Here is a 55,033-nt window from a genome sequence, read left to right on the forward strand (position 1 = left end):
AGCTCAAGGCCGGCGACGGAGGACACAAGGGCGCGACCTTCCTCGCACAGGGAACGATCTACCCCGACGTCATCGAGTCGGGCGGCGCCAAGAGCAAGAAGGCCGTCACCATCAAGAGCCACCACAACGTGGGCGGCCTGCCCGAACAGCTCGGCCTCAAGCTGCTCGAGCCGCTGCGTGACCTGTTCAAGGATGAAGTGCGTGAACTCGGTGTGGCGCTCGGCCTGCCGCCCGAGATGGTGTACCGCCACCCATTCCCCGGCCCGGGCCTGGGCGTGCGCATTCTTGGCGAAGTCAAGAAGGAATACGCCGACCTGCTGCGCCGCGCCGACGCGATCTTCATCGAGGAGCTGCGCAACTTCAAGGATGAATCGGGCAAGACCTGGTACGACCTCACGAGCCAGGCTTTTACCGTGTTCCTCCCCGTGAAGAGCGTGGGCGTGATGGGCGACGGCCGTACTTATGACTACGTCGTCGCTCTGCGCGCCGTGCAGACCAGCGACTTCATGACCGCCGACTGGGCCGAGCTGCCGTATGCACTGCTCAAGAAGGTGTCGGGCCGCATCATCAACGAAGTGCGCGGCATCAACCGAGTGACCTATGACGTGTCGAGCAAGCCGCCGGCGACGATCGAGTGGGAGTGAGTGCTGGAAACGTAGGCGTGACCAGCGGCTGAGAGCGCGCGCTCAGGCCGCCACGACGATCGGAAATCGCGCCTGCAATCCGTCCGGCCCGCGCTCGAATGGCACGGTGACGGCGTCCTTCGCGGCCTGGGGCAGGTTGCGCCAGAGAAAGTCGCGCGCGTTGCCCGGGTCGCCGGCCACATAGAGCTGCGTGGTCAGCAGTTCGCGCGTGCCGAGCTTCACCTTGACGTGGATGTGCGGTGTGCGGCCGCTGTAGGCGACCGGCCGGATGGTGCGAAAGCGCCAGCTGCCGTCCTCGCCCACGGCGACGCGGCCGAAGCCCTGGAAAGCGGCGTCGGCCCGGTCGCCGTCGCCCGGATGGTGGTAGTGGCCGTTTTCGTCGCATTGCCAGATCTCGACCTGCGCGCCGCGCAGCGGCTTGCCGTCCAGGTCGGTCACGGTGCCGTCGACCCAGGCCGGCTGGCCGCGGCGATAGTTCAGCGTGCCGTTGCGCAGCAGGTCGTTGTCGGAATCTTGCGGCAGCCGGACCGGATAGAACGGCCCCTCGGTCTGCGAAGGCGTTGCGAGCCGGGCCGCCGCCGGTTGCGCGCGGGCGCCCAGCCAGAGCGCGGGCGCGGCAACCAGCGCCGCGGCGACGGTGCGCCGGGGAAGGCCGTGTTCTGGTGTGGCGTTCATGGTCCGTCAGAGCCGCGCCGCTGGCGCGAGTTCCGCTCCGACCCGAATGTCAACGTGCCGGACTTTTGAACCTGCTGCGGGCATGTGCCGCCTTGGCCCGGACCACGCAACCGGTTGCATGGTCGTTGATGAGGCCCATGGCCTGCATGAAGGCATACACCGTGGTCGGCCCAACGAACTTCCAGCCGAGCTTCTTCAAGGCCTTGGACAGGGCGATGGACGCTTCGGAGGTCGAAGCGGTCTGCGGTTCACCGAGCTGCGCTGCATCCGGCTCGTGGCGCCAAAAGAATGAAGCCAGCGAGCCGTGGAGGGCGACCAGCTCCTGGGCCCTTGCGGCGTTGTGAATCACCGCCTCGATCTTGCCGCGGTGGCGCACGATGCCCGGGTCCTGCAGCAGGCGTTCGACGTCTCGCGCGGTGAAGCGGGCGATTTTTTCGAAGTCGAAACCGTGGAACGCCGCGCGAAAGTTCTCCCGCTTGGCCAATATGGTGCGCCAGCTCAGGCCGGACTGGAAACCTTCCAGGCAGATCTTCTCGAACAAGCGGCGATCGTCTTTCACCGGGAAGCCCCATTCCGTGTCGTGATAAGCCAGGAATTCAGGAGCGGTTGCGCACCAGCGGCAGCGGGGGTGGCCGTCGGGACCGTCGATCAATGCATTCATGTGTTGTTGTGGCCGGGTACTCTCCGCGCCGTTTCGAAGGCAGCTATCCTATTTGCAGGAGGTGCAGATTTGCAAATGACCGGCCCGCCGCCGCCACCGCGCCAGACCCCTGACACTGCGCTGCCCAGGGAGCACCTGGCCCACTCGGTCTTTTTCGCGATCTTCCCGCAGCGCGACGATGCGAAGCGCATCGCCGCGCAGAGTGCGCGCCTCGGTGAGCAGCATGCGCTGAAAGCAAAGATGACCGGGATGCATCGCCTGCATGTCACGCTGCATCATTTCGGCAGGTTTGCCGCTGTGCCGCCCGAGCTGTTGCAAGCTGCCCTCAGCGCGGCCGCCACCGTGGCACCCCCGTCATTCGACGTCGTGTTCGACGAGGCGTTGCGTTTTGAAAAGAGCAAGGCTTTCGTGCTGTGCGGGCATGAAGGCACTTCCGAACTGGCGGCGTTCAGGCAGCGACTGAGCGAAGCGTTGGCGAAGGCGCGGTTCGCGTGCGAGCCGTCCTTCACACCTCACATGACCCTTGCCTACACCAGCAGCAACATGAAGGCGCATCCCATCGCGCCGATCCGGTGGACCGCCGATTCATTCGCGCTGGTCGACAGCCACGTGGGCAAGCGTGTCTATGAAGTGTTGGGTCGATGGTCGGCTGCACCGGATCCTTCCGCGCTGCTCGTCTGATCGCCTTGCGCAAACTGCGAGGTCCGGCGATCTGTTGCGCATCGGGCGCGCGCGATCTGTATCTGTTCTTCGGAACGCGGCTCGCGACAATGAGGCTTCATCCAACGGAAGCCAAATGACAGCCCTGACCAGAGACCAGATTGCAGACCGTATTGCCGCCGAGCTGGGCCACAGTTTCGAGGGCGAGCTTGTCGCCGGTGGGCACTACGCGCCCGTCGCGCGCGACGGGAATACGCTTTACACCAGCGGCCAGGTGCCACGCGTGGGCACCACGGTGGTCGTAACCGGTCGCGTGGGCGAGCAGGTGTCGCTCGAGAAGGCCCGCGAAGCTGCGCAGATCTGCGCCTTGCGCTGCCTGACTCTGCTGCGGCGCGAGCTCGGCTCGCTCGACGGCATCGAGAAGCTGCTGCGCGTCGGCGTCTTCGTGCAGTGCACGGCCGATTTCACCCAGCAGAGCGAAGTGGCCGATGCGGCATCCGACCTGCTGCACCGCGTGTTCGGCGATGCGGGTGTGCATGTGCGCACCGCGGTAGGCGTCTACGCGCTGCCCAAGAATGCGAGCGTCGAGCTGGAAATGACGGCGCTCGCCAAGCGCTAGCGTTTCGGCAGATCGACGATGTCCCGCGCGAGCGAGGCGATCGTCAGCGGCGCGCAGCCTTCGGCGTTGTTGCTCACGGTGACGTAGGCGTGCTGGCCCGCACGGGTGGTTCCGGAAATCACCTTGGCCAGCGCCGCGCGTGTCTCGGGGTCGGGATCGACGATCTTGTCGAACGGGCCATACAGCTTTTCCGCATCCTCATAGCCAAAGCGGCCATGCCGGCGATGCAGGTTCCAGCGGCACACCAGCGGCCCGGGCCAGAGGGCGCGCAGCATCGGCAGCTGGTCTTCGATGGGCGGCATCTTCGCGTGCAGGCCCATGCAGAAGGTGGCGCCCACGCTGCGCAGCATGTCGGCGAAGGCGGGGCACAGCAATTGCGGGTCGCGCACTTCGACGGCAATCACGGCGTCGGGTGCGACCGGCTTCAGACCGGGCAGCGCTTCGAGCATTTCGCCGATGCGCGCCAGGAGGGCGGGCTGGTCGGCCAGCAGTTGCGACGGAATCGGGCTCAGCTGGAACACCAGCGCGCCGATGCGGTGGCCCAGGCCTTCGAGCGCGGGCCGCACGAACTCCTGGATGGCGATCTCGCTGTTCAGGAACACCGGGTTCACCTGCGTTCCCCGGCCGCTTTCATCGCGCACCGTGGCATCGGTCACCAGGCTCGGCGCCTTCACCACGAAGCGGAAGTCGTCCGGCACCATGGCCGCGTAGCGTGCGTACTGGCTCGCCGTGAGTGCGCGATAGAAGTTGCGATCCAGGCTCACGGTGCGAAAGAGCGGGTGCCGCGCCAATGCGGCGAGGCCGTTCTTCGAGAGTGCGGTTTCGGCGTATTCGCCGTCCCAGACGAGATTGGCCCAGCCGGGATAGCTCCATGAAGAGGTGCCGAGCCGAAGCAGGGGAGGGAGCGTTCCGGCCAGCTCGACCAGTGCCGGATCGACCGGCGCAGCGGCCACGGTGCCGCCGCGTGTTTTCTTGCGCGTCGGCACCTCGGCGGAAGGCTTGGCCTCGACAGGCGGCGGCAAGGGCGGGGGCGCCTCTGCCGGGCGCGGGAGATCGGGAAAGAGGGAGTCCTGCAGTTCAGCCATGTCTGGGCCCGCATTCTCGGCCCACATCGGCCGGGCTCGCAGCGAGAGGCACAATCCGCGCCATGAAACAGTGGTTGCGTGCACAGGGTGGCTGGTGGCTGGCATGGCTCGCCTTGACGGGCGTGGGTGCCGTGTGGCTCGTGCGCGCAGAACTTGCACAGATGCAGCAGGACTTCGGCTCCGACGTGCGCATTGCCCACCGCATCCTGAGCCAACAGGTGGTGCAGTACGACGCGGTGCTGGCCACGGTCGCGCTGCTGGAACCCGGCACCGGCGCCGACCATCCGGAGCAGCGCCTGCCATCGGTCTATCCGTCGATCCTGCGGGTGCAGCGGCGCGCCGGTGACGAACCCTGGCCCGACGAAAAGCACGCCAGCGCCTTGGCCGCCGCAGAAGCGCGTTCGCGCAGCCAGCGCCGCGCCGAATTGGCCGCGCCCGATCTTGCGCGCGGCCGTTATCAGCTCGTGATGGGCGCCACGCCTTTCAGCTACGCGCTGGAGATCGATCTGGCGGGCTCGATCCCGTGGCGCGACTGGCCGATGGACCCGCGGCGCAGTCCGGTGCGGCTGAGCCTGCAGCGCGACGGCCAGCAACTGGTGCTGCAGCCTGGCCAGCCTGGAGACGGCAGTGGCTGGCGCTTCGATCTCACCAAGGCACTGGCATCGCCGAGCCAGCCCTTCGAGCTGGTGGCCGTGCGCCACGTGGGCTGGGGTGAATTGCCTTGGCGCAGCATGGCCGGCTGGGCCGGGGCAGTGGGCTTGCTGCTGGCGGGGCTCTGGGCTGCGCAGCGGCAGCGCATTGCGCGCCGGCGGGCCGAAGAGCTGCTGCGACTTGGCCAGGTGGCTCGGCTCAATGCACTGGGCGAACTTTCGGCCGGCCTCGCGCATGAACTGAACCAGCCACTCACGGCGGTGCTCGCCAATGCCCAGGCCGCGCGCCGCCTGCTCGACGATGATCCACCCGACCTGGCCACGGCACGCGATGCCATGGGGCAGGCGGTCGAGCAGGCGCGCCGGGCGGCCGGCGTGGTCGGCCGGCTGCGCCGCGTCATCGAACGGCCCGAGGCCGAGGGCGAGGTGCGCCCGCTGGTGCTCCAGGAGCTGGTTCGCAGCGCCATGCACCTGCTGGCGCCCGAGTTCGCCAAGCGCTCGGTGTCGGCACAGTTCGACGCCACCGCCCAAGCCCCTGTACGCGTGCAAGCCGATGCGGTGGCGCTCGAGCAGATCGTGCACAACCTGCTGATGAATGCCTTGCAGGCGCTGGAACTCGTGCCCGCGCCGGAGCGGCGGCTGGCGGTCTCGGTCGGCCGCAACGGTCAGGAGGGCGTGCTGACCATCACGGACAACGGCCGCGGCATCTCGCCGGAAGCCTTTCCACGCCTTTTCGAACCCTTCTTCAGCACGCGCGAAGGTGGCCTCGGCCTTGGCCTCAGCCTGAGCGAAACGCTGGCGAGCGGCATGGGCGGCAGCCTGAGCGCTGCCAACGTACCGCCGCATGGCGCGCGCTTCACGCTCGCGCTGCCCCTGGTGGCCCGACCGGCGGAGCATGCGGCATGAACGCTCCGGCCCCTCATGAACCGCAGTCGCCGCTGATTCACCTGATCGACGACGACCAGGCGGTGCGCGAGAGTCTCTCGCTGCTGATCGGCACGGTCGGCCTGCGGGTGCAGGGCTGGGCCGATCCGCAAGCCTTCATCGATGGCTTCGACCGCGCGAGTGTCGGCGCCATCGTGCTCGACGTGCGCATGCCCGGCATTAGCGGCCTCACGGTGCTCGACCGGCTGGTGGCGCAAGGCGTCGACCAGCCGGTGATCATGCTGACCGGCCACGGAACGGTCGAGATGTGCCGCCGCGCCTTCAAGGCCGGCGCGGCGGAGTTTCTCGAGAAGCCGGTGGACGACGAGCAGCTGCTCGAGGCGCTGCAGCACGCCGTGCGCCAGCACGTGCGTTCGCGCGAGCGCTCGCAGGCCGACAACGCCGCGCGCGAGAGGGTCGCGCAGCTGTCGGAGCGCGAGCGAGAGGTGCTGGCCTTCATCGTGCAGGGCCTCACCAACAAGGAGATTGCGCGCACGCTCGCGCTGTCGCCGCGCACGGTGGAAACGCACCGCGCCAACCTGTTCGCCAAGCTCGACTGCGACTCGCTCGCGCAGCTGATCCGGGGCTACGCCGTGCTGGTGGCCGGGGACTCCTGAAACCCGGCGCTCCGTAGTTCTACGGAGCGCCGGGCGTAGCCGTACGAATGGCCTCGGCGGCCGGTGTTTTCTACAGTGGCGCAGCTGCCGGCAACGCGCCGGCGCAATCACCTCGCATCCACTGGAGAAACTAAAAATGCGTTCCACCCTTCGCCTTGGCGGCCTCGCCATCTTGCTTGCCGCATCTGCCGTACAGGCCCAGACGCCCGCTCCCGCGGTGCGCACCGAAAAGAACATGTCGCTCGCGCTGGCCAACCAGATCGCGGCCGAAGCCGTGGCGGCCTGTGCTGCCAACGGCTACAACGTGGCCGCCACCGTGGTCGACCGCGCCGGCACCGTGCGGGCCGTGCAGCGTGCCGACAACGCCGGCCCGCACACGCTGGCATCGAGCGAGCGCAAGGCCTGGACCTCGGCGTCCGCCAAGAACGCGACCCAGGCCATGATGGAAGGTTCGCAAAAGAACCCGGGCGGCGCGAACGTCGTCTACCTGCCGGGCTTTTTGCTGCTGGGCGGCGGCGTGCCGGTGAAGTCGGGCAACGACGTGATCGGCGCCGTGGGCGTGGGCGGTGCACCCGGCGGCAACCTCGACGAACAGTGCGCCAATGCTGCGCTCGAAAAGGTCAAGGGGCTTCTGGGCTGACGATGATGAAGTGCGGTATCTGGTCCGGCATATTGGTGATCGCGCTCGGCATGGGCGCATCGGCCGCCGTATTGGCCCAGGTGCCGCCGCAAGCGGCCGAAGTGCTGGCCTACGAAGGGCTGCACCGGGCCGCCTGGCAGGGCGACCTGCCGAAGGTCAAGGCGCTGATCGCGTCCGGCGCCAACCTCGATGTGCGCGATGCGCGAGGCCGCACGCCCTTGCACGTCGCCACCCATGCCCGGCAGCGCGAGGCGGTGAAGCTGCTCGCCAAGGCCGGTGCAAACCTCGATGCGCTCGAAGACGACCGCTACGACGCGGTGACCATCGCGTCGGTGGCCGACGACCCCAGCACACTCGCGCTCTTGCTGTCGCTCGGCGCCAATCCCGGGCAGGTGACCAGCCGCTACGACGGCACCGCGCTGATCGCCGCGGCGCACCTGGGCCATGACGAGGTGGTCCGCAAGCTGATTGCGGCGGGCGCGCCGATCGACCACGTCAACAACCTGCACTGGACGGCGGTGATCGAAGCCATCGTGCTCGGCGACGGCGGCCCGCGCCACCAGCGCACGCTCGCCGCGCTGATCGATGCCGGCGCCAACCTGAAGCTGACCGACCGCCAGGGCAACACACCGCTGCAGCTGGCCAGTGCGCGCGGCTATACGGCCATGGTCAAGCTGCTGGAAGCGCCGCGCCCGAGATAGCGTCGGCTCGGGGACAATGGCGGCTCGCCACGAGGAAACCGCCCCATGTACATGCCCACGCAATTCATCGCCAAGGTAGGAAGCTGAGATGCGCGTGTTTGCATTGCTCAGCCTAGTACTGGCGCTCGTAATCGTCGGCCTGCTCGCGAAAAAACAATTGGCTACCGCAGCGGCGCCCGTATTGCCGTCTGTGCCCGGTGTCGCCGCTCCCGCGCTGGGCGATGCGCCTGTCAATGCGCGCACGCAGGCCGAGCAGGTGCAAAAGCAGGTCAAGGAAGCGCTCGACGCCGCGGCGCAGGCGCGCAAGATGCCGGATGACAACTGAGCCCACGCAGCCTTCGCAGCCGAGCGGCGACGCGCACTGGATGGCGCTGGCGCTGGCCGAGGCGCGCCGGGCGGCCGAAGCCGGCGAGGTGCCGGTGGGTGCGGTGCTGGTCAGGGGCGGGCAGCTCGTCGCCACGGGGCGCAACGCACCCGTCGCGCAGCATGACCCGAGCGCCCACGCCGAAATTAACGCGCTGCGCGCCGGCGCCGCGGCACTCGGCAACTACCGCCTCGACGGCTGCGAGCTGTTCGTCACGCTCGAGCCCTGTGCCATGTGCGCGGGCGCCATGCTGCATTCGCGACTGGCGCGCGTGGTGTTCGGAGCGGCCGACCCCAAGACGGGCGCGGCCGGCTCGGTGCTCGATCTTTTTGCCGAACCCCGGCTGAACCACCGCACGCAAGTGCAGGGCGGCGTGCTGGCCGCGGAGTGCAGCGCAGTGTTGCAACAGTTTTTCCAGCAGCGTCGCGAGGCGGCGCGCGAGCAGGCCGAGCCCTTGCGCGATGACGCGCTGCGCACGCCGGCCGAGCGATTCGATGCGCTTCGCGACTACGCCTTCGAACCGCGCTACGTGCAGGATCTGCCCAGCCTCAATGGCTGGCGCATGCACTATATCGACGAAGGTCCCCGGGATGCTGCGGAGGCGGCCTGCTGCATCTGTTTGCACGGCTCGGGCGAATGGGGCTATTTTTTTCGCCACCTCGTCGGAATGCCCGGACTCCGCACGCTGGTGCCTGACCTCATTGGCTTCGGCAAGAGCGACAAGCCCAAGCGAGAAGCAGCGCACCGCCTCGAATGGCACTGCCAGGTGGTGAGCGAATGGCTCGATCGCACGGCGCCGGCGCCCATGGCGCTGGTGCACAGCGCCGCGGCCGCCGGGCTTGCCGCGTTGCTGCAGGCCGCCAGGCCCGATCTTTTTACGGCCGTGCTCCTGGCTCCCGAGGGCGGCGAAAAAGTCGCCGACGCATGGCGCGCGCCATTTCCGGACCGCGGCTACCAGGCCGCGCTGCGCGCGCTCGGCCCCTTGGCGTCGTCCTCCGGTCCGAGCGGCTCGCAGGCTGCGTTGCTCGCACGGCAGGTGCGCAACGCAATGGGATACTCGGCGCCGTGACCAAGAAACACATCTACATCTATTCCCCCTCCAGCGCGATTCGCGACAAGGCCGCCTTCCGCCGCGGCGTCGCAAGACTCAAGACCCTGGGCTACGAAGTCGAACTCGACGAAGCGGCACTTGCCGCCTACCAGCGCTTTGCGGGCGACGACGCGACGCGGCTCGCCGCCATTGGCCGCGCGGCCGCCAGCGGTGCCGACATTGCCCTGATCGGGCGCGGCGGCTACGGGCTCACGCGCATCCTGGACGCCATTCCCTACAAGGCCGTGGCCAAAGCCATCCAGCGCGGCACCGAATTCGTCGGCGTCAGCGACTTCACCGCATTGCAGAGCGCGCTGCTCGTCAAAACCGGTGCCGTGACCTGGGCCGGCCCGGCCGTTGGCGAAGACTTCGGCGCAGAAGGCGGCTCGGACGACATCATGGAAGCCTGCTTCGATGACCTCGTGAGCGGGCAGGGCGAAGGCACGGGTTGGCGCATGCCAGTGCGCGATGCCGACTTGAAGCTCAAGCCCGTGCACGACGCCACCCTGTGGGGCGGCAACCTGTGCGTGCTCACGAGCCTGCTGGGAACGCCTTACTTTCCGGCAGTCGACAAGGGCGTGCTTTTTATCGAGGACACCAACGAGCATCCGTACCGTATCGAGCGCATGCTCGACCAGCTGCGCATGGCCGGCGTACTGGCACGCCAGCGCGCCATCGTGTTCGGCCAGTTCACCGGCATGCGCAAGGTGCCGGGCTACGACCGCGGTTTCGGGTTCGATTCGGTGGTCGACCGGCTGCGCGCCGCGCTCAAGGTGCCTGTGCTCACCGGCCTTCCATTCGGCCACGTGCAGACCAAGGTGCTGCTCCCCGTGGGCGCCAAGGTCGAGCTGGCCGCCGAAGGACGCGACGTTTTCATGGTGTGGGGCCATCGGCATGCCGACGGCCATGCGCACCACGACCATGCCCACTGAGCAAGCCGGCGTTTCGCCTGAAGGAAGGCGCCAGTAAAAAAAAGCGGCAGCCGAAAGCTGCCGGAGCCTCAAGGAGCCTCAGGAAGGCTCAGTGCGTGAAGCGCTGGTGCGCCCGCGGTCCCATGGACCCCGGCAGGCCGCCCTTGAACATGCTGTTGATGGCTTTCATCTGGCGGCGGGCGGCCGCCTCGCCGTCGATGGCGCTCAGCGCCACCATCACGTCCTGCCGCAAATACCAGAGTGCTTCGACGTCGGTTGCAAACCGCACGCGCTGCGCGACGCGCTGGACCGAATGCCCACCGTGCGACTGCAGCACCGAAAGCATGGCTGTCCGGATGCGGCTCAGTTGGTTTTCTCCCACGCGGCCAGACCCGAGGCCGGGGATTCCCAACAGGCGGAAAAAGCGACGAAACGACGACATGAGCACCAAAAGCGTATTGCCGAAAGCCAGAACGGTTGGTACCTTAAGCCTCAATGCGGCAATTCACAAGTTCTGGAACACTGTTTCTTGTTTGTAAACAACAAACTTTTCTCTTCAGTTGCGCGGCCCCTGGTTTTATGACTGCAAAAGTAATAAGAAATAACGATTGGTAGGGCCCGGCCGCATGAGCAGCGAAGGTTTAGCAGGCGGAACGCATTGCGCCGCCGTCTCCCTGGCTTCTAATACGTAGCCACGAGGCAAGTAGCCACGAGCGGCCACCACCACCGAATTCCTTCAAGCATGGGTGTCAACTCCACAATCGTTTTCGCAGACCTGACCGGAAGTTCCCGCGTGTTCGAAGCCATGGGAAACGTACGGGCCACGGAAACGGTGACGCGGCTTACCCAATGGATCGGCAGCATTTGCCAGGCCCACGGCGGCCGGGTCGTGAAGTCGCTGGGCGACGGGGTGTTCGCGACTTTCTCGAACGCCGCCGCGGCGACGCACGCCGTGATCGAACTGCAGCGCTACCACCACAAGCGGCTCATGGCATGGCCGGTGCCGCTGCGCATGGCCCTGCAGATCGGCGTGGCCAGCGGCGAAGTGCTGGAGGTCGAGGGCGACTGCTTCGGCGATGCGGTCAACCTGGCGTCGCGCCTCAGCGACCTGGCGGGGCCTGGCCAGATCTGGGCGGCCGACGCCGTCATTGCACAAATGGGCGAGGTGGGGGTTCGTCACCGCGACCTGGGCCTCATCACCATCCGCGGGCGCAGCGAAATGTCCGCCGTTCACCGCATCGACTGGCAGGAGGAACTGACCTCTTTCCTGACCGTGCCGGCCGCGCTGACGCCGACTCGCCTGCCCGATTCATCCTTTGGGCAGATCGAACTGGCGTGGCTCGACGTGCGTTCCATGTTCCGCACCGAAGAGCTTCCGATCCACCTCGGCCGGGTGAACGACGCGCAGTTCATGGTCAACGATCCGCGCGTATCGCGGCTGCATGCGCGCATCGAGTTGCGCAGCGGCAGTTGCGTGCTGACCGATCTCAGCACCTATGGCACCTGGGTTCGGTTTCATGGCAACGACGGCCCCAGCAACGAGATTGCGCTGCGGCGCGGGGAATGCGTGCTGCATGGCAGCGGCGAGATCGGCCTGGGCGCGCCGCTGAGCGATATCACCGCGCCGACCATCGCCTTCAATACCGCGGGTGCCCAGGTGCAGCTCTCGCGCCGCGAAGTCGCGCGCTAGGTGCTGCCCGCGCTCAGTGCGGCGCTTCCAGAAGCGCGGCCAGTTGGCCGATGTCGATCGGCTTTTGCAGGTGATGGTCGAACAGCTCGCGCGCCGCCGCGCCGGCAGCGTCTTCGACCGAGAAGCCCGAAATGGCGATGAGCAGCTTCGGGCTGCCTTCCCCCGGGGACGAGCGCAAGCGCCGCGCCACCTCGCTGCCCGGAAAGTCGGGCAGCGTGAGGTCGATGAGCGCCGCATCGAAGCGCTCCGCTGCGGCCGCATCCAGGGCCTGTTGGGCGGTGTAGGCGCAGCGGGCGGTATGGTCCTGCAGCGTCAAGAGCTCCTGCAGCAGGTCTGCCGCGGCTACGTTGTCGTCGACGATCAGCACATTCACTGGGGGCAAGCCTTGTTGGGGGAACGAAGCTTCGAGTATCCCGGTCCACCGACCCCCACGCAGTAGGAGGGCGCCTACGTCCGCGCTTGCGTCGCAGTCTTTGCCTCGGCCTGCAGCGGCAGCTCGACCTTGAACAGGGCACCGTGGCCGGGCGTGCTCTCCACCTCGATGCGCCCGTGGTGCAGGCCCACGATCTTGCGCGTGATGTAGAGCCCGAGGCCCAGCCCCGAGGCGTGCTTGCGGCTGTCGTCGGTGCGTTCGAACTGCTCGAAGATGCGTTCCTGGTCTTCCGGTGCAATGCCGATGCCCTGGTCGCGCACCGTGATGCGCGCGGTGTCGCCGGCCTTGCTCAGCATCATCTCCACCGGTTTGCCGCGGCCGTAGCGCAGCGCATTGGTCAGCAGGTTGGTCAGCACCTGTTCGATGCGGAATTCGTCCCACACGCCCCGCAGTTCGCCCGGCGCCTCGAGCGCAATCTCGGAGCCCGCGGCCTCTGCCTGGTGCCGCAGGCCCTCCACCACGGTGCGCGCGAGCGCGGCAAGGTCGACCGGCTGGGGCTGGATCGACAGCGCATCGCGCCGCATGCGCGTCACGTCGAGCATGTCGTCGATCAGCCGCACCATGTTGCGAATCTGCCGCTGGTCGCGTTCGATCATTGCGGGCAAGCGTTCCGCCGCAAAGGACTCCAGCCTGCCTTTGGACACATGCAGCTGCCGCAGCTGCGTTTCGAGATACAGCGTGTTGAGCGGCGTGCGCAGCTCGTGCGAAACCATCGACATGAAATCGTCGCGCATGCGCACCGCGTGTTCGAGCTTGCGCTGCGTGTGCCGCAGCTGCTCCACCAGCTCTTCCTGTTTCTGGTGGGCAGCCGCGAGTTTTTCCATCTCCTGGTCAAGCGCCTTGCGGTGGCGATGCAGGTCGACGAACACGTTGACCTTGCTGGTGACCGCATGCGGGTCGAGCGGCTTGTGCAAAAAGTCGACGGCGCCGCTCTCGTAGCCCCGGAACGCATAGTTGAGTTCACGGCCCGCTGCGCTCACGAAGATGATCGGGATGTGCCGTGTGCGCTCGGTGCCGCGCATCAACTCGGCCAGTTCGAAACCGTTCATGCCAGGCATCTGCACATCGAGAATGGCCAGCGCAAATTCGTGGTCGAGCAGCAGCGCCAGGGCCTCTTCGGCCGAAGTCGCGCGGTACACCGCGCGATCGGGTCCGCGGATCAGGGCCTCCAGCGCCAGAAGGTTTTCGGGCAGGTCATCGACGATCAGCAGCTTGCTTTCGACGTCAATGGACATGGGCAGACTCCAGTTGCAAGAGCAGGGCGCGAAGCTCGCGCAAGGGAAGCACGTGGTCGGGAGAGTGCAAGGCAATGGCCGCTTCGGGCATGATGGAAATCTGGGCTTCGTTGGGGTCCTGGACGGCGGTGATGCCACCGGCCAGATGAATGCGCTGCAGGCCCTCGGCGCCATCGTCGTTGGCGCCGGTGAGCAGAATGCCGGCCAGCGCCGGCCCGTAGGCATCGGCCGCGGAGGCCATCAATACATCGATCGACGGCCGCGAAAAGCGCACCGGCGGCTCGCAGCTGAGCGAGAAGCGGCGGTTGCGCTCGATCGACAGATGGTAGCCGGGCGGCGCAAAGTACACATGGCCGGCCGCGAGCGGCATCTTGTCAGCGGCCTCGTGCACCGGCACTTGAAGGCGCTCGGCAAAGATTTCGGCCAGGTGGCTCTCATGCCCTTCGGGCAGGTGCAGGACCACCACCAGCGGAAGATGCCAGGGCAGCGGAAGGTCGTGCAGCATCCGCAGCAGCGCATCGATGCCGCCGGCGGAGGCGCCGAGCACCGCGGCCTCGATGCGCCTCACAGGAAATGGCGTGACGTCCGTCTTCATGTGGCCTTGCGGTAGATGCGCTCCGGCTTCGCGTGCGCGTCGAAACGTTCCGAATAGCTCGAGAAATCGATGCTCTCCTTGGCACCAAGGCCCAGAAATCCGCGGTGGCACAGCGACTCGTGAAACAGGCCCAGCGCACGGTCTTGCAGCTCGCGGTTGAAATAGATGAGCACGTTGCGGCACGACACGAGCTGCGTTTCGGCAAACACGCTATCGGTGGCCAGGCTGTGGTCGGCAAAAATCACGTCGGCGCACAGCGAGGGGTCAAAGCGCGCGGCTTCGTAGGCGGCGGTGTAGTAATCGGAGAACGAACTCCGGCCGCCGGCGCGCTGGTAGTTGGCCGTGTAGCCGCGAATCGACTCGATGGGAAAGATGCCTTGTCGCGCCTTCTCGAGCGAGTCTGGATTGATGTCGGTCGCATAGATCTGCGTGCGCGAAAGCAGGCCTTCCTCCCGCAGCAGAATGGCGAGCGAAAACACCTCCTCGCCGGTGCTGCAGCCCGCGACCCACACCTTCACCGAAGGATAGGTGTGCAGGATCGGCACCACGTGCTGGCGCAGTGCCAGAAAGTAAGCCGGGTCGCGGAACATCTCGCTCACCGGAATCGTCAGATATTGCAGCAGCCGGCCGAAGAGCCCCGGGTCGCGCAGCACTTTTTCCTGCAGGGCGGAGATGCTCGGAAGCCCGAGCTGCGCCAGCGCATGCAGCACGCGGCGCTTTTGCGAAGCCAGCGTGTAGTTGCGGAAGTCGTAGCTGTACTTGAGGTAGATCGCCTCCATCAGCAGGCGCAGTTCGATCTCCGTGTTGCTGAGCGGAGAGGGCACGGGAGAGGGCGTGGCAATGCGGTTCACAGCCGCTCCATTTTCGGCATCCACACGCGCAGAAGCGAGAACAGGCGCTCCAAATCCACAGGCTTTGCCAGGTAGTCGCTCGCGCCCGCGGCCAGGCATTGCTCGCGGTCGTCCTTCATGGCCTTGGCGGTGATGGCGATCACGGGAAGCTTCTCGAAGCGCCTGTCGGCACGCAGCCGGCGCGTGGCCTCCAGGCCGTCCATCTCCGGCATCATCACGTCCATCAGCACCAGGTCGATCTCGGGCACCTGCTCGAGCTTTTCGAGCGCCTCGCGGCCGTTGCGGCCGATCTCGACCGCTGCGCCGCGCTGCTCCAGCGCGCTGGTCAGCGCGAAGATGTTTCGCACGTCGTCGTCCACCAGCAGGATGGTGCGGCCCTCGAAGATGCGGTCGCGCCCGCGCGCGGCCTTCAGCATGCCCTGGCGCTCGCTGGAAAGCTCGGCCTCCACCTTGTGCAGGAACAAGGTCACCTCGTCGAGCAGCCGCTCCGGCGAGCGCGCGCCCTTGATGATGATGGAACGCGAATAGCGTTGCAGCTCGGCCTCCTCGTCGCGCGTGAGGTTGCGCCCGGTGTAGACGATGACGGGCGGAAACGAAACGATCTCTTCGGCCGCCATGCGCTTGAGCAACTCGCCGCCCTGCATGTCGGGCAGGTGCAGGTCGGTGATCATGCAGTCGAAGACGCGCCTTCGCAGCAGGTCGAGCGCATCTTCGCCCGAGCCCACGGCAATGATCTCGATGTCTTCGTCGCCGATCAAACGGATCACGCTTTCGCGCTGCAGCGCATCGTCCTCGACCAGCAGCACGGTCTTGACTTTCTGCGTGAGTTTTTCCTCCAGCCGGGCGAACACCTGCATCAGTTCGGCGCGCGTGGCGGGCTTCTGCGCATAGCCGATCGCGCCCATGTGCAGCGCGGCGGCCTGCGCGTTGTCGGCGGCCGACACTACGTGGATCGGAATGTGGCGCGTCTGCGGCGAATCCTTCAGGCGCTGCAGCAGGTCGAGGCCGGTGCTGTCGGGCAGGCGCATGTCCAGCAGGATGGCATCGGGCAGGAACTGCTGCGCCAGATCGAAGCCGTCGGCCGCACCGTGCGCCACCAGGCAGCGGTAGCCGAGTTCGTGCGCCAGGTCATAGAGGATATGTGCGAACTGCGGCTCGTCCTCGATCACCAGCACCCGCCGCACCTGATCGCGCGGCATCGCGCGATCGTCGGAAAACTGCGGCGCAGGCACCACGGCCGGCGGCGCAGGCGCGGCCAGAGCAGCCTGCGGCACGGGCGGCAGGACGGGCGCAGGCTTTGCGGAAGCAGCGGGCGGCGTACGCTGCAATGCTTGCGGCGCCACCGCAGGCAGCTGCAGCGTGAAGGTGCTGCCCTGGCCGGGCTGGCTCTGCACCGATAGCGTGCCGCCCAGAAGGCGGGTGAGGTCGCGCGAGATCGAGAGGCCCAGGCCGGTGCCGCCATAGCGCCGGCTGGTGGTGCCGTCGGCCTGGTGAAAGGCTTCGAAGATGAGCTGCTGCTGTTCCGGCGCAATGCCAATGCCCGAATCGGAAACCGCGAACACCGCGCCGCCGTCGGGTGCGGCCGAAACCACCAGCGCTACCTCGCCGCTGTCGGTGAACTTGAGTGCGTTGGAGAGCAGGTTCTTCAGGATCTGCTCGACCCGATGCCGGTCGGTCACCAGCGATGCAGGCACGTCCGGATGCATGGTGAGCTTGAAGCTCAGGCGCTTCTCCGCGGCCATCGGGCTGAAGGTGCTCTCCAGGCTGCGCGCGAGCTTGTCGAGCACCACGTCTTCGATCACCACTTCGAGCTTGCCCGCCTCGACCTTCGAGATGTCCAGGATGTCATTGATGAGCACCAAGAGGTCGTTGCCCGACGCGTAGATGGCCTTCGCAAACTTCACCTGTTCGGGGCTCAGGTTGCCCTGCGCGTTGTCGCCGAGCAGCTTGGCCAGGATGAGCGCGCTGTTGAGCGGGGTGCGCAGCTCGTGCGACATGTTGGCCAGAAACTCCGACTTGTAGCGGCTGGCGCGCTGCAATTCGTCGGCGCGGTCTTCGAGGTCGCGCTGCACGCGGCGCAAGGCGGCATTGCGCTGGTCCAAGGCCTCGGTGCGCTCGGAGAGCTGGCTGTTGGTCTGCTCCAGTTCGGCCTGCTGGTTCTCCAGCATGGCTTGCGAGGCGCGCAGCGCGCGCGACTGCTCTTCGAGTTCCTCGTTGGCGGTGCGCAGTTCTTCCTGCTGCACCTGAAGTTCCTCGTTGAGCTGCTGCGTTTCGGCCAGCGCGTCCTGCAGCTGTTCGCGGTAGCGTGCCGCTGCGAGCGAAGCGCCGATGTCCTCGGCCACCAGGTCGAGCAGTTCGTTGGTCCGCGCATCGGGCACGCCCGGAAGGCCGAGCTCGACCACGCCGTTCACGATGCGGTCGCTGGACACCGGCACCAGCAGCACGGCCGACGGCGCCATTTCGCCTAGGCCTGAATTGACCTTCAGGTAGTCGGCCTGAATGGGCTCGATCAGCATGCGGCGCCGCTCGGCCGCGGCCTGGCCCACCAGGCTCTGGGTGGGCGAAAACACCTGCGCCGTGGCCTCGGCCTCCATCGAGAAGCCGTAGCTCGCGGCACGGCGCAGCGTGCCATGGCGCTCCCGCACGTACAGCGCGCCCACGGCGCTGCCCAGGCGCCGCGAGAAGAACGCGAGCACCTTGCGGCCCAGGTCGTTTGCGCTCAGCTCGCCCACCAGCTCGCCGACAAGTTCGGTTTGCGCGCTGCGCAGCCAGGCTTGCTGCGCCAGCCGCTCGGCGTGCGTGGCCTGCTCCCGCAGCACTGCGTCGTAGCTCTCCGAAAGCCGCATGAGCTGCCGCCGGCCGAAGTAGGCCACCATGCCGGTGAACACCAGCGTGAAGAGCATGAACACACCCACCACCAGCCAGCTGGTGCGGTTGGCCTCCTCGTTGCGCTGGAAGCGCAGGCCTTGCTCGGTGTCCATGAAGGCCGTGAACTCGGCGCGCATGTCGTCGCTCAGCCGCTTGCCGCGGCCCTGCCGCACCAGCGCCTGGTAGTCGCCGCCGTTGCGCCGTGCGGCGATCATCTCGGTCGCGAATTCATTCCATTCCGCTTGCAGCGCGGCGATGCGTCCGATCCGCTCACCTTGCTGCCGGTTATCGGAGACCTGCCCTTGGAGCGCCTCGATGTCGCCCTTGATCCTCGGCAGGGCGCTCTGGTAGGGCTCCAGAAAACTTTCTTCGCCGGTGATGAGGAAGCCGCGCAGGCCGGTTTCCATGTCGATGGTGCGGCGCTGCAATTCGCTCGCGTTGCGCACGACTCGGTCGGTGGATTCGACCCGGCTGATGGCCGACAGCAGAAACACGATCAACCCCACGAACACCAGCGCGCCGATCAGGCCGCCAAGCAAAGGCCACTTCAGGTTGCGGCTCAGAAGACGCTCAAAATCATCAGGGTCGATGGCGGTGGGGGATTTCATTCACGGGGATTTGTAAGCAAAACTTTTGAAGTTTTGCCGAAATCTACGGCCCACCGTGTCGGAGAACGCCCCGACCAGCTTTTGCAGCCAAGTCCGGCGCGCCGCTATACTGTTGTTTTATACAGTTGCAGTGACCACGGATCTTTCCACCAAGCCGCAGGCAGCGCCGTCCGATGAGGCCCGAACGGTGTCCGTCAAGGCCCTGTGCGCTTTCGGTGCCAAGGCGGGCGACCTCGACCTGCGTTTCGTGCCCGCGCCCAGCGCGCTCGAGGGCATGGCCGGCCACGCGCTCGTACAGGGCCGCCGCGGTGAGAGCTACCAGAGCGAAGTGGCGCTGGTCTCGCATTGCGGCGCGCTCAAGGTGCGCGGCCGCGCCGACGGGTACGACCCGCGCGCCCCCCGGGTCGAAGAGATCAAAACCTTTCGCGGCGACTTCGACGCCATCCGGGGCAACCACCGCGCACTGCACTGGGCCCAGGCCCGCACCTACGGCTGGATGCTGTGCGAACTGCACGGCCATGACCACATCACCGTGGCGCTGGTGTACCTGGACCTCGGCACCGGCGAAGAGACTGTGTTGGAAGAGCAGCACACCCGGGCAGCGCTGCAGGCGCACTTCGAGCTCTTGTGCGAACGCTACAGCGACTGGGCACAGAGCGAGGCCGCGCACCATGCCGCGCTGGACAGCGCGCTGGCTGGCCTGAAATTTCCGCATGGCGCATTCCGCGCCGGCCAGCGCGAACTCGCCGAGGCCGTGTACCGCGCCGCGGCGAACGGGCGCTGCCTGATGGCGCAGGCGCCCACCGGCATTGGCAAGACGCTGGCCACCATCTTTCCGCTGCTGAAGGCGCGCGCCGCACGGAAGATCGACAAGATCTTCTTTCTCACTGCCAAGACCTCGGGCCGCGCCGTGGCACTGGAAGCCTTTCGCGTGATGGGAGAAGGGTGCGCGCCGGTGCGCGTGCTCGAGCTCACCGCGCGCGAGAAGGTCTGCGAGTACCCCGACCGCGCCTGCAACGGCGATTCATGTCCGCTGGCCAAGGGCTTCTACGACCGCCTGCCCGCCGCACGCGAAGAGGCCGCGCGCGCAGCCCGGCTCGACCGTCAGGCGCTGCGGCAGATTGCATTGGCGCACACCGTATGCCCCTATTTCCTGGCGCAGGAAATGGCGCACTGGTCCGACGTGATCGTCGGTGACTACAACTACTACTTCGACGGCAGCGCCTTTCTCTACGCCACCATGAAAGATTCCGACTGGCGCGCCGCGGTGCTGGTCGACGAGGCGCACAACCTGCTGGAGCGCGCGCGCGGCATGTACACCGCCGAGCTCGACGGCCCGGCACTGGAAGAAGCCCACCGCGTGGCGCCCGCATCGGTGCGCGGCGCGCTCGGGCGGCTGTACCGCGAATGGGACACGGTGCAGCAATCGCAGACCGAGCCGTACGACACGGCCGATGAAATACCCGAACGCTTCGCCCGCACGCTGCAGGCGGCCAACACGGCCATGGGCGAATACTTTGCGGCCACGCCCGACGCGGTGCAGGGGCCGCTGCAGCGCTTCTTCTTCGATGCGCTGCAGTTCGCCCGGCTGGCCGATTCCTTCGACGACCATTCGGTGTTCGAGCGTACGCTGGGGCCCGCGATCGACCATCAGCAGCGCAGCCTCTCGATCCGCAACCTCGTGCCCGCGCCATTCCTCGAGCCGCGCTTTGCAGAGGCCGCGTCGGTCACCTGTTTTTCGGGCACCTTGTCGCCGTTCGCCTTTTACCGCGATGCGCTGGGGCTGCCGCCGGAAACGCTGCTGCTCGACGTGGCCTCGCCATTCCAGAGCCGGCAGCTGCGGGTCGAGGTGGCCATGAACGTGTCGACCCGCTTCCGCGATCGCGCGGGCTCGCTTCGCAGCGTGGCCGAGATCATCGGGGCCCAGTTCGAGCGCCTGCCCGGCAACTACCTAGCGTTCTTCAGCAGCTTCGACTACCTGGAAAAAGCCTGCGCGGCTTTCCACGCCAAGCATCCCGGCGTGCCGGTGTGGGTGCAAACGCGCGGCATGACCGAAGCCGATCGCCACGGCTTTCTCGCGCGCTTCGAGGAGGGCGGCCGCGGCATCGGCTTTGCGGTGCTGGGCGGCGCGTTCGGCGAAGGCATCGACCTGCCCGGTAGCCGGCTGATCGGCGCCTTCGTTGCCAGCCTGGGCCTGCCGCAGCACAACGCCCTGAACGAGATCACCCGCGAGCGCATGCAGGCGCGATTCGGCAAGGGCTACGAATACACCTACCTCTACCCAGGGCTGCAAAAGGTGGTGCAGGCCGCTGGCCGCGTCATCCGCACCGAGCAGGACGAGGGCGTGCTGCACCTGCTGGACGACCGTTTTGCGCGCGCCGAGATCCGCGAGTTGCTGCCGCCGTGGTGGGAGCTCCGCCTGGGCGGCTCGGCGCACGCGGGCAGGAAAGGAGAAGACGTCGATGCGGTCCGCTAGCCACATTCAGTTGGCCGACGAACCCGACCTGTTCGGCGAGGCGCCGGTGGCCGCGATCGAGGGGCTGCGATACGAGCGTGACTTTCTTACGCGCGCAGAAGAAGACGAATTGCTGCGCATCGTGCAAGGTTTTCAGCTACGCGAGATGCGCTACAAGGAATACACCGCACGGCGCCGCGGCATCAGCTTTGGCGGCAGCTACGACTTCGACAACCACCGCCTTCGGCCCGGCGCGCCGCTGCCAGAGGCGCTGCATCCGCTGCGCGCGAGGGTGGCCGCGTGGATGGGCATGGCGCCCGAAGACTTCATGCACGTGCTGCTGTCCGAATACAGGCTGGGCACTCCGCTTGGCTGGCACCGCGACGTACCGGATTTCGAAGACATCGTGGGGGTTTCGCTGCGCAGCAACGCCGTGCTGCAGCTGCGCCCTTATCCGCCGGCCAGCGCTTCCGCGCCTTCCAGCCTCCAGCTGCTCATCGAGCCGCGCTCCATCTACATGCTGCGCGGCGAAGCACGGTGGGCGTGGCAGCACAGCATCGCACCAACCGAAGCGCTGCGTTACTCCATCACCATGCGCACGCGTCGGCGTGCGTGACCTGCGGCGGGCCTGGTGGGAGGCTTCGCGGCCGGCTGTTTTACCGCGGCCTTCTTCATCAGGCTCGACGCGACCGAGAGGTCCTTGAGCCAGGCCTTCCACGCCGCCTCCCTTTGCGCGGGGTCGCCGCGCAGCAGGGCCGAGGGGTGCAGCGTGACCAGCACGCGGCGGCCGGTCGCCTCATCGTCGATCCACTGTCCGCGCTCCTTCATCACCGCGACCGATCGGCCGAGCAGGGAGCGCGCGGCCGTGGCGCCCAATGCGATATAGCCGCGCGGCTGCACGAGCTCCATTTCGCTTTCGAGCCAGTGGTGGCAGGCTTCGGCCTCGCGTTGGGCAGGGGTCTTGTGGATGCGGCGCTTGCCGCGCAGTTCGTATTTGAAATGCTTAACCGCATTGGTCACATACAGCTTGTCGCGTGACCAGCCGAGCTCGGCTACGGCGCGGTCGAACAGCTTGCCCGAAGGGCCGACGAAAGGGCGGCCCAACAGGTCTTCCTTGTCGCCCGGCTGCTCGCCCACCACCATCAGCACCGCGCCGACCGGCCCCTCGCCGAACACGGACTGCGTGGCGTAGGCGCCCAAGGGGCATTCCCGACAGGAGTCGGTGGCCACGCTCAAGGCTTTGAGCGCGGCGGTGGCTTCGTTGCGATGGGACACGACAACCGATCCCCGGCCAGCGTCATTCGGGCCGCACGCAGGTCAGTGCTTGGCGCCACCACGGCGGGCCTGGTTCTGGTTGCTGCTGCCGACGTGATCCTCGCGGTCATGGCGGCTCTCGGTGGTGCGGCGTGGTTCGTTGCGGGGCGTCGGGCTCTGGTGGCCGGCCTTGTTGTGCTGGGGAGGCAACGAACCGCGCTCGTCGGGCGTGTTGGGGTTCGTCTTGGACATGTGCTGCTCCTTCAAAAAAGAATGGATGGACATTTATTTGTCCGCGCCGGGCCCGCCGGCCGGTGTCGGATTTGGCCCACCTCAGGCGTCGTCCAAGCCTCATGCCACGAGCCGAAGACACGAAAAAGAGCCCAGTATTTGCCCATGTTCCAGATCGGACATTAATGTGTCTGATAGCAAGAAAAAGCGTCTGACTGAGGCTAAAACTCAACACTCAACCGCTATCTTTGTCGGTGCCAAGACAACTTGTGGCGCTCTTCGGCAGGGCACCCTGCACGCGGGACGGCCCTGCCACGCGATGTTGATCTGAACGCGCGGTTTTCGCCGCGCAACGTCGTTCAAGTGCATGGCTTTGCACTTCCTCCCGACCCGTTTGCCGTGCCGAATTCGCCCCGATACGATCCCGCGCCTTGCCCCAAAGGAATGCGCGGATGCCGCCAACGATTGCTTCTCCCTCGACGCCTGCACCGTCGAAAAACGCCGCCTGGCAGCAGCGCAGCCGGCGCCATGTCTGGCATCCGTGCACGCAGAGCATCCGTCTGGAAGCGGTGCCGCCATTGCCGATCGCGCGGGGCGAGGGCGTCTGGCTGTTCGACCACGATGGCCGCAGCTATCTCGACGCGACGAGTTCGTGGTGGGTCAATCTTTTCGGCCATGCGCATCCGGCCATCAACGCGGCGCTGAAGGACCAGCTCGACAAACTCTCGCACGTGATGCTCGCCGGCTGCACGCATGCGCCGGCCGTCGAGCTGGCCGAGCGGCTCGCCGCGCTGACCGGCCATGCACTGGGCCATTGCTTCTATGCCTCCGATGGCGCCTCGGCCGTGGAGATCGCGCTGAAGATGAGCTTTCATGCGTGGCGCAATGCGGGCCGCAGCGGCAAGCAAAGTTTTGTCGCGGTGCGGCGCGGCTACCACGGCGAAACACTGGGCGCGCTGCATGTGACCGACGTGCCGGTGTTCCGCGATGCTTATGCGCCGCTGCTCGCGAATGCGCACCTCGTTGCCTCGCCCGATGCACGAGCCGCACGGCCGGGCGAGCACGCAGTCGACGTGGCGCGGCGCGCCGCCGCCGAACTCGAATCGCTGCTGGCCGAGCGGCATGCCTCCATCGCTGCCGTGATCGTCGAGCCGCTGGTGCAATGCGCCACAGGCATGGCGATGCACGACCCCGAATACCTGCGCCTCGTGCGCGCGCTGTGCGACCGCTACGAGGTGCACCTCATCGCCGACGAGATCGCAGTGGGATGCGGTCGCACCGGCACTTTCTTCGCGTGCGAGCAGGCCGGCATCTGGCCCGACTTTCTTTGTCTCTCCAAGGGCATCAGCGGCGGCTACCTGCCCCTTGCGCTGGTGATGACGCGCGACGCGATCTACGAAGGCTTCGTCGATGATGACGTGGCCCGCAGCTTTTTGCATTCCCATTCCTACACCGGCAACGCGCTGGCCTGCCGCGCGGCGATCGCAATGCTCGACCTGTTCGAGCGAGAAGACGCGCTGCGGCGCAACCGCGCCCGTGCCGAACGGCTGATCGACCGGCTGCGTGAAGGGCTCCGCGGCATGCCCGTCGATCACCTGCGCCAGTGCGGAATGATCACCGCCTTCGACGCGCGCGAGCCCGGTGCGCGATTTGCCGAGCGCTTTCACCTGGCTGCACGCGCGAACGGATTGCTGATGCGTCCGATCGGCGCGACCGTCTACCTCATGCCGCCCTATGTGATCGGCGACGATGAGATCGACCTGCTGGTCGACGCCACGCTGGCCACGCTACAAGCGGTGGCCGCGCCCAGCCACGCAGACCACGCAGAAGGAGGCCGCGATGCCGCGCTTGCTTGAACTCTTGCAGGACGAGATCATGGCTCTCGACGCCAAGTCGCTGCGCCGCCGCCGGCAGATCGCCGAAACGGCCTGCGCGCCTGAGCAGTCCCTGACGCTGGCCGGTGCGACCGCGCAGCGCACCATGCTCGGCTTCAGCAGCAACGACTACCTCGGCCTTGCCGCGCATCCTGCGCTCGCGGCCGCGCTGGCCGAAGGTGCTGCCCGCTATGGCACGGGCAGCGGCGGTTCGCACCTGATCCTCGGCCACTCGCGCGCTCACGCCGAGCTCGAGGAGCGGCTGGCCGACTGGATGGGGCCGCATATCCCGGAGGCGCAAAGCCTGTTCTTCTGCACCGGCTACATGGCCAACCTCGCGGTGCTTTCGGCGCTCGGCGGCGCCGAGGCGGTGATCTTTTCCGAGTCGCTCAACCATGCGTCGCTGATCGACGGTGCGCGGCTGGCCAAGGCGCGGGTCGAGCGCTATCCGCACTGCGACGTGGCCGCGCTCGACGCGCAGCTCGGCGCCTGCGACGCACCGGTCAAGCTGATCGTGAGCGATGCGGTCTTCAGCATGGACGGCAACATCGCGCCGGTCGCCGAATTGCTCGCGTTGGCGGAGCGGCACGATGCCTGGCTGGTGCTGGACGACGCGCACGGCTTCGGCGTGCTCGGCGCCACGGGCCGTGGCGTGCTGCAGGCCATGGGCCTGCGATCGGAGCGGCTGGTGCTCATCGGCACGCTCGGCAAGGCGGCCGGGGTGTCGGGCGCCTTCGTGGCGGCGCATCGCACCGTCGTCGACTACCTCGTGCAACGGGCGCGGCCGTACATATTCACCACCGCCGCGCCGCCGGCCATCGCGCATGCGCTGCTCGCAAGCCTCGCGCTGATCGAAGGCGAAGAGGGCAAAGTGCGCCGCGCCCATTTGCAGGCCCGCATCGGACAGCTGCGCCGGGGCCTAGAGGCGATCCTGCCGCCGGACGGCAGCGCCTGGCTGCCGGATTCGCCCACCGCGATCCAGCCGCTGATCGTCGGCGACAACGCGCGTGCGATGCAGACCATGGCACAGCTCGATGCGCATGGTTTGCGTGTCGGTGCGATCCGCCCGCCGACCGTCCCCGCCGGCACCGCGCGGCTGCGGATCACGCTGTCGGCCAGCCACAGCGAGGCCGACGTGGCACGGCTGCTCGACGCCTTGGGCGATGCGCTGGAAGCGCCCTGGAAGAAGGCCGCATGAGCGCCAACGATGCACCAATGACGCACCGCCGCTGGTTCGTCACGGGCACCGACACGGGTGTCGGCAAGACGCTGGCCAGCAGTGCGATGCTGAGCTTGCTGGCCGCTTCGGGCCTGCGGGCGGTCGGCATGAAGCCGGTGGCCGCTGGACTGGAGCTGGTCGATGGTGCGTGGTGCAACGAAGACGTCGAGCATTTGCGTGCGGCCGGCAATGTCGACGTTCCGTTGGCCTTGCGCTGCCCGTATCTGCTGCGCGCGCCGATGTCCCCGCACCTGGCGGCGCGGGAGGAGGGCGTAAGCATCGAGTTGCAGCCGCTGCTGTCGGCCTTCGCATCTTTGTCGCAGCGCGCCGACGCGGTGGTCGTCGAAGGGGTGGGTGGGTTCTGCGTGCCCTTCGGCGACGACCTCGACAGCGCCGACCTGGCCGTGGCTCTAGGCCTGCCGGTGATCCTCGTGGTCGGGCTCAGGCTCGGCTGCCTGAACCACGCGCTGCTCACGGCGGAAGCGATCCGGGCGCGCGGCCTCGTGGTGGCGGGTTGGATCGCGAGCGTCATCGAGCCGGGCATGCTGTCGCCCGAGGCCAACCTTCAGACCCTGCGCGGCCGGCTCGGTGCGCCCTTGCTAGGCATCGTGCCGCACCTTGCCGAGCCCTCCGCGGCAAGCGCGGCGGCGCACCTCGATCTGCGCGCATTGCGCGCCACCGCGGCCCACGCCGCGCGGCAACGCTCAGCCGCGCTGGCCTGATTCGGCCAGGCGCTTGGCCCGTGCGCCGCTCTGGCGCTCGAGCATCCAGCCGGGGTACTCAGAGGGCAGCGAGCTCACCTTGTCGAGCGCGGCCAGCTCGCCCGCATCGAGCCGGATGGCCGTGGCGGCGATGTTGTCGTCCAGCTGCTCGACGCGCTTGGCGCCGACGATCACGCTGGTCACCACCTGCTGGTGCAGCAGCCACGCGAGCGCGATCTGCGCCACCGACACCTTGCGCGTCTCGGCCAGCTGGCGCATCACATCGATGCAGTCGTAGGCGCGCTCGACATTGACGGGCGGAAAGTCGAAGGTGGTGCGGCGGCTGCCTTTCTCGGCTTCAGTGTCCCGTCCGTATTTGCCGCTCAGGAGGCCGCCCGCCAGCGGGCTCCAGACCATCAGGCCGACGTTCTCGCTCCGCAGCATGGGTGCCAATTCGCGCTCCAGGTCGCGGCCCGCAATGGTGTAGTAGGCCTGCAGCGCTTCGAAGCGCGCGAGCCCTTGCCGCTCGGCGATGCCCAGTGCCTTCATGATCTGCCAGGCGGCCCAGTTCGAAACGCCCACATAGCGCACGTGGCCCTCCTGCACCAGGTTGTCCAGCGCGCGCATGGTTTCTTCAATGGGTGTGACCGGGTCGAAGCCGTGGATCTGGTACAGGTCGATGTGATCGAGTTGAAGGCGCCTCAGGCTGGCCTTCACGCCTTCCATGATGTGATAGCGCGAGGCGCCGGCCGAATTGGGGCTCTTGCCGGTTTCGCCCAGCACCTTGGTGGCGACCACCACGTTCTCGCGCGGCACCTTGAGGTTCTTCAGCGCCTGGCCGGTGATGGTTTCCGAAAGCCCCTCGGAATACACGTCGGCCGTGTCGATGAAGTTGATGCCGGCGTCCAGCGCACGGCCTACCAGGCTTTCAGCCTCGGACTGCTGGAGGTTGCCGATGTGCCCCCAGATGCCGCTCGCGCCGCCGAAGGTCATGGTGCCCAGGCAGAGCTCGGAAACGAACAGGCCGGTGCGGCCGAATTTGCGGTATTGCATCGCGCATTCCTCAGGTTGGAGGGTGGAGATTCCCCGAAGGGCCTGGCAAAAGTATCCCGCCGGCAGCGGCAGGGCGGCCAGCGCGTTCCTGCAAAGTCTTTGCCTATTTCTCCAGACCTCCGCACAGACCCGTGCAGATTCGCAGATGCGGCGCTAAGCTTTGAACCACCCGATCCTCCGCGCCGCCGCGGCGCCGTGAATCACCCCCCACAAAGCCCTGAACATGTCCGACGAAACACCCGAAATCGCTGCCGCCATTGCCCAGCCGATGCCGCTGGACCCGCAACTCGACGAAGCCAGGAAGGAACTGGTCGCGCTGATCAACCGCATCACGCGCGGCCGGGACGGCACCGTGGAAACGCCGGTGGCGGGCTTGCAGGTGTTCTGCATCAGCAAGCCCGACGGTCCCAAGCATGCCTTTGCGACGCCCGCGCTCGGGCTCATTGCGCAGGGTTCCAAGCGGATCATCGTGGGCGACGACATCTATGTGTACGACCCGATGCACTACCTCGTGACCTCGGTCGACCTGCCCGTGTGCGGCCAGGTGCGCCTGACGACGGACAACGAACCTTACCTCGGCGTGCGGCTGGAACTCGCGATCGACGACATCGGCGAACTCATCGGCGACGAGAAGCTGCCCGCCAAGGCCAACGCGCCCGCATCGCGCGGCATGTACGTCAACCGCATCGCCATGCCGGTGCTGGAGCCAGTGCTGCGCCTGCTGCGGCTGGCCGAAACGCCCGAGGACGTGCCGATCATGGCGCCGCTCATCAAGCGCGAGATCATGTACCGCCTGCTGGTGAACGGGGAGGGCGCGCGGCTGCGCCAGATCGCGCTGCAGGACAGCCACACCCAGCGCGTGGCCAAGGCCATCAGCGCGCTGCGCGTCAACTATGCGCAGTCGCTGCGCATCGAGGACATGGCGCGCGCGGTGCACATGAGCGTGTCGTCGTTCCATCATCACTTCAAGGCCGTAACCGCCATGAGCCCGCTGCAATACCAGAAGCAGCTGCGGCTGCAGGAGGCGCGCCGCCAGATGCTGATGGCGGGCGTGGACGTGGCAAGCGCGGCGCACAGCGTAGGCTATGAAAGCCCGTCGCAGTTTGCGCGCGAGTACAGCCGCATGTTCGGCGCGCCGCCGCTGCGCGACAAGCGGCGCTGGCTCAGCGACGCGCAGAACGACGCGCTCGGCGACGCCTCGGTACAGGCCGCCTGAGGAAAAGCCTTTGCTGCGGCCTACCGCAGCACGAGCACCGGCAGCGTGGAGTGCGTCAGCACGTGCTGCGTCTCGCTGCCCAGCAGCAGCCGCTTGATGCCCTTGCGGCCGTGCGAGGCCATCACGATCAGGTCGCACTTGTGCTTCTTTGCCGTAGCGACGATCGATTCGGCCACCAGGTCCGAGTTGGCGATGGCCGTCTTCAGCGGCACGCCGCTGGCGGCTGCGCGCGTCTCTACCGCGTCGAGCATGCCTTGCGCCTTGTCGGCCCATTGCTTCTCCACCCGCGCGATGTCTTCGGGGGAAAAGGACATGGCGCCGTCGAAATAGCTCTTCGGGTAGCGCGGCACCACGGTGAGCGCCACCAGGTCGGCCTCGTTCCGGGCCGCGATGGCGATGGCGCTGGTGACGGCTTTCTTGGAAAGCGTGGAGCCGTCGGTGGCCACGAGGATGCGCTTGAACATGGTGTTCTCTTCGGAGGAAATGTGCAGCCAGCTTAGGCACGCTGCCCCGCGCGCCCCTTGATGCAGATCAAACGAGAGCCTGGCCGCGGCCCTTAGCCTTGCCCGATGCAAGCTGCGCTCGCCCCTTTCTCCCCGGCCGCTGCGCTCCCACGGGCACCCCGTGAGGAGTGGCAGGTGCTCGATGATCCCTCCGAATGGACTGCGTTTGGCCGCGCGCTCGACGAAGCCGCCGGCGCCGCCACCGGGCGGTGGGAGTCGCAGGTGGCCGTGGAAGGCATGCATTGCGCGGCCTGCGGCCTCACCGTGGAAACGGCGCTGCTGCACGTGCCCGGCGTGCTCGAAGTGCAGGTCAACGCCGCGAGCCAGCGTGCGCGCGTGGTGTGGTCCGCCGCACAGACGCGGCCCTCCCGCTGGTTCGAGGCCTCCGAGGCCGCGGGCTATCGGTTGGTGCCGGCCGCGGACAGCTCCGCGCGCGAGCGCCGTTCGCGCGAACTGGGGCTTGCCTTATGGCGCTGGCTGGTGTCGGGCTTCTGCATGATGCAGGTGATGATGTATGCCTACCCGGCGTACATCGCGCAGCCCGGCGAGATGACGGCTGACGCGGCGCAGTTGCTTCGCTGGGCTTCGTGGGTGCTCACGCTGCCCGTGCTTTTCTTTTCGTGCGGCCCGTTCTTCCGCAGCGCATGGCGTGACCTGCGCAACGGGCGCATCGGCATGGATCTGCCGGTGGCCTTCGGCATCGCCATTGCCTTCGCGGTCAGCAGCGCGGCCACTTTCGACGGCGCGGGGGTGCTCGGCCGCGAGGTGTATTTCGACTCGCTGACCATGTTCGTGTTCTTCCTCCTCACGGGCCGCTGGCTCGAGGCGCGGCTGAGGGACCGCACGGCAGGCTCGCTCGAGGCCGTGATGAACCGCTTGCCCGACAGCATCGAACGCCTGGAAGCCGATGGCGGCTGGCAGCGCGTGGCAGTGCGCCGCCTGGCCGCGGGCGACGTGGTGCGGGTGCGCCCCGGCGAGGCGTTTCCAGCCGACGGCGTGCTGATCGACGGCGGCACCAGCACCGACGAGGCGCTGCTCACCGGCGAATCGCGTCCCGTGCCGCGTGCGCGCGGCGAGCGCGTGCTGGCGGGCAGCCACAACGTCTCGGCCACCGTGCAGGTGCGCATCGAATCGGTGGGCGAGGGCACGCGCTTCGCACAGATCGTGCGGCTGATGGAAAGCGCCGCGCTGAGCAAGCCGCGCCTGGCCCAGCTGGCGGACCGGATCGCACGGCCGTTCCTCATCCTCGTGCTGGCCTCGGCCGCCGGGGCCGCAGCTTTCTGGTGGCATGCCGATTCGAGCAAGGCTCTGATGGTGGCGGTGGCGGTACTGATCGTGACCTGCCCATGCGCGCTCTCGCTTGCCACGCCAGCCGCCATGCTCGCGAGCGCGGGGGCGCTGGCGCGGGGCGGCGTGCTGACCTCGAACCTGCAGGCACTGGAGGCGCTGGCCTCGGTCGATACGGTGGTCTTCGACAAGACCGGTACGCTGACTGGCGACACCCCGCGTCTTGAGCGCGTGTATTGCCGGCAGGGTTTGCGCCCCGGCGATGCGCTGGAGATCGGCGCGGCCCTGGGCGTGCACTCGCTGCATCCCGGCGCACGTGCGCTGGTGAACGCATGGAACGCCCAGTTCCGTTCGCCGCCCGCATGGGAAGTGACGCAGCCCGCCGAATTGGCGGGCCTCGGCCTCGAAGGCCTGCTGCGCCGAAGCGCGAGCGCCGACGGCCCCGCCCGCAGCGTGCGGCTGGGCTCCGCAAGCCATTGCAAGGTGCCGCCGCTGCAGGTCGAGTCGCCGCAGGTTCATTTGAGCGACGAAGAGGGCTGGCTCGCGAGCTTCGTGCTTGCCGAGGAACTGCGCCCGGACGCCGCCGCCGCGGTGGCGGCGCTGCAGGCCGAAGGCATCACGGTGCGCCTGCTCTCCGGCGACCGCGACAGCGCGGCCCGCGAGATCGCCGCGAGCGCCGGCATTCCCTTTGCCCAGGGCGGCTGTACGCCCGAAGACAAGCTGGAGGTGCTGTGGCGGCTGCAGGCCGAAGGCCGGCAGGTGGCGATGGTGGGCGACGGCCTCAACGACGGCCCTTCGCTGGCGCGCGCGAATGCGTCCTTTGCCTTCGGCCGCGCGGTGCCGCTCTCGCGTGCGCGGGCCGATTTCGTCGTGCTCGGCGATGCGCTTTCGTCAATTCCGCGCACCATCGCGCAGGCGCGGCGAACGCTGCACGTGGTGCGGCAGAACCTTGCATGGGCGGCAGGCTACAACGCGCTGTGCGTGCCGCTGGCCATTGCCGGCTGGCTGCCCGCGTGGCTCGCGGGCCTGGGCATGGCGGCGAGCTCGCTGGTGGTGGTGCTCAATGCGGCGCGGCTCGCGGCCGGGGACACCGGGAACAAGGCGGTTCGCTGATGGACATCCTCTTTCTCCTGATCCCGCTGTCGGTCGTGCTGGTGCTCGCCATCCTCGGCGGCCTGTGGTGGGCCATCGAGCGTGGGCAATTCGACGACATCGAGATCGAAGGCGACCGGATCCTGCAAGGCGATTGATCTGCATCAAACCCGCCAGAGGGGTGCGCGGGGACACTGGCTGCAGTCCATCAAGAGGCAGCACGATGCAAGAACCCAATCCTCCCGCAGCGGCTTACGACGATACCGTCGTCAGGCAGTTCGCCCTCATGTCCGTCGTCTGGGGCGTGGTCGGCATGCTCGTTGGCGTGATCATCGCCTCGCAGCTGGCATGGCCCGAGCTCAACCTTGGCATTCCATGGCTCAGCTACGGCCGCCTGCGGCCGCTGCACACCAACGCGGTGATCTTCGCGTTTGGCGGCTGCGCGCTCATGGCCACCAGCTTTCACGTGGTGCAGCGCACTTGCCAGGTCCGGTTGTTCGCACCGGCGCTCGCGTCGTTCGTGTTCTGGGGCTGGCAGGCCGTGATCGTGGCCGCCGCAATCAGCCTGCCGCTGGGCTACACCACGGGCAAGGAATACGCCGAACTCGAATGGCCGATCGACATCCTCATCGCGGCGGTGTGGGTGTCCTATGCAGTCGTGTTCTTCGGCACCATCGGCGTTCGCAAGGTGCGCCACATCTACGTTGCGAACTGGTTCTTCGGCGCGTTCATCATCGCCGTGGCCTTGCTGCACATCGTCAACAGCGCCGAGATTCCTGCCGGCTGGATGAAGAGCTACTCAGCCTATGCGGGCGTGCAGGACGCCATGGTGCAGTGGTGGTACGGCCACAACGCGGTGGGCTTCTTCCTCACCGCGGGCTTCCTCGGAATGATGTACTACTACATCCCCAAGCAGGCAGGCCGGCCGGTGTATTCGTACCGGCTCTCCATCGTCCACTTCTGGGCGCTGATCTTCACCTACATGTGGGCCGGCCCGCACCACCTGCACTACACGGCGCTGCCGGACTGGACGCAGTCGCTGGGCATGGTGTTCTCGCTGATCCTGCTGGCACCGAGCTGGGGTGGAATGATCAACGGCGTGATGACGCTCTCGGGCGCCTGGCACAAGCTGCGCACCGACCCGATCCTGCGCTTCCTCATCGTGGCGCTGTCGTTCTACGGCATGGCGACCTTCGAGGGACCCATGATGTCCATCAAGACCGTCAACGCGCTGAGTCACTACACCGACTGGACCGTCGGCCACGTGCATGCCGGCGCGCTCGGCTGGGTCGGATTCATCACCATGGGCTCGCTCTACTACCTGATCCCGCGCATGTACGGCCGCACGGAGATGTACAGCGTGAAGGCCATCGATGCGCACTTCTGGATCGCCACCATCGGCATCGTGCTGTACATCGCCGCCATGTGGATCGCCGGTGTCATGCAGGGCCTGATGTGGCGCGCCATCAACCCCGACGGCACGCTCACCTACACCTTCGTGGAGAGCGTGAAGGCCACCTTCCCGTTCTACGTGGTGCGGCTGGCCGGCGGCCTGCTGTACCTGGGCGGCATGCTGGTGATGGCGTGGAACGTGTGGATGACCGTGATCTCGGGGCGTTCGGTTCCGGCGTCGATCCCATCCGTTGCCATTGCCCACGCCTGAGGAATACGCATGAACCCGAACCCCGAACAAAAGAGCAGCGGCTTCACCCACGAGAAGGTGGAGACCAACAACCTGCTGATGATCGTGCTGATCCTCGTGGTGATCGCCATCGGCGGCATGGTCGAGATCGTGCCGCTGTTCTTCCAGAAGTCGACCACCGAAGCGATCCAGGGCCTGAAGCCGCACACCGCGCTGCAGCTCGCCGGCCGCGACGTCTACCTGCGCGAGGGTTGCTACAACTGCCATTCGCAGATGATCCGCCCCTTTCGCTCGGAGACGCTGCGCTACGGCCACTATTCGGTGGCGGGCGAGTTCGTCTACGACCACCCGTTTCAGTGGGGCAGCAAGCGCACTGGCCCCGACCTGCACCGCGTGGGCGGCAAGTACAGCGACGAGTGGCAGCGCATCCACTTGAACAACCCGCGCGACCTGGTACCCGAGTCGAACATGCCGGCCTATTCGTGGCTCGAGAAGAACGTGGTCGACGCCGACGCCATTCCGCGCCGCATGCGCGCGCTGCGCCAGGTCGGCGTGCCGTACTCGGACGAGGAAATCGCCCGCGCGGCCGAAGACGTTCGCGGCAAGACCGAGCTGGACGCGACGGTGGCGTATTTGCAATCGCTGGGCCTCGCGCTCAAGTAAGGAGCACCCGACCATGATCGACCTCACCACCCTGCGCGTTGCCGCCACCGTGCTTTGCTTTGCGCTTTTCCTCGGCATTGTGGGCTGGGCCTTCGCCCGCCGCAACGCCGCGCGCTTCGACGAAGCCGCCCGCCTGCCGTTCGAGCAAGACTGAAGAAGAGGGGCCCACGATGAGCGATTTCGTCAACAACTTCTGGTCCAACTACGTTGCGGCCGGCACTGTGCTGAGCATCCTCGGATGCATGCTGCTGCTGTGGCTCACAGCCCGCAAGCGCGTGGCCTCCGATGCGGACAACACCACCGGCCACGTGTGGGACGAGGACCTGCGCGAATCCAACAACCCGCTGCCCATGTGGTGGGTCGGCCTGTTCGTGTTGACCATCTTTTTCTCGGTCGGCTACCTCGTGGTCTTTCCGGGCCTGGGCAGTTTCAGCGGACAGGCGAACTGGAGCACCAGGAGCGAGTACGACACCGAAGTCGACAAGGCCAACCAGGCGCTGGCGCCGGTCTACGCGAGCTTTGCCGCCATGCCGATGGAAGACGTCGCACGCGAGCCCAAGGCCATGGCCATCGGCGAACGATTGTTCATGAACAACTGCTCCCAGTGCCACGGCTCCGACGCGCGCGGCAGCAAGGGCTTTCCCAACCTGACCGATAAGGACTGGCTGCACGGCGGCGCACCCGAGAAGATCGCCGAGACCATCACCAAGGGCCGCACCGGCGTGATGCCGCCCATGGCGGCGGCAGTCGGCACGCAGGAAGAGGTGAAGAACCTGGCGAACTACGTGCTGAGCCTTTCCGGCGCGCCGCACGACTCGGTGCGCGCGGGCCTCGGCAAGTCCAAGTTCACGGTGTGCGCCGCCTGCCACGGCATCGGTGGCGTCGGCAACCAGGCCGTGGGTGCGCCCAACCTTGCCGACAAGGTCTGGCTGCACGGCTATGGCGAAAGCGCCATCGTGCAGATCGTCAACGCCGGCAAGCACAGCGAAATGCCGGCGCAGGAAGGCCGCCTCACCGAGGCGCAGATCAAGCTGCTCGCTTCCTACGTGTGGGGCCTTTCGAACCCCGTCACGGGGCCCTGACTTCCGCGGCTGTCTCATCATGGATTCACCCGCCCCCGTTCCTGCATCGGCACCGGCTGCCAGCTCCCCCGCGCGCAAGATCATTCCGATCGTTCCGGTGGAGAGCGACTCGGTCGGCCTGTACGAAGCCACGAAGAAGATCTATCCGCGCACCGTGCGCGGCATGTTCGCGCGCTGGCGCTGGGCCATGGTGTTCCTGACCCAGCTGGTGTTCTATGGCCTGCCGTGGGCTGAGTGGGGCGAGCGGCAGCTGGTGCTATTCGACCTGGCGGCGCGGCGCTTCTACATTTTCGGGCTGGTGCTGTATCCGCAGGACCTGATCTACCTGTCGGGCCTGCTGGTGGTCAGTGCTCTGGCGCTCTTTCTCTTCACCGCGGTGGCCGGGCGGCTGTGGTGCGGCTTCGCCTGCCCGCAGACGGTCTACACCGAGATCTTCATGTGGGTGGAGCACAAGATCGAAGGCAACCGCACAGCGCGCATGCGGCTGGACGCCGAACCCATGTCGCTCGAGAAGCTGGTGAAGAAGTGGTTCAAGCACCTTGTGTGGATCGGCATCGCGCTGTGGACCGGATTCACCTTCGTGGGCTACTTCACGCCCATTCGAGACCTGGGCTTGGCGTTCCTGCAGACCCGCATGGGCTCGTGGGAAGTGTTCTGGGTTTTCTTCTACGGTTTTGCGACCTATGGCAACGCGGGCTTCATGCGCGAGCAGGTGTGCAAGTACATGTGCCCGTATGCACGCTTCCAGAGCGCCATGTTCGACCGCGACACGCTCATCGTCACCTACGACCCGAAGCGCGGCGAGCCGCGCGCGCCCAGGCGCAAGGGCCTGGACCCGCGCAGCGCGGCACTGGGCGACTGCATCGACTGCGGGCTTTGCGTGCAGGTGTGCCCCACGGGCATCGACATCCGCCAGGGGCTGCAATACGAATGCATCGGCTGCGGCCTTTGCGTGGACGCCTGCGACACGGTGATGCAAAAGATGGCCTATGCGCCGCGGCTCATCCGTTACGACACGCAGAACGGCATGGAGGCCGGATGGACGCGCCGCCAGCTGGTGCGCCGCGTGCTGCGCCCGCGCGTCCTGGTCTACACCGCCATCCTCGCGCTGCTGGGGGCGGGGCTCCTGGCCAGCCTCGTCGCGCGCACGCCGCTGAAGGTCGACGTGGTGCGCGACCGCGCATCGCTGGCCCGCATCGTCGAGGGCGGGCGGCTGGAGAACGTCTACCGGCTCCAGATCATGAACGCCACCGAGGAGGCGCGCCACTACCGCATTGCCGCGCACGGCATCGAAGGACTGAGCATCTCACCCGACGAGCGCGTCACGATCGATGCGGCCCAGTCGCGCTGGGTTGCGGTGCGCCTGCAGGTGCCCTACGGCGTGGTGCCGTCCGGCTCGCACACGGTGCACTTCGACATTCGGGACGAAGAGGGCGGCGTGCAGGTGTCCGAGAAAGCGGTGTTCCTGGTGCCGCGCTGAAGCAAGGAATCAAAAAATGAAGGCGACAAAAAACAATTGGACGGAGACGGCGGGCGACAAGCCATGGTGGCGCTACCCGCTGCTCTGGATGGTGATTGCGGGGCCCGCGCTGGTGGTGGTCGCGAGCTTCGTGACCTTCTGGGTTGCCTGGGGAAGCTCCGACCCTCTGGTGTCGCAAGACTATTACCGGCGCGGCGTCGAGATCAACAAGACCTTGGCGGACAAGGCACTGATGCCCGCCGTCACCGGCCGGAACCATGCGACCACGCCCGACGAGGCGGTGCCGGTGCCGGTGCCGCGCCGCGAGGCCAAGCCATGACTTCGTCGCGGCAGCTCATCGGGGTCTTGTGGCCGGCCTTCCTGCTGGCCTGTGCCATCGAGATCCTGGTCTTCGCGATGGTCGATCCGTCCGATCTGCACTGGGGTGGCGACGCGCTGCGCATGCCGCGCCAAGGCATCTACACCGTTGCGTTCTTCGTTTTCTGGGCCATGGCGGCGGCTTCAAGCGCATTCACCGCGCTCCTGGCCATGCCACCGTCTCGCGACCTTCCCGAGCATCCGCAATGACCTCGACTTCCATCGCCTTTCTCGACCGCCCCGTCGTTCCAGACGCGGCGCCCCTGTCGACCGCGTTGCTGCGCCAGTTCGACGTCGCGGGGCCGCGCTATACCTCGTATCCGACCGCCGACCGTTTCGTGGACGCCTTCGATGCCGACGATTACGCGCAGGCGCTGCAGGGACGGCGCGATGCGGGTGCTTCGGCGGCGCCGCTGTCGCTGTACGTGCACATTCCGTTCTGTGAATCGCTGTGCTACTACTGCGCCTGCAACAAGATCGTGACGAAACACCACGAGAAGGCCACCCGATACCTGGCCTATCTGGCGCGCGAAGTCCGGCTCCAGGTTGCGCAGCTCGGACGCGGCACCACCGTGAGCCAGCTGCACCTGGGCGGCGGCACGCCCACGTTCCTGAATGATGCGGAGCTCAGCCAGCTCCTTGCCATGCTGCACGAGGCATTCGTCTTTCTTCCCGGCGGCGAGCGGTCCATCGAGATCGACCCGCGCACCGTCGATGCCGCGCGGCTCGCGCACCTGGCGTCGTTGGGCTTCAACCGGCTGAGCTTTGGCGTGCAGGACTTCGATGCCGACGTGCAGAAGGCCGTGCACCGCATCCAGCCAGCGCACCAGGTGTTCGACCTGATGGCCGAGGCGCGCGCGCTGGGCTTCAAGTCGATCAACGTCGACCTGATCTATGGCTTGCCGCGCCAGAACGAGTCGTCGTTCGAGCGCACGATGGCGCAGGTTTGCGAGCTTCGGCCCGACCGCATCGCGCTGTATGCCTACGCCCACCTGCCCGAGCGCTTCAAGCCGCAGCGGCGCATTGCCGCGGACGAGCTGCCCGATGCGGCGGCGCGGGTGCAGATGCTCGCGCGCGCCGTGGCAACGCTCACCGAGGCCGGATACGTCTACATCGGCATGGACCATTTCGCACTGCCTGACGACCCACTTGCCGTGGCCAAGCGGGAAGGGCGGCTGCATCGTGACTTTCAGGGCTACAGCACACAGCCAGACGGCGATCTGGTCGCGCTCGGTGTTTCCGCCATCGGCCGCATCGGTGCCACCTACAGCCAGAACGCCAAGACCATCGACGGGTACTACGACCTGCTCGACCAGGGCCGGCTACCCGTGGTCCGCGGGCTTGCGCTTTCGCGCGACGACGTGTTGCGGCGTGCGGTGATCATGGCCCTGATGTGCAGGGGGCACGTCAACTTCGACGCCATGGGCGAAGCGCACCGGATCGACTTTCGCCACTACTTCGTCACCGAGTTCGCGGCGCTCGGGCCGCTGGCGGCACAGGGCCTGGTGCGCATGACCGACCATGACCTCGACGTGACGCCGCAAGGATGGTTCGTGGTGCGCGCCATTGCCATGGTGTTCGACCGGTACAGCCGCGAGAACCGCACCCGCTTTTCGCGCGTGGTCTGAAAAGCATGCAGACCGCGCTGGCCACTGCAGCGTTGATGATGGGTCTGGTGGGCGGGCCGCACTGCGTGGCCATGTGCGGCGCGGCCTCGGCCGCCGTGATCCGCATCGTGCCCGTGTCGGGCTCCGCTTCGGCGGTTGCCGGCGTGGGCACAGCGTTCTCTTCGCAGGCGGCCTTCCACTTGGGCCGTATCGCGAGCTACGCCGCGGCAGGCGCCATTGCGGCCGCAGGCGTCGACAGCCTTGCCCAGGCCAGCACGCACGTGGTCGCGCTCAAGCCGCTCTGGATGCTGCTGCATGTGTTCGTGTTGGCGTGGGGCGTGATCCTTGCCGCCTCGGGCCGCCAGCCGCAATGGGCGCGGCGCATCGGCCGCACGCTCGAGGCGCGGCTGCGTCCGCTGGCCGGAAGCTCGCCGCTCGGCGTGCTCGCGACCGGCGCGCTCTGGGTCGCCATGCCGTGCGGGCTGCTCTATTCGGCGCTGCTGCTGGCCAGCCTGGGCAACGGACCGCTGCAAGGCGGGCTTGCGATGATGCTGTTCGCCATTGGCAGCGGCCTTTCGCTGGTGCTGGCGCCGTGGCTCTGGCAAAGGCTTCGGTGGAGCGGCGGCGCACCTCAGGCCTGGGGCGCGCGCCTGGCCGGCGCATTGCTCGCGGCTGTGGCACTGCAGGCGCTGTGGCTGGATATCGGCCACCAGATCGAGGCCTGGTGCCGCTGACGCTGAAGGGCGGACTCAGGGGTGCGCAAGCACCCTGGCCATGGCCCGCGCCAGTTCGGCGCGCGCATAGGGTTTGCGCAGCAGCTCCCAGCTTTGCGGTACCTCGCGATCGGCGTCGAGCAGCTCCGACGAGAAGCCGGACATGAGGAGAATCGCCAAATTTGGAAAGCGTTGCTGCGCTTCGGCGGCGAGCCGCGTTCCGCGCATGCCGGGGCCGAGCGCAATGTCGCTCAGCAGCAGGTCGAAGGAACCCGCATCGGCGGCTTCCATGCTCATCAAGGCCTGCTCGGCGTTGCTGGCCGCGACCACGCTGCAGCCCAGGGTTGTCAAAAAGGTCTGCACGACCTTGCGCACTTCAGGGTCGTCCTCTACCAGCATCACGCGCAGGCCGGGTGGAATCGCCTGTTCGGCGTCTTCCTCTTCCATGACGGGAGCGGCGGCCTCGTTGAGCTGCGGCAGGAAGAGCGTCACCGTGGTGCCCGCGCCTGGGCGTGTGGCAATGGCAATGGCGCCCTTGGATTGCTTCACAAAGCCGTAGACCGTGCTCAGGCCGAGGCCCGTGCCGCGGCCGGCTTCCTTGGTGGTGAAGAAGGGCTCGAACGCGCGCTCCTTCACTTCTTCGGTCATGCCGGTGCCGCTGTCGGTGATCGAAATGGCCACGAAGCTGCCGTGCGCATCGCGGTCGCTCAGCTCGTTGTGCACTTCCGGCGGCAGCGCGCTGCAGGCCTCGGTGCGAAAGTGCAGCGTGCCGCCGTCGGGCATGGCGTCGCGCGCATTGATGGCGATGTTCAGCAGCGCCGATTCGAGCTGACCCGGGTCGGCAAGCACCGGCGGGCAGCTCGGCGCGCTGTCGATCGAAATGGCGATGCGCTGATCGAGCGTACGCCGCAGCATGTCGGCCAGCGAGTGCAGCATGGCGTGCGTGTCCACTGCATTGGGTTGCAGCATCTGCCGGCGTGAGAACGCCAGGAGCTTGCTAGTGAGCTCGGCGCCTCGCCGCGAGGCCCGCGCGGCCGCGGCTACCAGCTGCTGGGCGTAGCCGTCGTTCGCGATGGCGGGCAACTCTTCGAGCACCTGCAGATTGCCCTGGATGACGGTGAGCAGGTTGTTGAAGTCATGCGCAATGCCGCCGGTGAGCTGGCCGACGCTTTCGAGCCTCTGGGCGTGGCTGAGCGCCTCTTCGGTCTGCACGCGCTGCAGGCTGGTGGCCAGCAGGTTCGACAACGACTCCAGGAACCTGAGCTCCTCGTCGCCAAAGCGCTTGGCCTCGCGCGAGCGCACGGTCAGCACGCCGATGAACCGGCCCCTGTCATAGAAAGGCACGGCCAGCGCGCTGACCAGCCCGGCATCGAGGTACGCCTGCGGCACCGCGAAGCGGCGCTCCTTGGCGAAGTCGGCCACCACCACCGGCGCGCCTTCTGCAAACACGAAGCCGGGCGGTGTGTTCGCGTGGCTGGGAATGCGCGCGCCAATTTCTTCGCCGGGCGAAAGGCCCACGCCACTGGCGACGCGAAATTCAAGGCGGCTGTCGTCCAGCAGCAGCACCATGGCCACTTCGACTTCCAGCGCTTCGGCGGCCATGGTGGGCGCGTGGTCGAGCACCACCTGCAGGTCGCGCGTGTCGACGGCCAGGCGGCCCAGCTGCGCGAGATAGTCGCTGTAGCGCGCGCGCTGCAGCGCCTGCTTCACGCGCGGGTAGGCACCGATGTCGCGGATGGCGGCCACCACGAAGGGCAGGCCCTGGCTCTGCAATGGGCTGAGCGCGATCTCGACCATGACCTCGCTGCCGTCCTTGCGTTTGGCGACGAGTTCCATCTGCGTGCCCATGGGCCTGGGCCGTGGTGCTTGGCCGTAGGCTTCGCGGTAGGCGGCATGGCGCGGACGGATGCTGTCGGGCACCAGTACGTCGACGTTCAGGCCCACCAATTCATCGACGGCATAGCCCAGCAGCTTGGCCGCCGAGGGGTTGGCCAGCACGATGCCGCCGGCCTGGTCGACCAGCAGCAGCGAGTCCGGATAGGAAACGAACAGCGAGCGAAAGACGCTGCTCTCTTCGACGCCCGAGGGCAGCCTCGGCAACGAGGCGACGGAGGGGGAAGAGGGCAGTTTCATCGGGTCACCCGCGAGCGACGGGCGGAACCAGGATGTAGCCGGCGCCGCGCACCGACTTGATGATCTGCGGATCGTCCGCGTCGTTTTCGATCTTCTTGCGCAGCCGACCGACCTGCACGTCGATGGTCCGGTCGAAGGGAGCGGCTTCGCGCCCGCGCGTCTGCTCGAGCAGGAAGTCGCGCGACAGTACGCGGCCCGGATGGCGCGCAAACGCGCACAGCAGGTCGAACTCGCCGCCGGTGAGCGCCACGTTCCGCCCTTGCGGACTGGCCAGGCTGCGCGCGGCGACATCGAGCTGCCATCCGGCGAAACGGAGCTTGTCGGAAGCGGTAGGGGCGGCCGGTGCGGATACGGGCAGGGGTGCGTCCGCGGTGTCGCTGGGCGCCAGGCGCCGGAGCACGGCCTTGACGCGCGCCACCAGTTCCCGCAGGTCGAAGGGTTTGGTGACGTAGTCGTCGGCGCCCACCTCCAGGCCCACCACCTTGTCGACCGCATCGCCGCGGCCGGTGACGATGACGAGCCCGCAGCGCCAGTTTTCGCGCATGCGGCGCGCAATGGAAAAACCGTCTTCGCCGGGCAGGCCCAGGTCGAGCAACACGAGGTCGGCCGGGTCGGTGCCCATCAGTGCCATCAGCGAGGCGCCGTTGTGCAACTGGGTCACCCGGAAACCGTGGCTTTGAAGGTAACCGGCCAGCAGTTGCGTGATGTCGACCTCGTCGTCGAGGACCGCGATGTGAAAGGCGGGTGTCATTCGGAAAGCATGGAGTGGGGCGCGAGCGCCGCGGCATCGTTGGAGCCGTGCAAGCGTAGCACGCACGCCGCGGCGGTGCATGCCTTTGGTGCATGCCCAAGGGTCAACGTTTCCAGCGCCAGTCCGAGATCTCCGGCATGTCCTTGCCGTGGACGGTGATGTAGGCGCGGTGCTCCAGCAGCTTGTCGCGCAGGTGCTGTTGAACGTGGCCCGCGCTGTTGCGAAAGCGCTCGACGCGGCCGATGGCATCGGCGGCCAGGTGAAAGCGGTCGAGCCGGTTGAGCACGGTCATGTCGAACGGCGTGGTGGTGGTGCCTTCCTCCTGATAGCCGTGCACGTGGAAGTTGTCGTGGTTGGTTCGCTTGTAGGTCAGCCGGTGGATCAGCGAGGGATAACCGTGGAACGCGAAGATGACCGGGCAATCGGTGGTGAAGATGGCGTCGAAGTCCGCATCCGACAGACCGTGCGGATGGGCGTTCGGTGCCTGCAGCGCCATCAGGTCGACCACGTTCACCACGCGCACCTTCAGGTCCGGGAGCATCTCGCGCAGCAGGTCGACCGCCGCCATGGTTTCGAGCGTGGGCACGTCGCCGGCACAGGCCATCACCACGTCGGGCGCCGCGCCTTCGTCGTTGCTGGCCCAGGTCCAGATGCCCAGGCCGACCGTGCAGTGGCGCACCGCCGATTCGATGTCCAGCCACTGCGGGGCGGGCTGCTTGCCGGCCACGATCACGTTCACGTAGTCGCGGCTGCGCAAGCAGTGGTCGACCACGGAGAGCAGGGTGTTGGCATCGGGCGGCAGGTACACGCGCACCACCTCGGCCTTCTTGTTGACCACGTGGTCGAGGAAGCCTGGGTCCTGGTGGCTGAAGCCGTTGTGATCCTGCCGCCAGACGTGGCTGGTGAGCAGGTAGTTGAGCGATGCGATCGGCCGCCGCCAGCCGATGCCACGAGTCACCTTGAGCCACTTGGCATGCTGGTTGAACATCGAATCGATGATGTGGATGAAGGCCTCGTAGCACGAGAAGAAGCCGTGGCGCCCGGTGAGCAGGTAGCCTTCGAGCCAGCCCTGGCAGAGATGCTCGCTGAGCACCTCCATCACCCGGCCGTCGGGCGAGACGTGGTCGTCGCCTTCGCGTATCTCGGCGGTCGACGTGCGGTCGGTCACCTCGAACAGGGCACCGAGCCGGTTCGACGCGGTTTCGTCGGGGCCCATCACGCGGAAGTTGCGCGCGGCCTCATTGAGTCGCATCACATCGCGCAGGAATTCGCCGGCAACGCGCGTGGCTTCCGCGTCCGTTGCACCGGGCGCGGCCACCGCCACGGCATGGTCGCGGAAGAGCGGCATCGCCAGATCCGCGAGGAGCAGGCCGCCGTTGGCATGCGGATTGGCGCTCATGCGCCTCGGGCCTTTGGGCGCGAGCGCGGCAACTTCGGGCCGCAGCGCGCCGGCTGCATCGAAAAGTTCTTCGGGGCGGTAGCTGCGCATCCAGTCTTCGAGCAGCCCGACGTGCTCCGGCTTGCCCTCGAAACCGGTCAGCGGCACCTGGTGCGCACGGAACGTGCCCTCGACCGGCACGCCGTCCACCTGCCGCGGCCCGGTCCAGCCCTTGGGCGAGCGCAGCACGATCATCGGCCAGCGCGGGCGCTCGCGGAACCCGTCCTTCCGGGCGCGCTGCTGGATGGCGTGGATGTCGTCCAGCGCCTTGTCCAGCGCGGTCGCCATCAGGCGGTGCATCTGCGCGGGTTCATGCCCCGAAACGAAAACGGGCTCGTAGCCGTAGCCCTGCATCAGCTGCATCAGCTCTTCGTCGCCGATGCGCGCGAGAACCGTGGGGCCGGCAATCTTGTAGCCGTTGAGGTGCAGCACCGGCAGCACGGCGCCATCGGTCGCCGGGTTCAAGAACTTGTTGGAATGCCAGCTGGCCGCTAGCGCGCCGGTCTCCGCCTCTCCGTCGCCCACCACGCAGCAGGCAAGCAGGCCGGGGTTGTCGAACACGGCGCCAAAGGCATGAAGCAGCGAGTAGCCAAGCTCTCCGCCTTCGTGGATGGAGCCCGGCGTTTCAGGTGCCACGTGGCTCGGAATGCCGCCCGGAAAGGAGAACTGCGTGAAGAGTCGCTTCAGGCCCTCGGCGTTGCGGCCGATGTCCGGGTAGACCTCGCTGTAGGTGCCTTCCAGGTAGGTGTTGGCGACCACGCCGGGCCCGCCGTGGCCCGGCCCGGCAATGAACAGCGCGTCGAGCTCGCGGGCCTTGATGGCCCGGTTCATGTGCGCATAGACGAAGTTGAGGCCCGGCGTGGTGCCCCAGTGGCCCAGGAGGCGCGGCTTGATGTGCGAAAGGCTCAGCTTTTCGCGCAGCAAGGGGTTGTCCATCAGGTAGATCTGGCCTACCGACAGATAGTTGGCAGCCCGCCACCAGGCATCGAGCAGTGCGAAGTCGGGTTGTTCCACCGCCGCTTTCATCTTTCGACGCCCGGCAGCTCGGCGCCGTTCGCGCAGTCGGCCGCGTCCGCTGCGGCGGTGAGCTTGTTCACGATGGTGGTGACGCCTTCCGCGCGTTGCACGGCGCGCTCGACCGCGAGCTTCAGGCCTTCGCTGGCGAGCCTGCCTTGCAGCGTGACCACGCCGTCTTTCACGCGCACGTCGACGTCGCACCCGAACACCGCCGGGTCCCAGTTCAGCTGGGCGAAGACCTCGTGCCTGAGTTGAATATCGGGGTTCATTTCAAACCTTTCAAAAAAAGGGTGCGCGGCAGCGGCTTCTCGCGAGTTTGAGCCTGCCATCGCGGTTGTCAACGCACCTGCATGAAACCCCATGGTCTGTGCGTACTGACGGCAAACGCGATGCCTGCGAACCGCCCGATGGGGCCTTGATCGATCTTGCGGCGGGCCTGCGGCTGCAGCCTTGACCTGGATCAAGGTCCCCACGCCGGCCGCTTTGCAGAATGCCGCGACTGTTCAAAAGGCACTCATGCAAACTTTGTTCTTCTCCGGATTTTTCGATCTACCCTGGTGGGGCGTGGTGCTCACCGCACTGGCGCTCACGCACGTCACCATTGCGTCGGTCACCATCTTCCTGCACCGCCACCAGGCCCATCGTGCGCTGGAACTTCATCCGTTGGCCAGCCATTTCTTCCGCTTCTGGCTGTGGCTGACGACCGGGATGGTGACAAAGGAGTGGGCGGCGGTGCACCGCAAGCACCACGCAAAGTGCGATACGGCCGAAGACCCGCACAGTCCGCAGGTACTGGGCATCAACCGCGTGCTGTGGGGCGGCGTCGTCCTCTACATCCGCGAGTCGAACAAGGCCGAGACCATTGCGCGCTATGGCCACGGCACGCCGGACGACTGGATCGAAAGAAAGCTCTACTCGCGCCACAAGATCCTTGGCATCGTCCTGATGGGGCTGGTCGACATGGCGTTCTTCGGCGTGGTGCCGGGCGGGCTCATTCTTCTTGCGCAGATCGCGTGGATCCCGTTCTGGGCCGCCGGCGTTGTCAACGGTATAGGCCACTACTGGGGCTATCGCAACTGGCCCGCCCCAGACGCCAGCACGAACATCTTGCCCATCGGCATCCTGATTGGCGGGGAAGAGTTGCACAACAATCACCATGCCTTTCCCACCTCGGCCAAGCTGTCGAGCAAGTGGTACGAGTTCGACATCGGCTGGCTCTACATCCGCGTGCTGCAGGCCCTCGGCCTTGCCACGGTGAAGCACGTGGCGCCAACGCCGCGGCTTGCCGCGCCCAAGCCCACCGTCGACCTGGAAACCGTGCAGGCGGTGATCCGGTGCCACTACGACGTGCTGTCGAGCTACGCGCGTTCGCTGAAGCAGGCTTACGCGCAGGAGTTCGGGCGGCTGCGTCGCCAGTCGCCGGACGAAGCCCGTTCGCTGAGGTCCGTCAAGCGCTGGCTCGCCAAGGACGAGCGCAGGCTCGACGAGTCGCGCCGCGTGAGGCTGGCCAAGGCTTTGCGCGGATCGCAGGCGCTGGATACGATGTATTCGATGCGCCGCGAGCTGACCGCGTTATGGAGCCGTTCCGCCGCCACGGGCGAACAGCTCGTGAGGCAATTGCAGGACTGGTGCCAGCGCGCCGAAGCCAGCGGTATCGCGCCATTGGCCGAGTTCTCCAGGCGCTTGCGTTCGTACGCCTGAGCGAGTCAGAGGCCCGCCGCCGCGACGAAAAGAGATGAGACGGCCTGAAGGCAACGCGCAAGCGTCCTGCTTGCACGGTTTACCTTCAGGAACAAAGGAGAGACACATGGACAGCAAGATTCCCATCGCATCGGCATGGACCGATGCCTATCTTCGATCATTGCTCGATTGGCAGGCGGCCTGCGGCACGACCGCGCTGCAGGCGCAACAGGTTCAATTAGGAATGCTCGCTGCCTGGCAGCAGTCGGCCAAGGCCGTGCAGCAGGAGCTGTGGGACCAGTGGACCAGCCGTTTCGGCGGCGGCGTGCCGTTGGACGGATAGGGCAGCCGCCGCTGCCCGGCGGCTTACTCGCTGGCCAGCGTGCCGCTCGGCAGGGTAAAGCGTGCCGCCTCGGCCTTGGCGTGCACTTCGGGTGCGCGCACCAGCAGAACCGGAACGTTCGCCGTCCGGAGGATGTGCTCGGCGCTGCTGCCCATCACCATGCGGCCCAGCCCGCGGCGCCCGTGAGTTCCCAGAACGATGAGGTCCGCGGGCCATGAAGCTGCTTCGGCCGTGACCCGGTCGGTAACGGCGCCCCTGAAGTTGTCGCACAGCACCGCGTCGACCTCGACGCCCGCGGCGGCCGCCTTCGCCTTGCCTTCTTCGAGCAGCCGGGTGGCCGCGCTGCGCAACTCCTGGAGCCAGTCGCCCGAATGGCCCGAATACGCGTCCATCGCCAGGGCGAAGGAGAGCTCGTCAATGACATGCATCAAGCGCAGGCGACCTCCGGTGACCTTGGCCAGGCGGATTGCTTCGCCAAGGCCATGGGCGGATGTCGAGCTTCCATCGACAGGAACAAGAATTCGCTCGTACATGGTGTCCTCGCTTTGTTTCCGGTTGTGATTCGGCCAGTATCCCGACCCGCGCGCGACGCCGCTTGATGCCGATCAAGAGAATGCGTTGCCGCAAGGGCGAAAGCATTCGACGGCATGCGCGGCAATTGATCTGCCGCAACCCTGAACGGCCCTGGACCTGAGAACCTTCGGGGACGCACAGGAGACGTTCATGACTCACGCCACCATTCGCATCATTCGCCAGGAGCACGCGGCGCTGGCCGCCATGCTGCGCTCCATCGTCATGCTGCTCGAGCAGCACCGCCGCAAGGGCACGCGGCCCGACTTCACGTCGCTTCGGGCCATGCTGTTCTACGTGGACGAATTTCCCGAGAAGCGCCACCACCGCAAGGAAAGCGAGCTGCTGTTTCCCAAGTTGCGCGCCAGGACGCCGATATCGCGCGAACTGATGGACCGGCTCGACAACGACCATGCGTGGGGCGAGCGGAAGATCCGCAATGTCGAGCACGCGTTGCTCGCATTCGAGATGCTGGGCGACTCGCGCCGCGCGGCCTTTGAGAGCGCGGTGGAGCAGTACGTCGACTTCTATCTCAATCACATGGCGCTGGAGGAGCGCGAGATCCTGCCGCTCGCCGAACGGGTGCTGACTGCCGAAGATTGGCGCGAACTCGACGAGGCGTTCGGCCGCAACCGCGATCCACTGACCGGCTACCCGCCGGAGCGGGAGTACGAAGCGCTCTTCAGCCGCATCGTGAACATCGTGCCCGCGCCGATCGGGCTGGGTGCAGAGGCTTGATCTGGCGCAAGGCGGGCCTTCCCGCAAGGGGCGAACATTTGGTCCATCGAACAAGACCCACCGAAGGACACCATGAAAATTCTTCTTGCCGTGGACGGCAGCGAATACACCACGCGCATGCTCGATTACCTGGCCGCGCACAAGGAATGGTCGCATGCGGGCCATGCCTTCACGGTCTTCAATGCGGTGCTTCCGGTCCCGCACCGGGCCGCCGCATTCGCGGGGCCCGACCTCGTGCACAGCTACTACGACGACGAGGCACGCGTGGTGCTGGAGCCGGTCCGCGCCGCGCTGGCTGCGCATGACATCGAGGCGGCTTTTGCGCACAAGGTCGGCCACGCGGCCGACGAGATTGCTGCGTTTGCGGACCACGGAAAGTTCGACCTCGTGATGATGGGCTCGCGCGGGCAGGGCGCGCTGACCAACCTCGTGCTGGGCTCGGTTGCGATGAAGGTGCTGGCGCGCTGCGCGGTGCCGGTGCTGCTGGTGCGCTGAAGCGGGTTCAGGTGCCCTGTTCTTGCTCTGCAATGAGCTTGTCCAGCGTCAGCGGGTAGTCGCGGATCCGCACACCGGTAGCGTTGTAGACCGCGTTGGCGATAGCCGCGCCGGCGCCGCAGATGCCGAGTTCGCCCACGCCCTTGATCTTGAGCGGATTGGTCTTGTCATCGACTTCTTCGAGAAAGACAGCTTCGATCGCTGGAATGTCGGCATGCGCCGGCACGTGGTATTCGGCGAGGTCGTGGTTGACGAAGCAGCCGAAGCGCGGATCGACCACCGCTTCTTCGTGCAGCGCGGAGCCCACGCCCCAGATCATCCCGCCGGTGGCCTGGCTGGTCGCGGTCTTCATGTTGAGGATGCGGCCCGCGGCAAACACGCCCATCATGCGGCGCAGGCGGATCTCGCCGGTGTCCACGTCGACCGCCACCTCGGCAAAATGCGCGCCGTAGGCCTGCTGCGAAAACTTTTTCGCCATGTCGCCCTTGCGGATCTCGCCGTCGGCTTGCAGGCCATGGGTGCCGGCCAGGTGGGCCAGTGTTTCGGAACGGCCGTTTTCTGCCGTGGCGCGTCCGTCGGCAAAGGAGACGTCGGCCTCCGGCGCACCGAGCTTGCGCGCGATCTGCGCGCGCAGGTTGCAGCAGGCGTCGTACAGCGCCGAGCCCGCGCTGGCGGCGCCCCACGAGCCGCCGGAACCGGGGGTCTCCGGAAAGTCGCTGTCGCCCAGTTCCATGCGCACGCTGGAGACCGGCAGGCCCAGCATTTCTGCGGCCACCTGCGTCAGCACGGTGTAGCTGCCGGTGCCGATGTCCGTCATGGCCATGCGCGCCGTCAGCATGCCTTGGCCGTCGAGCGCGACGCTGCACTTGGCGTCCATCAGGTAGTTGGTGCGTGTGGCCGCGGCAACGCCCATGCCGATGCGCCAGCGCCCTTCCCGCACGGCACCGGGTTGCGCCTGGCGCCGCTGCCAGCCGAAGCGCTCGGCGCCTTCCTTCAGGCAGCGCACCAGCTGGCGCGTCGAAAAAGGAATGTTCTTCTCCGGGTCCTCGGTGGGTTCGTTGCGAAGGCGCAGCTCGATCGGATCGAGCTGGAGCTTTTCGGCCAGCTCGTCCATGGCCTGCTCGATGGCCAGCATGCCGACGGCTTCGCCGGGCGCACGGGTCGAATCGGAGATCGGCAGGTCGAGCTTCACGCTGCGGTGCGTGGTCGAGCGATTCGGGGCCGCATACAGGGTGCGCGTCTGCGTGCTGGCAGTCTCGTAGAAGTTGTCAAAGCGGGCGCTGTGCGACAACGTATCGTGACCGATGGCGGTCAACCGCCCGTCGGGCGTGGCGCCGAGCCGCACGCGCTGGATCGTCTGGCTGCGATGGGTGGTGGAGTGAAACATCTGCTGGCGGGTCAGCGCGGTTTTCACGGGGCGGCCGAGCTGTCGCGACGCCATGGCCGAGAGCATCACTTCGCCGTGCACCGGCAGCTTGCCGCCGAAACCGCCACCGACGTAGCGGCTCACGATGCGCACCTTCTCGGGCGGCATCTTCAGCGTGCTGGCCACCGCCTGCCGCGCGCTCTCGATCAGCTGCGCGGCGCAGTGCACGGTCACGCAATCGCCATCCCAATAGGCGAGGGCGGCATGCGGCTCCATCTGCGCATGGATGTGGTGGGGCGTGGTGTAGGTGGCGTCCACGGTGACCGGCGCGTTTGCGAAGGCGGCTTGGAAATTGCCGACCTGGCTGTCGGCCTCCTCGCCTTCCTCGCCGGTGGGTTTCTCGGCCTGGGACTTGCTGCCCGCCAACTCGTAGTTGCCAGGTTCGGGCTCGTAGCGCACGTGCACCAGCCGCGCCGCGGCGCGTGCCTCTTCGAAGCTTTCCGCCACCACGAAGGCCACCGCCTCGCCATAGTGGCGCACTTTGTCGTCGACGAGCTGCGGCGAGGCGCGGGCATAGCGATCCGGCGCATCGAGCGGGCCCCAGGTGCCTTGGCGCGGCGCGTTCCTGTGTGTCATGACGAGGAGCACGCCCGGGGCGCGCCCGGCGGCTGAGACGTCAATGCCGGCCACGGTGCCTTTGGCGATGGTGGACTCGACGATGAAACCATAGGCCACAGGGCCGGGCTGCTGCACCTCGTAAGCGTAGGTGGCGCGGCCCGTCACCTTGAGGCGGCCATCGACACGGTCGATGGGCTTGCCAATGAGTCCGCTGAGGTTGTCGTCGACCGGGTTGCGGGGGGAGGGCGCGTTCATCTCCATGCCGGGACCCCTCAGGCGGCGGTGCTGGCTTCGGCCAGCGTTGCGCGCAGGGTGCGGCGCAGCAGCGGCAGCTTGAAATCGTTGTGGCCGAAGCCGCGCGCGCCGGCCAGCACCTTGTCGCTTGCCGCGGCAAAAGCGCCGCCGTCCGGCGCCTTGCCGGCAAGCAGCGCCTCGGCCGCTTCCACGCGCCAGGGCTTGTGGGCCAGGCCACCAAAGGCCATGCGGACCGAACGGATGCGGCCTGCGGCCGTATCGACCACGGCCGCCACCGACACCAGCGCAAAGGCATAGGAGGCACGGTCGCGCACCTTTCGGTAGACGTGGCGGCCCGGCAGGGGCGGCGGCAGTGTCACGGCGGTGATCATCTCGCCTGGCTGCAGCGCCGTTTCGACGTGCGGCGTGTTGCCGGGGAGCCGGTAAAAGTCCGCTATCGGGATCACGCGGCGCGTGCCGCCGGGCGCAATGGTCTCAACGCTGGCGTCGAGCGCGCGCATGGCCACGGCCATGTCGGAAGGGTGCGTCGCAATGCATTGATCGCTGGCGCCGAGCACCGCATGCATGCGGTTGAAGCCCTGCAGCGCCGAACAACCGGAGCCCGGCTCCCGCTTGTTGCACGGAAGGGCGGTGTCGTAGAAGTAATAGCAGCGCGTGCGCTGCAGCAGGTTGCCGCCGGTGGTCGCCTTGTTGCGCAACTGGCCCGAGGCGCCGGCCAGCAGCGCGCGGCTGAGCACGGCGTAGCCGCGGCGAATGCGTGCGTCGGCGGCCAGGTCGGCATTGCGCACCAGGGCGCCGATGCGCAGGCCGCCGTCGGCTGTAGGTTCGATTTTGTCGAGGCCGACGTGGTTGATGTCGACCAGGTGCAGCGGCGTTTCCACCTGCAGCTTCATCAGGTCAAGCAGGTTGGTGCCGCCGGCGATCAGGCGGGCACCGGGACGCGCGGCCGCGGTTGCTGCTGCCTCGGGCGATTCGGCGCGCTCGTAAGTGAAGGCTTTCATCAGCGGGCCTCCGACACCTGCCGTATGGCGGCCACGATGTTCGGATACGCGCTGCAGCGGCACAGGTTGCCGCTCATGCGTTCGCGGATTTCCTCGTCGCTGAGCACCGCACCGCCGGTGGCAATGTCGGCTGTGACGTAGCTCGGCATTCCGCGGCGCACCTCGTCCAGCATGCCCGCGGCCGAGCAGATCTGGCCCGGCGTGCAGTAGCCGCACTGGAAACCGTCGTGCGCCAGGAAGGCCTGCTGCAGCGGATGCAGCGTTTCGCCGTTGGCGAAACCTTCGATGGTGGTGACGGTTTCGCCGTCGTGCATTACAGCCAGCGTGAGGCAGGAGTTGATGCGGCGCCCCTCCACCAGCACGGTGCACGCGCCGCACTGGCCATGGTCGCAGCCCTTCTTACTGCCGGTCATCTTCAGGTTCTCCCGCAGGGCGTCGAGCAGGGTGGTGCGGGCATCGACTTCGAGAGTGTGCGCCCGGCCGTTGACCTGGAGGCGCACCGAAAGGAGCTGCGGCGCAGGTTCGCCGGCAGCGGGATCATTTTCGAACGGCATGGGTGTTCCTTCGCGGCGAGCACGGCTCCGGTGACGGAGTTCGGCTCATGCTAGGGAACAGCCGCCGTGCGGCGACTGCGCCTCAGTGCTGTCGTGCTGTAGGCAAAGACCGACCGGCCACGGCTGGCGGTCTTGTCAAGGCGTAAGGAAGGTGACCGTCTTCGCGGTCAGCACGCCGTCCACCACCGTGTCGCCCACCACGGTGACGCGGCGGCCGTTGGCGAGGTCGGCGATGGTGCCGTTTTCGAAGACCGTGGTGGAGCCGCCGGCGTTCACCAACTGGCCCTTCACCACGAAACTCGAAGGCGACAGGTAGTTGCCGATGGCGCCGATCAGGGTGAAGGCGACCGGCCCGCCGACGCCCGGGATGTTGCGGATCCGCAGCTTCTTCACCACCAGCACACCGCCGGACATGAAACCGTCGAGCTCGACCTTGACGCCGTTGCCGATGGCGCTGGGAGCGCCGCCCGTGATGATGGCATTGGACGCATCGACCGGCGTGCCGAGCACCTTGAAGGCATTCAGCCCGGCGTAGTTGGTGATGACGCCCGCCAGCTGCACGGCAGCGGCATCCTGCTTTGGCACGGCATACCAGCCTTGCACCTTGGTGGCTGCGAACACGCCCGCAATCGGTGCCGCGCTGCCGCGCACCCGGACGATGGCGCCTTCGGTCAGAGTGAATGCGTTCAGGCCGCCGGCGAACACGGTGCTGGCATCGTACTGCACCGTGAGCTGGCCCAGCGTGAAGCGCTTGTTGCCCAGGTCCAGGTTCTGCACGATGCCGGTCACCAGCGGCTCGACCGAGGCTGGCTTCAGCTCGACCCGCGTAGCCCGCAGCGTGCCCGGCGCCGAAGGCAGGCCCCAGACCTGCACCACGCAGCCGCCCGCGACATCGGTGAGGCTGTTTGCGCCGCTCCATACGGTGGCGTTGTCGACGGTAACCATGGTTCCCATCACCACGAAGCTGCCGCCCGTCAGGTCGATGGCCGACATGGCACCGCGCAATTCGGCGGCCGATTCGACCTGCTGCGCCGTGGCGGCGGTGAATTCGGTGTCGATCTTGCCGGCGATGCGCACGCTCATGCCGATCTGCAGCTCGGTGGCGTCTTCAAGGCTGGTGGTTGCGGCGTCGGTGTTGTAGCGCACGCCATTCAGGATGATGCTGCCCAACCCGCCGACCGAACCAACGCCGGTGGCGTCGGCCGTGCTCACGCCAGTGCCGCCCGATCCCACGCCCCCTCCGTCGCTGCTGCCGTTGCCTGCGGTGCTGGTGCCATCGGTGCCGCCTGTGCTGCCCGTGCCGCCCGACCCATCGGTACCGCCTGCTGTGCCAGTTCCGTCAGTCGAACCCGTGCTACCGGTGCTACCGGTGCTACCGGTGCTACCGGTGCTACCGGTGCTACCGGTGCTACCGGTGCCTGTTCCGGCCGTGCCATCGCTCCCCGCGGAAGACGTATTGCTGCTGCTGAGCGTGCCCAGGCTCGCCGCGGAACCCCCGCCGCCGCCTCCGCCGCAAGAGAGCAGCAGGGCGATCGCACCGGCAAAAAGGACGCCGCGCATCCATCTGTGGTGGGTTTTCATCGTGTAGTTTCTCTCTCTTCTTCTTCTTCCCGCGGGGAAGCGACGGCCGGCGCATTCGGCGTCGGCTCGTCTTCATAGTAGGTGTAGATGCCGACGCGGATGCGCCCCGTGGCGCCGCTTGGGGCACGGTCGACCGCGCGCGTCATCTGAGCTACCAAATCAAGGTGCATCGCAGTCCAGCGTTCGCGCACCATTCGGTGGATATTTTCGCAATCCTGCATGCTGAGACCGCGCGCGAATACCGCGCGCTCGAGCATGCGCGGCTCTTCGCCGAGCGTGTTGGACACCGCGGCCAGCAGGTGGTCACGGCCATTGTCCCCAAGGAAAGCCAGCATCGATTGCAGGTCGTCCACCGGCACGAAACCGTCGACCTTGAGCTCGGCGCAACCGTCGTCTTCGGCCACCATGTTCAGGCGCACCAACTCGTCAAGGATGGTGCGATGGTGAACGTTGCCGCGGCTCCCGAGCTTGGCGACCGTTTCGAAAGAGGGCGCATCGACCCCGCCGGCCGTGATCGGCAGGCGCTGCAACGCCTGGTTTTCGGACACCAGCTGCAGCCAGAGCGTGAAAGTCTTGGCCGCGGCCGACACCTCGGTGTGGGGTAGGGCATCCACCGTTTCGCGGACCTTGGCGGTCACGGCCTTGCGGTTCAGCCCGGTCGTGACGGACAGTTGGCTGATGTTGGGTTTGGGCACCCCTTGCTTGCGCCAGGAGCGCGCCGCCTCTTCCAGCAGCAGGTCACGCAGCAGGACTTCCAGGTGCGGGTGCTTCACCCCCATGGCAAGGGCGAGCCTGACCACCGGCCGCAGGATGCGAGCGCAGGCGGCAAGTGCCCAATCCAACTGGTGTTCCATGAAGTGAAAGCTGTTTTTGGTAATGCAGGTTGCGGCGCAGCAATTCCTGCCTCAAGGGCCGGTAAATCGCGTAGCTTGGTGCACTATTGTCCTCGTCTCCGCGAGGATGTGACAAAAAATCCGCACTAAGGTGTTCAAACGGGGTGGACCCTCATGAAGCGCGTTGGACAACGTCGTCCCGCCATGTCCCGTTGTCCTGTGCAAGGGGAGGAAGCTTCCGACTGGCGGACGCTGGTGCCGTCCTACGCTTGAGTTCGGCGCCACTCCCAGAATCGATTCGTTCCAACTTATGTTCCTTGGGCGCTTTGGCGCACAGGGCCAAGAGAAGTGAATATAACCACCGCAAGACGCTGGTACGGCCAAGGAGTCCCCCATGACCACTGAAACTTCGGACAAGGCATTTCCCTTTCCTACATCGAAGAACCACGGCAAGCCCGCCAGCGAGCCGGCGAAGCCGGTCGAGCAGGCGCCCAGCGAAGAGGCTTTGGACAGCGGGGTGGAAGAATCCTTTCCCGCGAGCGACCCGGTGTCCGTCACCGTGACGAAGGTCAAGCTGCCCAAGGCACCGCAGGACAAGGCGGAGGAGGCCCGCAAGTCGGATGAAAAGAGATAGCCGGATAGGGAAGGGTAGAGGCAGCCCCTTCGCTTCGCGCTTCTCTTCTCCTACACAGTGCCGCGCCGCAAGCTGA

At 67.0% G+C, this 55,033-nt stretch carries 56 protein-coding genes (1 of these 56 cut by a window edge); 33 read left to right on the plus strand and 23 right to left on the minus strand.

The genetic code is table 11. From position 1 onward, the window contains the following. Positions 1-644 carry the end of a glutamine-hydrolyzing GMP synthase gene (gene guaA / locus J2X92_RS16985; RefSeq protein WP_307577101.1) on the plus strand. It extends 973 nt beyond the left edge of the window, so 644 of the gene's 1,617 nt are visible here — the last part of the coding sequence; its start codon lies beyond the left edge, outside the window; its stop codon occupies positions 642-644. 42 nt (positions 645-686) lie between these two features. Here the strand turns inward: guaA and J2X92_RS16990 are convergent, their stop codons facing one another. Together J2X92_RS16990 and J2X92_RS16995 are read right to left on the minus strand one after the other, a co-directional pair. Next, positions 687-1,319 (minus strand): protocatechuate 3,4-dioxygenase, encoded by a 633-nt coding sequence (locus tag J2X92_RS16990; RefSeq protein WP_307577102.1) that lies wholly within the window; start codon positions 1,317-1,319, stop codon positions 687-689. 49 nt (positions 1,320-1,368) lie between these two features. Further along, positions 1,369-1,980 carry a DNA-3-methyladenine glycosylase I gene (locus tag J2X92_RS16995; protein ID WP_307577103.1) on the minus strand — a complete coding sequence of 204 codons (612 nt, stop codon included), beginning with the start codon at positions 1,978-1,980 and terminating at the stop codon, positions 1,369-1,371. Between the two features lie 75 nt (positions 1,981-2,055). Between J2X92_RS16995 and J2X92_RS17000 the strand changes: the two genes are divergently transcribed. Both J2X92_RS17000 and J2X92_RS17005 read left to right on the plus strand, forming a co-directional pair. After that, positions 2,056-2,661: a 2'-5' RNA ligase family protein gene (locus J2X92_RS17000; protein ID WP_307577166.1), complete on the plus strand. Its 606-nt coding sequence runs from the start codon at positions 2,056-2,058 to the stop codon at positions 2,659-2,661. Between the two features lie 115 nt (positions 2,662-2,776). Beyond that, positions 2,777-3,259, plus strand: a complete 483-nt coding sequence (locus J2X92_RS17005) for a RidA family protein (protein WP_307577104.1) — start codon at positions 2,777-2,779, stop codon at positions 3,257-3,259. On the opposite strand, the gene J2X92_RS17010 is transcribed toward J2X92_RS17005, so the two are convergent. Beyond that, positions 3,256-4,344 (minus strand): DUF72 domain-containing protein, encoded by a 1,089-nt coding sequence (locus J2X92_RS17010; RefSeq protein WP_307577105.1) that lies wholly within the window; start codon positions 4,342-4,344, stop codon positions 3,256-3,258. The genes J2X92_RS17005 and J2X92_RS17010 overlap by 4 nt on opposite strands. Before the next feature lie 62 nt (positions 4,345-4,406). On the opposite strand from J2X92_RS17010, the gene J2X92_RS17015 reads away from it, so the two are divergent. The 7 genes from J2X92_RS17015 (at position 4,407) to J2X92_RS17045 (ending at position 10,262) form a co-directional block, all read left to right on the plus strand. Then, positions 4,407-5,900: a sensor histidine kinase gene (locus J2X92_RS17015; RefSeq protein ID WP_307577106.1), complete on the plus strand. Its 1,494-nt coding sequence runs from the start codon at positions 4,407-4,409 to the stop codon at positions 5,898-5,900. Then, entirely contained in the window at positions 5,897-6,535 is a 639-nt protein-coding gene (locus tag J2X92_RS17020; RefSeq protein WP_307577107.1) for a response regulator transcription factor, read from the plus strand. Before J2X92_RS17015 ends, J2X92_RS17020 begins: the two co-directional genes overlap by 4 nt. A 136-nt stretch (positions 6,536-6,671) precedes the next feature. Continuing rightward, positions 6,672-7,175, plus strand: a complete 504-nt coding sequence (locus J2X92_RS17025) for a GlcG/HbpS family heme-binding protein (RefSeq protein WP_307577108.1) — start codon at positions 6,672-6,674, stop codon at positions 7,173-7,175. A gap of 2 nt (positions 7,176-7,177) precedes the next feature. Continuing rightward, positions 7,178-7,876, plus strand: a complete 699-nt coding sequence (locus tag J2X92_RS17030; RefSeq protein ID WP_307577109.1) for an ankyrin repeat domain-containing protein — start codon at positions 7,178-7,180, stop codon at positions 7,874-7,876. Between the two features lie 88 nt (positions 7,877-7,964). Next, a complete protein-coding gene (locus J2X92_RS17035) occupies positions 7,965-8,201 on the plus strand; it encodes a hypothetical protein (RefSeq protein WP_307577110.1) in 237 nt (78 codons plus the stop codon). Next, positions 8,191-9,309 (plus strand): tRNA adenosine(34) deaminase TadA, encoded by a 1,119-nt coding sequence (gene tadA / locus J2X92_RS17040; protein ID WP_307577111.1) that lies wholly within the window; start codon positions 8,191-8,193, stop codon positions 9,307-9,309. Before J2X92_RS17035 ends, tadA begins: the two co-directional genes overlap by 11 nt. Further along, a complete protein-coding gene (locus J2X92_RS17045) occupies positions 9,306-10,262 on the plus strand; it encodes an LD-carboxypeptidase (protein WP_307577112.1) in 957 nt (318 codons plus the stop codon). The genes tadA and J2X92_RS17045 overlap by 4 nt, the downstream gene beginning before the upstream one ends. 88 nt (positions 10,263-10,350) lie before the next feature. Here the strand turns inward: J2X92_RS17045 and J2X92_RS17050 are convergent, their stop codons facing one another. Further along, positions 10,351-10,623, minus strand: a complete 273-nt coding sequence (locus J2X92_RS17050; RefSeq protein ID WP_307577113.1) for a hypothetical protein — start codon at positions 10,621-10,623, stop codon at positions 10,351-10,353. A 360-nt stretch (positions 10,624-10,983) separates the two neighbouring features. Here J2X92_RS17050 and J2X92_RS17055 point away from each other — a divergent pair, with 360 nt between their 5' ends. Next, entirely contained in the window at positions 10,984-11,931 is a 948-nt protein-coding gene (locus J2X92_RS17055; protein ID WP_307577114.1) for an adenylate/guanylate cyclase domain-containing protein, read from the plus strand. A gap of 13 nt (positions 11,932-11,944) precedes the next feature. Here the strand turns inward: J2X92_RS17055 and J2X92_RS17060 are convergent, their stop codons facing one another. From J2X92_RS17060 to J2X92_RS17080, 5 genes are all read right to left on the minus strand, one after another. Then, the gene (locus tag J2X92_RS17060; RefSeq protein WP_307577115.1) at positions 11,945-12,304 is read right to left on the minus strand and encodes a response regulator; all 360 of its coding nucleotides are present in this window, start codon (positions 12,302-12,304) and stop codon (positions 11,945-11,947) included. A 74-nt stretch (positions 12,305-12,378) separates the two neighbouring features. Then, positions 12,379-13,599, minus strand: coding sequence for a hybrid sensor histidine kinase/response regulator (locus J2X92_RS17065; RefSeq protein ID WP_307577116.1), 1,221 nt, complete (start codon positions 13,597-13,599; stop codon positions 12,379-12,381). Further along, complete coding sequence (locus J2X92_RS17070; protein ID WP_307577117.1) at positions 13,589-14,194, minus strand: chemotaxis protein CheB; 606 nt, start codon at positions 14,192-14,194, stop codon at positions 13,589-13,591. The genes J2X92_RS17065 and J2X92_RS17070 overlap by 11 nt, the downstream gene beginning before the upstream one ends. Beyond that, a complete protein-coding gene (locus J2X92_RS17075; protein WP_307577118.1) occupies positions 14,191-15,045 on the minus strand; it encodes a CheR family methyltransferase in 855 nt (284 codons plus the stop codon). The genes J2X92_RS17070 and J2X92_RS17075 overlap by 4 nt, the downstream gene beginning before the upstream one ends. Next, a complete protein-coding gene (locus J2X92_RS17080) occupies positions 15,042-18,521 on the minus strand; it encodes a response regulator (protein WP_307577119.1) in 3,480 nt (1,159 codons plus the stop codon). The genes J2X92_RS17075 and J2X92_RS17080 overlap by 4 nt, the downstream gene beginning before the upstream one ends. A gap of 130 nt (positions 18,522-18,651) precedes the next feature. Here J2X92_RS17080 and J2X92_RS17085 point away from each other — a divergent pair, with 130 nt between their 5' ends. Beyond that, positions 18,652-20,997, plus strand: a complete 2,346-nt coding sequence (locus J2X92_RS17085; protein WP_307577120.1) for an ATP-dependent DNA helicase — start codon at positions 18,652-18,654, stop codon at positions 20,995-20,997. Further along, positions 20,984-21,592, plus strand: coding sequence for an alpha-ketoglutarate-dependent dioxygenase AlkB (locus tag J2X92_RS17090; protein ID WP_307577121.1), 609 nt, complete (start codon positions 20,984-20,986; stop codon positions 21,590-21,592). Before J2X92_RS17085 ends, J2X92_RS17090 begins: the two co-directional genes overlap by 14 nt. On the opposite strand, the gene J2X92_RS17095 is transcribed toward J2X92_RS17090, so the two are convergent. Both J2X92_RS17095 and J2X92_RS17100 read right to left on the minus strand, forming a co-directional pair. Continuing rightward, the gene (locus J2X92_RS17095; RefSeq protein WP_307577122.1) at positions 21,556-22,251 is read right to left on the minus strand and encodes a UdgX family uracil-DNA binding protein; all 696 of its coding nucleotides are present in this window, start codon (positions 22,249-22,251) and stop codon (positions 21,556-21,558) included. The genes J2X92_RS17090 and J2X92_RS17095 overlap by 37 nt on opposite strands. A 42-nt stretch (positions 22,252-22,293) precedes the next feature. Further along, a complete protein-coding gene (locus J2X92_RS17100) occupies positions 22,294-22,482 on the minus strand; it encodes a hypothetical protein (protein WP_307577123.1) in 189 nt (62 codons plus the stop codon). Positions 22,483-22,913: 431 nt separating this feature from the next. Between J2X92_RS17100 and bioA the strand changes: the two genes are divergently transcribed. From bioA to bioD, 3 genes are read left to right on the plus strand one after another with little or no spacing between them, the layout of a single operon-like run. Continuing rightward, positions 22,914-24,317 carry an adenosylmethionine--8-amino-7-oxononanoate transaminase gene (gene bioA / locus J2X92_RS17105; RefSeq protein ID WP_307577124.1) on the plus strand — a complete coding sequence of 468 codons (1,404 nt, stop codon included), beginning with the start codon at positions 22,914-22,916 and terminating at the stop codon, positions 24,315-24,317. After that, on the plus strand, positions 24,301-25,533 hold the full coding sequence (bioF, locus tag J2X92_RS17110; RefSeq protein WP_307577125.1) for an 8-amino-7-oxononanoate synthase: 1,233 nt from the start codon (positions 24,301-24,303) through the stop codon (positions 25,531-25,533). The genes bioA and bioF overlap by 17 nt, the downstream gene beginning before the upstream one ends. Then, the gene (gene bioD, locus J2X92_RS17115; protein WP_307577126.1) at positions 25,530-26,276 is read left to right on the plus strand and encodes a dethiobiotin synthase; all 747 of its coding nucleotides are present in this window, start codon (positions 25,530-25,532) and stop codon (positions 26,274-26,276) included. The genes bioF and bioD overlap by 4 nt, the downstream gene beginning before the upstream one ends. On the opposite strand, the gene J2X92_RS17120 is transcribed toward bioD, so the two are convergent. Next, a complete protein-coding gene (locus J2X92_RS17120) occupies positions 26,259-27,308 on the minus strand; it encodes an aldo/keto reductase (protein WP_307577127.1) in 1,050 nt (349 codons plus the stop codon). The genes bioD and J2X92_RS17120 overlap by 18 nt on opposite strands. Before the next feature lie 223 nt (positions 27,309-27,531). Between J2X92_RS17120 and J2X92_RS17125 the strand changes: the two genes are divergently transcribed. Continuing rightward, positions 27,532-28,524, plus strand: a complete 993-nt coding sequence (locus J2X92_RS17125) for an AraC family transcriptional regulator (RefSeq protein WP_307577128.1) — start codon at positions 27,532-27,534, stop codon at positions 28,522-28,524. Positions 28,525-28,544: 20 nt separating this feature from the next. Here the strand turns inward: J2X92_RS17125 and J2X92_RS17130 are convergent, their stop codons facing one another. Beyond that, a complete protein-coding gene (locus tag J2X92_RS17130; protein WP_093022581.1) occupies positions 28,545-28,988 on the minus strand; it encodes a universal stress protein in 444 nt (147 codons plus the stop codon). 105 nt (positions 28,989-29,093) lie between these two features. Between J2X92_RS17130 and J2X92_RS17135 the strand changes: the two genes are divergently transcribed. The 11 genes from J2X92_RS17135 (at position 29,094) to J2X92_RS17185 (ending at position 38,971) form a co-directional block, all read left to right on the plus strand. After that, positions 29,094-31,427 (plus strand): heavy metal translocating P-type ATPase, encoded by a 2,334-nt coding sequence (locus J2X92_RS17135; protein WP_307577129.1) that lies wholly within the window; start codon positions 29,094-29,096, stop codon positions 31,425-31,427. Then, the gene (ccoS, locus tag J2X92_RS17140) at positions 31,427-31,564 is read left to right on the plus strand and encodes a cbb3-type cytochrome oxidase assembly protein CcoS (RefSeq protein ID WP_055797198.1); all 138 of its coding nucleotides are present in this window, start codon (positions 31,427-31,429) and stop codon (positions 31,562-31,564) included. The genes J2X92_RS17135 and ccoS overlap by 1 nt, the downstream gene beginning before the upstream one ends. A gap of 65 nt (positions 31,565-31,629) precedes the next feature. Continuing rightward, a complete protein-coding gene (gene ccoN / locus J2X92_RS17145; RefSeq protein ID WP_307577130.1) occupies positions 31,630-33,069 on the plus strand; it encodes a cytochrome-c oxidase, cbb3-type subunit I in 1,440 nt (479 codons plus the stop codon). 9 nt (positions 33,070-33,078) lie between these two features. Next, on the plus strand, positions 33,079-33,711 hold the full coding sequence (ccoO, locus tag J2X92_RS17150; protein ID WP_307577131.1) for a cytochrome-c oxidase, cbb3-type subunit II: 633 nt from the start codon (positions 33,079-33,081) through the stop codon (positions 33,709-33,711). Positions 33,712-33,727: 16 nt separating this feature from the next. Further along, on the plus strand, positions 33,728-33,865 hold the full coding sequence (locus J2X92_RS17155; RefSeq protein ID WP_093022878.1) for a cbb3-type cytochrome oxidase subunit 3: 138 nt from the start codon (positions 33,728-33,730) through the stop codon (positions 33,863-33,865). A 16-nt stretch (positions 33,866-33,881) separates the two neighbouring features. Continuing rightward, positions 33,882-34,793 (plus strand): cytochrome-c oxidase, cbb3-type subunit III, encoded by a 912-nt coding sequence (gene ccoP / locus J2X92_RS17160; protein WP_307577132.1) that lies wholly within the window; start codon positions 33,882-33,884, stop codon positions 34,791-34,793. 19 nt (positions 34,794-34,812) lie between these two features. Continuing rightward, a complete protein-coding gene (gene ccoG, locus J2X92_RS17165) occupies positions 34,813-36,273 on the plus strand; it encodes a cytochrome c oxidase accessory protein CcoG (RefSeq protein ID WP_307577133.1) in 1,461 nt (486 codons plus the stop codon). Positions 36,274-36,289: 16 nt separating this feature from the next. Further along, on the plus strand, positions 36,290-36,592 hold the full coding sequence (locus tag J2X92_RS17170) for a FixH family protein (protein WP_307577134.1): 303 nt from the start codon (positions 36,290-36,292) through the stop codon (positions 36,590-36,592). Next, on the plus strand, positions 36,589-36,840 hold the full coding sequence (locus J2X92_RS17175; protein ID WP_307577135.1) for a hypothetical protein: 252 nt from the start codon (positions 36,589-36,591) through the stop codon (positions 36,838-36,840). Before J2X92_RS17170 ends, J2X92_RS17175 begins: the two co-directional genes overlap by 4 nt. Beyond that, the gene (gene hemN / locus J2X92_RS17180; RefSeq protein WP_307577136.1) at positions 36,837-38,258 is read left to right on the plus strand and encodes an oxygen-independent coproporphyrinogen III oxidase; all 1,422 of its coding nucleotides are present in this window, start codon (positions 36,837-36,839) and stop codon (positions 38,256-38,258) included. Before J2X92_RS17175 ends, hemN begins: the two co-directional genes overlap by 4 nt. A gap of 5 nt (positions 38,259-38,263) precedes the next feature. Next, entirely contained in the window at positions 38,264-38,971 is a 708-nt protein-coding gene (locus J2X92_RS17185) for a sulfite exporter TauE/SafE family protein (RefSeq protein WP_307577137.1), read from the plus strand. A gap of 15 nt (positions 38,972-38,986) precedes the next feature. On the opposite strand, the gene J2X92_RS17190 is transcribed toward J2X92_RS17185, so the two are convergent. The 4 genes from J2X92_RS17190 to J2X92_RS17205 form a co-directional block, all read right to left on the minus strand. Further along, positions 38,987-41,083, minus strand: coding sequence for a PAS domain S-box protein (locus J2X92_RS17190; RefSeq protein WP_307577138.1), 2,097 nt, complete (start codon positions 41,081-41,083; stop codon positions 38,987-38,989). A gap of 4 nt (positions 41,084-41,087) precedes the next feature. Further along, positions 41,088-41,834 carry a winged helix-turn-helix domain-containing protein gene (locus J2X92_RS17195; RefSeq protein ID WP_307577139.1) on the minus strand — a complete coding sequence of 249 codons (747 nt, stop codon included), beginning with the start codon at positions 41,832-41,834 and terminating at the stop codon, positions 41,088-41,090. 103 nt (positions 41,835-41,937) lie between these two features. Next, a complete protein-coding gene (locus J2X92_RS17200; protein ID WP_373424850.1) occupies positions 41,938-44,298 on the minus strand; it encodes a phosphoketolase family protein in 2,361 nt (786 codons plus the stop codon). Continuing rightward, positions 44,295-44,558, minus strand: coding sequence for a BON domain-containing protein (locus tag J2X92_RS17205; RefSeq protein ID WP_307577141.1), 264 nt, complete (start codon positions 44,556-44,558; stop codon positions 44,295-44,297). Before J2X92_RS17205 ends, J2X92_RS17200 begins: the two co-directional genes overlap by 4 nt. A 247-nt stretch (positions 44,559-44,805) precedes the next feature. On the opposite strand from J2X92_RS17205, the gene J2X92_RS17210 reads away from it, so the two are divergent. Together J2X92_RS17210 and J2X92_RS17215 are read left to right on the plus strand one after the other, a co-directional pair. Then, the gene (locus tag J2X92_RS17210) at positions 44,806-45,990 is read left to right on the plus strand and encodes a DesA family fatty acid desaturase (protein WP_307577142.1); all 1,185 of its coding nucleotides are present in this window, start codon (positions 44,806-44,808) and stop codon (positions 45,988-45,990) included. A gap of 106 nt (positions 45,991-46,096) precedes the next feature. Then, positions 46,097-46,312 carry a hypothetical protein gene (locus J2X92_RS17215; protein ID WP_307577143.1) on the plus strand — a complete coding sequence of 72 codons (216 nt, stop codon included), beginning with the start codon at positions 46,097-46,099 and terminating at the stop codon, positions 46,310-46,312. A 23-nt stretch (positions 46,313-46,335) separates the two neighbouring features. Here the strand turns inward: J2X92_RS17215 and J2X92_RS17220 are convergent, their stop codons facing one another. Further along, positions 46,336-46,845 (minus strand): universal stress protein, encoded by a 510-nt coding sequence (locus J2X92_RS17220; protein ID WP_307577144.1) that lies wholly within the window; start codon positions 46,843-46,845, stop codon positions 46,336-46,338. A gap of 190 nt (positions 46,846-47,035) precedes the next feature. Between J2X92_RS17220 and J2X92_RS17225 the strand changes: the two genes are divergently transcribed. Both J2X92_RS17225 and J2X92_RS17230 read left to right on the plus strand, forming a co-directional pair. Next, positions 47,036-47,620: a hemerythrin domain-containing protein gene (locus tag J2X92_RS17225; RefSeq protein WP_307577145.1), complete on the plus strand. Its 585-nt coding sequence runs from the start codon at positions 47,036-47,038 to the stop codon at positions 47,618-47,620. A gap of 72 nt (positions 47,621-47,692) precedes the next feature. Next, positions 47,693-48,115, plus strand: a complete 423-nt coding sequence (locus J2X92_RS17230) for a universal stress protein (protein ID WP_307577146.1) — start codon at positions 47,693-47,695, stop codon at positions 48,113-48,115. A 7-nt stretch (positions 48,116-48,122) separates the two neighbouring features. Here the strand turns inward: J2X92_RS17230 and J2X92_RS17235 are convergent, their stop codons facing one another. From J2X92_RS17235 to J2X92_RS17255, 5 genes are all read right to left on the minus strand, one after another. Next, a complete protein-coding gene (locus J2X92_RS17235; RefSeq protein ID WP_307577147.1) occupies positions 48,123-50,360 on the minus strand; it encodes a xanthine dehydrogenase family protein molybdopterin-binding subunit in 2,238 nt (745 codons plus the stop codon). Positions 50,361-50,371: 11 nt separating this feature from the next. Beyond that, the gene (locus tag J2X92_RS17240) at positions 50,372-51,355 is read right to left on the minus strand and encodes an FAD binding domain-containing protein (protein WP_307577148.1); all 984 of its coding nucleotides are present in this window, start codon (positions 51,353-51,355) and stop codon (positions 50,372-50,374) included. Next, a complete protein-coding gene (locus J2X92_RS17245; protein WP_307577149.1) occupies positions 51,355-51,909 on the minus strand; it encodes a 2Fe-2S iron-sulfur cluster-binding protein in 555 nt (184 codons plus the stop codon). Before J2X92_RS17245 ends, J2X92_RS17240 begins: the two co-directional genes overlap by 1 nt. A gap of 135 nt (positions 51,910-52,044) precedes the next feature. Continuing rightward, the gene (locus J2X92_RS17250) at positions 52,045-53,490 is read right to left on the minus strand and encodes a DUF5666 domain-containing protein (RefSeq protein ID WP_307577150.1); all 1,446 of its coding nucleotides are present in this window, start codon (positions 53,488-53,490) and stop codon (positions 52,045-52,047) included. Continuing rightward, positions 53,487-54,344: a DUF6502 family protein gene (locus J2X92_RS17255; RefSeq protein WP_307577151.1), complete on the minus strand. Its 858-nt coding sequence runs from the start codon at positions 54,342-54,344 to the stop codon at positions 53,487-53,489. Before J2X92_RS17255 ends, J2X92_RS17250 begins: the two co-directional genes overlap by 4 nt. Before the next feature lie 373 nt (positions 54,345-54,717). Between J2X92_RS17255 and J2X92_RS17260 the strand changes: the two genes are divergently transcribed. Further along, the gene (locus J2X92_RS17260) at positions 54,718-54,957 is read left to right on the plus strand and encodes a hypothetical protein (protein WP_307577152.1); all 240 of its coding nucleotides are present in this window, start codon (positions 54,718-54,720) and stop codon (positions 54,955-54,957) included. Positions 54,958-55,033 lie beyond the last annotated feature (76 nt).

Source organism: Variovorax paradoxus (assembly GCF_030811855.1).
GTDB lineage: Bacteria > Pseudomonadota > Gammaproteobacteria > Burkholderiales > Burkholderiaceae_C > Variovorax > Variovorax paradoxus_L.

Coding starts and splice junctions, on each gene's coding strand:
- J2X92_RS17225 (WP_307577145.1), top strand. CDS start 47,036: ATGACTCACGCCACCATTCGCATCATTCGCCAGGAGCACGCGGCGCTG.
- J2X92_RS17100 (WP_307577123.1), bottom strand. CDS start 22,482: ATGTCCAAGACGAACCCCAACACGCCCGACGAGCGCGGTTCGTTGCCT.
- J2X92_RS17195 (WP_307577139.1), bottom strand. CDS start 41,834: ATGACACCCGCCTTTCACATCGCGGTCCTCGACGACGAGGTCGACATC.
- J2X92_RS17030 (WP_307577109.1), top strand. CDS start 7,178: ATGATGAAGTGCGGTATCTGGTCCGGCATATTGGTGATCGCGCTCGGC.
- tadA (WP_307577111.1), top strand. CDS start 8,191: ATGACAACTGAGCCCACGCAGCCTTCGCAGCCGAGCGGCGACGCGCAC.
- J2X92_RS17250 (WP_307577150.1), bottom strand. CDS start 53,490: ATGAAAACCCACCACAGATGGATGCGCGGCGTCCTTTTTGCCGGTGCG.
- J2X92_RS17185 (WP_307577137.1), top strand. CDS start 38,264: ATGCAGACCGCGCTGGCCACTGCAGCGTTGATGATGGGTCTGGTGGGC.
- J2X92_RS16995 (WP_307577103.1), bottom strand. CDS start 1,980: ATGAATGCATTGATCGACGGTCCCGACGGCCACCCCCGCTGCCGCTGG.
- J2X92_RS17015 (WP_307577106.1), top strand. CDS start 4,407: ATGAAACAGTGGTTGCGTGCACAGGGTGGCTGGTGGCTGGCATGGCTC.
- J2X92_RS17090 (WP_307577121.1), top strand. CDS start 20,984: ATGCGGTCCGCTAGCCACATTCAGTTGGCCGACGAACCCGACCTGTTC.
- J2X92_RS17070 (WP_307577117.1), bottom strand. CDS start 14,194: ATGAAGACGGACGTCACGCCATTTCCTGTGAGGCGCATCGAGGCCGCG.
- J2X92_RS17025 (WP_307577108.1), top strand. CDS start 6,672: ATGCGTTCCACCCTTCGCCTTGGCGGCCTCGCCATCTTGCTTGCCGCA.
- J2X92_RS17260 (WP_307577152.1), top strand. CDS start 54,718: ATGACCACTGAAACTTCGGACAAGGCATTTCCCTTTCCTACATCGAAG.
- bioA (WP_307577124.1), top strand. CDS start 22,914: ATGCCGCCAACGATTGCTTCTCCCTCGACGCCTGCACCGTCGAAAAAC.
- bioF (WP_307577125.1), top strand. CDS start 24,301: ATGCCGCGCTTGCTTGAACTCTTGCAGGACGAGATCATGGCTCTCGAC.
- J2X92_RS17055 (WP_307577114.1), top strand. CDS start 10,984: ATGGGTGTCAACTCCACAATCGTTTTCGCAGACCTGACCGGAAGTTCC.
- J2X92_RS17245 (WP_307577149.1), bottom strand. CDS start 51,909: ATGCCGTTCGAAAATGATCCCGCTGCCGGCGAACCTGCGCCGCAGCTC.
- J2X92_RS17120 (WP_307577127.1), bottom strand. CDS start 27,308: ATGCAATACCGCAAATTCGGCCGCACCGGCCTGTTCGTTTCCGAGCTC.
- J2X92_RS17170 (WP_307577134.1), top strand. CDS start 36,290: ATGAAGGCGACAAAAAACAATTGGACGGAGACGGCGGGCGACAAGCCA.
- J2X92_RS17175 (WP_307577135.1), top strand. CDS start 36,589: ATGACTTCGTCGCGGCAGCTCATCGGGGTCTTGTGGCCGGCCTTCCTG.
- J2X92_RS17010 (WP_307577105.1), bottom strand. CDS start 4,344: ATGGCTGAACTGCAGGACTCCCTCTTTCCCGATCTCCCGCGCCCGGCA.
- J2X92_RS17240 (WP_307577148.1), bottom strand. CDS start 51,355: ATGAAAGCCTTCACTTACGAGCGCGCCGAATCGCCCGAGGCAGCAGCA.
- ccoP (WP_307577132.1), top strand. CDS start 33,882: ATGAGCGATTTCGTCAACAACTTCTGGTCCAACTACGTTGCGGCCGGC.
- J2X92_RS16990 (WP_307577102.1), bottom strand. CDS start 1,319: ATGAACGCCACACCAGAACACGGCCTTCCCCGGCGCACCGTCGCCGCG.
- bioD (WP_307577126.1), top strand. CDS start 25,530: ATGAGCGCCAACGATGCACCAATGACGCACCGCCGCTGGTTCGTCACG.
- J2X92_RS17020 (WP_307577107.1), top strand. CDS start 5,897: ATGAACGCTCCGGCCCCTCATGAACCGCAGTCGCCGCTGATTCACCTG.
- J2X92_RS17125 (WP_307577128.1), top strand. CDS start 27,532: ATGTCCGACGAAACACCCGAAATCGCTGCCGCCATTGCCCAGCCGATG.
- ccoG (WP_307577133.1), top strand. CDS start 34,813: ATGGATTCACCCGCCCCCGTTCCTGCATCGGCACCGGCTGCCAGCTCC.
- J2X92_RS17235 (WP_307577147.1), bottom strand. CDS start 50,360: ATGGAGATGAACGCGCCCTCCCCCCGCAACCCGGTCGACGACAACCTC.
- J2X92_RS17000 (WP_307577166.1), top strand. CDS start 2,056: ATGACCGGCCCGCCGCCGCCACCGCGCCAGACCCCTGACACTGCGCTG.
- J2X92_RS17215 (WP_307577143.1), top strand. CDS start 46,097: ATGGACAGCAAGATTCCCATCGCATCGGCATGGACCGATGCCTATCTT.
- hemN (WP_307577136.1), top strand. CDS start 36,837: ATGACCTCGACTTCCATCGCCTTTCTCGACCGCCCCGTCGTTCCAGAC.
- J2X92_RS17200 (WP_373424850.1), bottom strand. CDS start 44,298: ATGAAAGCGGCGGTGGAACAACCCGACTTCGCACTGCTCGATGCCTGG.
- ccoN (WP_307577130.1), top strand. CDS start 31,630: ATGCAAGAACCCAATCCTCCCGCAGCGGCTTACGACGATACCGTCGTC.
- J2X92_RS17065 (WP_307577116.1), bottom strand. CDS start 13,599: ATGTCCATTGACGTCGAAAGCAAGCTGCTGATCGTCGATGACCTGCCC.
- J2X92_RS17130 (WP_093022581.1), bottom strand. CDS start 28,988: ATGTTCAAGCGCATCCTCGTGGCCACCGACGGCTCCACGCTTTCCAAG.
- J2X92_RS17035 (WP_307577110.1), top strand. CDS start 7,965: ATGCGCGTGTTTGCATTGCTCAGCCTAGTACTGGCGCTCGTAATCGTC.
- J2X92_RS17220 (WP_307577144.1), bottom strand. CDS start 46,845: ATGTACGAGCGAATTCTTGTTCCTGTCGATGGAAGCTCGACATCCGCC.
- J2X92_RS17230 (WP_307577146.1), top strand. CDS start 47,693: ATGAAAATTCTTCTTGCCGTGGACGGCAGCGAATACACCACGCGCATG.
- J2X92_RS17255 (WP_307577151.1), bottom strand. CDS start 54,344: ATGGAACACCAGTTGGATTGGGCACTTGCCGCCTGCGCTCGCATCCTG.
- J2X92_RS17005 (WP_307577104.1), top strand. CDS start 2,777: ATGACAGCCCTGACCAGAGACCAGATTGCAGACCGTATTGCCGCCGAG.
- J2X92_RS17210 (WP_307577142.1), top strand. CDS start 44,806: ATGCAAACTTTGTTCTTCTCCGGATTTTTCGATCTACCCTGGTGGGGC.
- J2X92_RS17190 (WP_307577138.1), bottom strand. CDS start 41,083: ATGAAACTGCCCTCTTCCCCCTCCGTCGCCTCGTTGCCGAGGCTGCCC.
- J2X92_RS17205 (WP_307577141.1), bottom strand. CDS start 44,558: ATGAACCCCGATATTCAACTCAGGCACGAGGTCTTCGCCCAGCTGAAC.
- J2X92_RS17135 (WP_307577129.1), top strand. CDS start 29,094: ATGCAAGCTGCGCTCGCCCCTTTCTCCCCGGCCGCTGCGCTCCCACGG.
- ccoS (WP_055797198.1), top strand. CDS start 31,427: ATGGACATCCTCTTTCTCCTGATCCCGCTGTCGGTCGTGCTGGTGCTC.
- J2X92_RS17080 (WP_307577119.1), bottom strand. CDS start 18,521: ATGAAATCCCCCACCGCCATCGACCCTGATGATTTTGAGCGTCTTCTG.
- ccoO (WP_307577131.1), top strand. CDS start 33,079: ATGAACCCGAACCCCGAACAAAAGAGCAGCGGCTTCACCCACGAGAAG.